Source organism: Micromonospora sp. NPDC047756, assembly GCF_055587245.1.
Map to the genome: position 1 here is coordinate 211,294 of NZ_JBVJGQ010000008.1, position 57,111 is coordinate 268,404.

Sequence of the window (57,111 nt, forward strand, 5' to 3'; positions counted from 1 at the left end):
CCGGAGCAGGTTATCGAGGGCGTCCGATGTCTGCCACACCGTTTCGGGGGATCGTCGCGCACCCGACACTCGGCGTGACGGGTGGGGGTGCGGCGGTCCCCTGCGGGACCGCCGCACCGCGGCGGGTCAGAGCGCGAGGCAGTTGGGTCGCACCGGGCCGTCGACCAGAGCGCCGCGCACGATGGTGTACGCCGTGCCGTCGAGCACCAGGCCGAGGTGCCCCACCACCCGCAGTGGGCAGTACGACTGGATCAGCACGTTCGTCGCGCCGTCGTTGACGGCGGCGTTTCCGGTCGGGCGGACCAGCTCGTCCTGCAGGGTGCGGATGGTGGTGTAGCGCACCGCGCCCGGGGTGTCGTCGCCGGCGTTGAGGTCGGCGAGGAACGCCGAGCCGATTGTCATCTGTTGGCAGGCCACGACGCCGGCGCAGCTGCCCAGGCCCAGGAACGCCACGATGTTGGCGACGTACGTGCCGTACTGGGGTGTGCCCAGGCTGACGTAGCGACCGACGGTGGCGGTGCCGCCGAGGCGTTTGAGGTAGTACCTGCTGACCAGGCCCCCTTCGGAGTGGGCGACGACGTCCACGCTCGCCGCGCCGGTGGTGGCGCGTACCTGGTCGACGTAGCCGGCGAACGCGCGCGCCGAGGTGGGGATGTCACCGAGGCCCAGCCCGGGTAGTTGGTAGATGAAGGTGCGGTAGCCGTCGGCGCGCAGCCGGGCGGCGATCGGCTCGTACGCGACGGCGACGCCGCTGAGCCCGCCGACCACGATCACGGGGTTGGCCGCCGCGGCGGCGAAGGGCGTGGCGGTGGCGGTCGTGGAGGCGGGGGCGGCGGTCGCCGTGGCGGTGGACGCCAGCAGCGCGGCGCCGGCGAGGGCCAGGACGAGGGCGGTCTTTCGGAGCAGCATGGCTGCACCTCCGGGGGGAGGCACCCGGCGAACCGGGCAGGTGGGTGGGGGTGTCCGGTCGACCGTGCGACGATCATGCCCGCAACAATTTAGAAACGTCAATGACTTGTTACGCGCCGGTAACCCGTTGTTCCGGCGGGGGCGTAAACGGTCATACCGCCGCGCTCCATATCGGACATCGGTGGTCGCTGGCATGCTGTGGCCGTGGCTGTCGACGAACCCACCGAGCGCGAGCTGCGGGTGATGCCGTGGTGGCTGGTCCTGGTCGGCCTGCTGGCCGCCATCGCCCTGGGCTGGCTGGTCCTGGACCTGCTGCTCACCGAGGCCGACCGGGCCAACCAACCGGACACCCGCGCCACGCTGCGCATCGACGCGATCCGCACCGGCCTGACCGTCGTCGCCGGCACCGGCGGAGGGCTCGCGCTGCTGCTGGCCGCCCGACGTCAGTGGATCGCCGAACGCGCGCAACGGCACCAGGAGAGCGTCGCCGCCCGCGACCAGGCGCACCGCGACCGGGTGCAGGCGCACGCCGAAGCGGTGGCCGAGGCCGCCCAGCGCCACCAGGATCGGCAGTCCGGGGCCGCCGAGCACGACGCGGCGGAGCGTCGACTGACCGAGCTATACACCCGGGCGGTCGAGCTGCTCGGCAACGACAGCGCGGCGGTACGCCTCGGCGGCCTACACGCGCTGGAGCGCCTCGGTCAGGACAACCCGGGGCAGCGCCCGACCATCGCGGCGGTGCTCTGCGCGTACCTGCGGATGCCGGCGCCGGACGGCGAGCCGCGCGAGACAGAGGTCCGGCGCAGCGCGCAGCGCGTGCTGACCCGGCACCTGCGCGCGGACGACGCGGCCCACTGGCCGGAGCTGAGGCTCGACCTGGCCGGCGCCGCGCTTGTCGACTTCGACGCCGCCGGCTGCACGCTCGTCGACGCGAACTTCACCGAGGCGGTGTTCGCTGGCACGACCACTTTCGTGGGCGCGACGACGCGGGGGCGGCTCCTGCTCGGGGCGGCGACCTTCGGTGACGTGGCCTTCGAGGGGCTCGCGGCCGACGGCGAGGTGATGCTCGACGGCGTTCGCGTCGGCGGCGAGGCCAGCTTCGACGGTGCCGCCTTCACCGGCGGTCTGTCCTGCCGGCGAGCCGGCTTCGCCGGCCCGACCTCGTTCCGCCGGGTGACCTTCGGTCAGCCGACCAGCTTCGACGCCACCCGCTTCGAGGACGTCACCTCGTTCCGGGAGGCAGTCTTCGACGGCTCCCTGTCGATGGAGCACACCGAATTCGGCCGTTCAGCCGGCTTCCACTCGGCCCGTTTCACGAACATGGCGCTGTTCCGCTGGACGGTGTTCGGCGCGGAGGCGCTGTTCGACCGGGCCCGTTTCCTCGACGCCGCGAACTTCGGCCGGGCCCGGTTCCACAGCATGGCCAGCTTCCGCGACACCGAGTTCAGCCGGCCACCGCAGGTCGAGCAGGCCCGGGCGGTGGCCGACAGTGGTCACCGCTGGCCGGCGGGCACGACAGTGGAACGCCTCGACGACGAGTGGCTGCTGCTGGTCGACCGCCGATCGGCGGGCTGAGCGGCCAGCGCGGCGGGCTCGGGCGGGGCGTCAACGCGGCGCGCTCAGGCGGGGCGTCAACGCGGCGCGCTCAGGCGGGGACTCAGCGCGGTGTGGCGGGCGGGCGCAGGCCGTCCAGGGCCACGCCGAGGACCCGGTCACGCTGCTCCGGTGACGGGAACTGGGCCATGGTGAGACCACTGATCAGCCGCACCACGTCGTCGAAGCCGATGTCGTCACGGACCACACCGGCGACCTGGGCGCGACGCATCAGCGGCTCACCGGCGGAGAAGATCTCCGCCCGGCAGCTGGTGAAGATTTCGGAGTCGTGCAGCAGTTGCTCGGCGAGCGCCCGCTTGGTGGCGACGTACGCGACGAAGCGGTGCAGCCAGGCGACCAGCGCGTCCCAGGGTGGCAGCTCGGCCAGACCCTCGGCGGAGTGGCACAGCGCCCGGACCTCCTCGACGTAGACGGCCTCGAACAGGTGCCGGCGGGTCGGGAAGTTGCGGTAGAGCGTGCCGATGCCCACGCCGGCCCGGCGGGCCACGTCCTCCAGGGAGGCGGCGGCGCCGTTCTCGGCGAACGCCTCGCGCGCAGCCGCGATCAGGGCGTCGTAGTTACGCCGCGCGTCGGCCCGCTTGGGCCGCTGGGCGAAGACCTCGGGCGCCTGCCCCGGGCTGGTCATGACGTGCGTCACCTCACTCTATTTGCATCCGGAGGATGCCCTCCGCTAGCTTAGCGGAGGCACCCCTCCGGAATCCCGGAGGCCTGCCTCCGGTTACTCTACCTCGGGACCCGCCCGATCGCCGCCTGGCCACCCCGATCGCCCGGACCCCGACAGACCACCCCGTCACGGACGACGGGCGACAAGCCTTCTTCCCGTACGTAATCAGGGAGTTTTCTCTCGTGGCAGTGACCTCCCGGCGCAGCTCGCGTCGGCTCACCTTCACCGTGCTCGCGGCCGGCGCCGGGTTCTTCGCGATGCTCCAGTCGCTGATCACCCCGGTGCTGCCGACCATCCAGCAGGACCTGCACACCACCCAGAACACCGTGACCTGGGTCCTGACCGCCTACCTGCTCAGCGCGTCGATCTTCACGCCGATCCTCGGACGCGTCGGCGACATGGTCGGCAAGGAGCGGATGCTCGTCGTCTCGCTCGCCGCCCTCGCCCTCGGCTGCCTGCTGGCCGCCATCGCGCCGAACATCGGCGTCCTCATCCTCGCCCGGGTCGTGCAGGGCATCGGCGGGGCGGTCTTCCCGCTGTCCTTCGGCATCATCCGCGACGAGTTCCCGGCCGCCCGGGTCTCCACCGCGGTGGCCGCCATCTCGGCCATCGTCGCCGTCGGCGGTGGCCTGGGCATCGTGCTGGCCGGCCCGATCGTCAGCACCCTGGACTACCGCTGGCTGTTCTGGATCCCGATGATCGTGGTCGGGCTGACCGCCGTGGCCGCGCACCTGTTCGTGCCCGAGTCGCCGGTCCGCACCCCCGGTCGCATCGACTGGCGCGCCACGCTGCTGCTCTCCGGCTGGCTCGTCGCGTTGCTGCTGCCGATCAGCCAGGGCGCAGCCTGGGGCTGGACCTCCACCCGGGTGCTCGGTCTGCTCGCCCTCGCCGTGGTGCTGCTGGTCGGCTGGCTGGTCACCGAGCTGCGGTCCAGCAACCCGCTGATCGACATGCGGATGATGCGCCTTCCCGGTGTCTGGACCACCAACCTGGTCGCCCTGCTCTACGGCGCGTCGATGTTCTCCATGTACGCGTTCCTCCCGCAGTTCCTGCAGACCCCGACCGCCGCCGGATACGGCTTCGGGGCGAGCATCAGCCAGGCCGGTCTGCTCATGCTCCCGATGGTCAGCGCGATGTTCGTCGCCGGCGTCATCGCCGGGCGGCTCCAGGCCGTCTTCAGCGCCAAGGCGCAGCTCGCCACCGGTGCCACCTTCAACGTGGCCGCCTCCGCGATGCTCGCCACCGCGCACGCCACCCGCTGGGAGGTCGCCATCGCCGGTGGCCTGGTCGGCCTCGGCATCGGCCTGGCCTTCGCCTCGATGGCCAACCTGATCGTCGCCAGCGTGCCCGCCAGCCAGACCGGCGTGGCGACCGGCATGAACGCCAACATCCGCACCATCGGCGGCGCGATCGGCGCGGCAGTGGTCAGCGGCGTGATCACCGCCCACCCGCAGGCCAACGGCCTGCCCCGGGAGGCCGGCTTCACGATGGGGTTTCTCGTCCTCACGGCGATCGCCCTGGCCGCCGCGCTCGCGGCCCTCGCCGTCCCGTCCGCCCGGCGGGCGTCGGCCGGTCGCCGGCCGTCCGCCGCGACGATCGTCGAGTCGGAGCTAGCCGGCGAGTTCGCCACCATGCCGGCAACCCGCTGAGGGAACGCGGCGCGGCCCGGGCGGTTCGCCGCCCGGGCCGCGCCGCGTTCCGGAGTACGCTGACCGCTGCCCATCCGCCGTTGCTCAGGAAGCGCCCATGCCCGAGTTGCTGACCGCCGACCGCATCGACGAGATCGGCGCCCTGGGTCTCAAGAGCCCCGACCCGGCCGCCTTCGTCGCCGAACTGGTGAGCGCCGTCGACGAGGGGCGGGTAGCGGACCCCGACGACACCGGGTACGCCCTGCTGGTCGCCGCGGACATCCTGCGACAGGCCGGCGACCTGGCCGACGCGCTCGCCCTGGCCACCCGCGCCATCGCCGAACAGCCGGACGACAACGCGTACGCCCGAGCGGTGCGCGGCGGTCTGCTGCTGCGCCTCGGCCGCTCGGACGAGGGCATGGGCGAGCTGACCGCCCTGCGTCCGCTGCTCGAGACCGACCCCGAGGCCACGTACCTGGTCGACGTGCTGGCCGAGTCCGACCGCGCCGACACGGCGTTGGAGTGGCTCACCGCGGCGCTCGACGCGATCCTGGAACGGAGCCGCACCGAGCAGCACGCATCCGAGGACGCCCAGGACGAGGCCGCGGCCATGATCTACGGCCTGGCCCAGCGGCGGCACGACCTCCGCGAAGAGGTGGGCCTCCCCCACGACGAGTACGACAACCTCGCCGACCGGCTGCGCGCCGCGAGCACCCACGCGCTCGACGCCCTCGACGACGGCCCGGCGACGCTGCTCTTCTGGCCGCAGGCGGAGTTCAACGCTCTGCTGGTGCGCTGGCCGGCGCTGGTCGACAGCTACCCGCCCACCTGGGACGAGCACCGCGCCCAACTCGAACGCGCCCTCGTCGACGCGTCCGGACTCGGCGGTGGCGTCGGCCTGGGCATCGTGACGGGCAGCGTCGAGGGTCTGTCGGCCTTCGCCGGCGCTGACGCCATCGACGAGGAAACCCTCGACGAGTACGCCGACAGCCTCGACGACGCGGGCATCACCTCATGGCCGCCGGGCCGCAACGACGCCTGCTGGTGCGGGTCGGGTACGAAGTACAAGAAGTGCTGCCTGCCCCGCTTGCGCGCCTGATCGCGTCCCGGTCCTGATCGCCGCACGGTCTGATCGCCGCACGGTCTGATCGCCGTTGCGCGGCTGCCGTGGAGCGATGTCCCCTGAGTCTCTGATGCCGGTGCGTCATCAAGATGACCCACCGGCATCACGCTCACCCGGCCAACCGCCCCTCACCCGACGGCCACCCCGCACCCACAATCGATCGATGGTGGCGATTGCCGGCGATGGCTACCGTGACCGTGGACATGCAGCCGTTCCATTGAGGAGGACCACCGTGCGCCGTGTCACCACCACCGCCGCCCTACTCGGACTGTTCCTGTGCGCACTGCTCGTACCGACCCCGGCGAGCGCGGCCAGCACCGTCGAGGTCACCTCGGCGAAACTGATCGCACGCGGGGTCGCCGTCGACATCACCCTCACCGTGACCTGCGAGTCCGGTCGAGACGGTGGTGCGGAATTCAGTCTGCGTCAACGCTCGGGCGACAACGTCGCGTACGGCAGCGCCGGGACGATCTTCACCTGCACCGGCGTACCGCAGGCCGTGATCGGCCGGGTCTACGCGGAGAGCGGTGGCTTCGCCTTCAATCGGGGCATCGCGCTCGCCACCGGGACTGTGTCGCTGTGCACCCCGGTCGACTGCGAATACTCGCCGCGCTTCGAGGGCGAGGTCCGCGTCACCCGCTGACCGTGAACGAGACACGCGTTGGGCGGTGACATCGGTAGCCGCGCTGCGGGGACAGTCCGGCAGCGCGGCACCATTGCTACGCCTCCCCGTGGCCCAGGCGGTTGAAGCGAAAGAACCACCAAGAGCGATGACCCTGGGGGCTTACCCGCTCTCTGCGCGTGGGACTCGGCGCCTCGGCAGCACTCTGGTCTCGGAACGCAGGAGACAGACCGCTGGCACTGGGCGTAGGGGATGTTGCTGGCCTGGCACTGCGGGTCACAGCGTGACGCCGGCTGCCGCGGGTGGTTGGTGGATTGCGCTGCCACCACCCATGGTCAGTTTCCCAGCGCTCGAACCTTGGCGATCGTCTCCTGCACGTGCTGCTTGGCCGGGTCGCCACCCTGGGACGCCTGCGCCAGCGCCTGACGGTACGAGTCGATCATGCCGACCAGCGGACCGGCGGCCACACCCTCCAGCGCACCGGCGACGAGGGCGCGCGCCTCGGCAGCGTCCTGGGCCGCCGCTGCGGTCTTGGCCTTCGCCTCGTCCAGCTTCTGCGACGCCGCCGCCAACCTCGCGATGATCTGTGCTGCGCTCACGCGCACCTCCCCCTGGTCGACCATCGCCTCCACCACCGCACCGGCAGAGACCACATGGGAGCGTACGAGATCCCCGCACCCAGCGCGACCGGCCACTCGCTCTCGCGTCACCGTGGGCATTGTCGCCCACGCTGGCGACTCTGACGGAGTTTGCCCACTGGAGCCCGACCGAGTCGGAACGCCACCAGATCTTGGACAGTTTCCGTTAGCCCATAACGGAAACTGTCCAAGATCTGAAGTGATACCACGAAACTGGGGCACTTCAGCGATCAGCGACGAACACCCCGACGCCGCCGACGCCCTCCACCAAGCCCTCGATCTTGAGCGCGTTGATGGCCTGACGAACGACGATGGCCGAAACCTCGTGCTGACGGCACAGCTCAGAGGTCGAGGGCAGCTTGTCTCCCGGCGCAAGTTCGCCGGACTTGATCTGAGCGCGGATGCCGTCGGCGATCAGCGCCCACTTCGCTTTGGCGGGCATTGGTGTCTCCCAGGTCTGCCCTGCCATTCGATCACGAGGAACTTTGTATAGCAAGCAATGTGCGATCGACGCTTGCGCTTACATGACCTGTTATATACGCTCTGCCTTAGCCGGCTCCCAGGTCTGCAACCCGGAGCTGGTTCGTTCCCACCGCGCAGGAAGCGCCCGGTCGGTCGGTCCCCCCGTTCGACCGGGCGTGCCGGGGTGTGCCCGCACGCCGCCCCGGCGCAAGAGCCGTGAGCAGCTAGGAGACGACCCGACGGGAGCCCTCGATGCCGGATCGACCCGACGAATCCCCCACCGACTCACCACCACCAGCTGAGCAGCTCCCTCGGCTCGTATCCGATCAGGACGTCGAGGACGCCGACGATGTCCTCTTCGCCCATCCGCCCCGGGTGGTGCGTCGCTGGCTCTGCGGGTGCGGCGTTGACTATCCCTGCACCGATGTGCGCTTCGCTCTCCTGGTCAAGTCCAGCGCTGAGGCGGGCGAATGAGCACCGATGCCGTGGACGACCTGAGAGCCGCCTGGCTGGCGACGATCTCCGCCGCCGATCGAGCCGGCGCGCAGTTGCACGGGGCGGGGCCGCCCGGTCGGCGGCTGCCCTGGCAGGACGCGGTAACGGAGTGCTGGCGGGCGCTGAGCCTGGTCTACGCCGGCTTGGCGGCGGATCGGAAGTCACCGGCAGGCTCGGTCGGGGACCTGCTCGCCGGTCTGCGCGCCGCCCAGGTCGACGCGGACCGGGCCGCCGCGCTGGCCGCTCGGGTCCGCTGGCGGTTGGGCGCGACCGAGGACCGGCTGCGGCGTACCCGGGAAGTGGCGGACATGGTCGCGGCCCGGCATCTCGCGGCGGCGATCACCCGGTTGGATCTGGTCGTCGCCCGGCTCGCGGTCGGCGGCTGCCGGATCCATCGGTCGGTGGCCGCACTGACCGCCAGTCCGGTGGCGACACCTGCCGGCCGCTCGGTGGCGGCACTCACCGGAGAGCCGGCGACACCGCTCGCGCCGTCCCGGCCCACCAGCCATGAAAACGGCAGCGAAACCGACAGGGCCAGCGACGCCGTCAGCGCCGACGTGATCGCTCGCGGGTGCCGGGCGGCGAGCGCTCTGGCGACCAGGCGGCATCGACTGACCAGACCACGCGCGCATCGGAGAGCACTCGCGATGATCAGGGACCGACGATGGTGAGCGACCCACAGGCAGCGTTACGCGGCCTGTTGACCGGGCGGTTGCGCGGCCACGAACGGCGGCTGGGCCGGTTTGCCGAGTCGGACTGGCGACGGTACGCGGATCTGCTCGCCGGTGCGCTGCTGGTGGCGGTACGGCGGCGGTTCGTCGCGGGGCAGGACCACGCGCCGGTGATCCGGTTCGTGGCGTCCGCTCGGGAACGCTACGACGGGACCGGGCGCGACGTCGACCCGGTGCTGGCCGAGGCGTTGGTGTGGGCGGCGCTCGGTGAGCGTCCGCCCGTGCCCCACGACGCGGCGGTGATCGTCGCACGGACGGTGCTGCTGCTCGGCCTGCTCGAAGACGAAGGTCTGACCGACCGCGAACTCGACGAAGTCCTGGTGGCCGCCGCACACGCCGCCGACGACACCGGGCACGCACGCATCCCCGGCAGGTAGGCGGGCCGACCGACGGTGAGCGCGATCGGACGGATGATCGACACGAGATAGCTGAAGTCGGGGTGTCCCGCTGGCACGGACACCCCGACTTGAGTGAAGCCGAGTGGATCATGCCCGCCGGCGAGCCGAGACAGCACCGGGCAGGCCGGGACGGGCCAGGCGGCGCGCTATGCCGACGGCGGGCCGTTCTGCGCGCGGGTGATCAGGTCGTGCAACGGCTTCGTGCCGCTGCCGACCATCACCCCGGTCACGACGGCGTCGACCCAGACCGCGACACCGTTCCAGTCGCCGCCGGCGACCGCGTGCAGAACGTAGAACCCGCCGGCGCTTGACGCCACGGTGGCCAACCCGCTGGCGAGGCCCCACGCGACGATGGTGCGGTTCGCCTTCGCCCGCGCGACCTTCGCGGTCGCGACGGCGACCGCTTCACGGTCGGTCTCGGTGGGGCCGCCCACCCGGCTGTTCACGTCGGTCACCGTCTGCAAGAGCGCGGCTTCGGCGGCGCGTCCCGGCAGCCACCGCGAGAACGGTTCCAGGATCCGCTCCACCGCCGCGGCGAAGACCAGCAGCGTGAGGAAGACACCGGTGGTGTCCTCGGGCTGGATCTTCGCCGCGGAGGCACCGCTGCGCCAGATCGCCCAGCCGGCGACGGCGCCGAAAGCGATCAGCCCGAAGCCCGCGACCACCGCGCCTGGACCGGCCTGCTGCGTTGCGGCGACGACCGACAGCGCGGGCTCCTGCTCGGAGCGGGTAGTTGCCGCTTCGGCGTTGACCGATGGGGCGACGGCCGTTCCGCCCCCTGTCGACAGTGACTCACCGTGGGTGAACGTGTGTCCCTGCAATTTCCTGACCAACCTTTCGACCTACCGCTCGCCGGACGTCGCCGCGCCCACTGCCCGCTTCGAGGCGGGCACCCGGGGTGTGACGAACCGGAGTCCTGGGCGAGCGGATGACGCACCTGCTGCGCTCGGGGCGCGAGACTACGGCACCGAGGCGAACACAGTGGACCAGCGGGGTCGGCGGTCCACCGGCACGACGCCGTCGCCCGTGAACTCCGGTACCCGGGCCGGGACGCCCGGCACGAACACGCTGACGACCGGCTGCGCGGCGAAGCGCAGACCCGGAGGTCGTCAGCGCAGGTTGCGGACCATCAGCAGGTACGCGCAGTAGGCCATCGGCACCACCAGGAAGCAGATCAGGAACCCGAGCGGCAGATATCGCGGCGGGGTGCCGGCGACCATGGCCGGCCGCCCCCACCGGCCCAGCACCAGGTAACCGCCGAAGAACGCCACCGCCGGCAGCCCCGCGCAGATCCACGCGCCCAGGGTGAACCCGTCCACCAGGCCGACCCCGGAGGCCAGCACCAGCACCAGCACGAGCACCCCGGCCGCCGCGCCACACCCGGCGTAGACGGCGACCGCCCGCGCCAGCGGTGACCACGTCGGTAACAGCGCCGGCCGCTGGGCCAGCACCTCTGCCTGCTGCCCGTGCCGGTCGGCCTCGTCGGCCATCCGCCGGGCCAGCTCCAACTCCACCGCCGGGTCGGTCGCGGCCGCGCGCTGCGCGGGCACCCCGCCGCCCGTCGGGCTCACCGCAGTCGGCAGCGCCAGCCGCGCCTCCCCCGCCGGCAGTTGGGGGTACGCCCCGACCCCCGCCCGCCCCGGCGCGCCGGCTGCGCCGGCGGGTGCCCCGTCCCCGGTTCCGGGTGCGGCGGCAGCAGACGGCGACCCGGCACCGGACGCCGGAGCAGGCCAGGCGGCGGCAGACGGCGACCCGGCACCGGACGCCGGAGCAGGCCAGGCGGCAGCGGACGGCGACCCGGCACCGGACGGCGGGGCGGGCCAGGCGGCGGCAGACGGCGACCCCGCGCCGGACGGCGGGGCGGGCCAGGCGGCGGTCTCGCCCGGCGTCCCCGTTTCCTGACCCGCACTCGGGCCGGGGGCAGCGGCGGGGGCGGCGGCGGGTGGTTGGTCGACGCCGATGGCTCGGCCGAGTTGGTCGAGGCGCTGCCCCTGGGCGGTGAGCCGCTGCTGGAGGTAGTCGACGGCGGCGTGCAGGTCGCGGCGACGCGCGGACTCGGCGGCGGCGTGCTGTTCCCCGGCGCGGTGCTGGGCGGAGAGTTGCCGGGCCAGGGCCGCGTACTCCTCGAAGGACACTGTCAGCGCTCCCCGTCCGGATCGTGCCCGTCGCCGACGAACGGGACGATCAGCCGGGTGCGCTGGTCGTGCCGGTCGATGAGCAGTGCCCGGTCGGGGCGGGGCGTGTAGGTCAGGTCGTGCGCCCCAAGGTGCAGGGCCAGCTCGGCGCCGGGCACGTTGAGCGCGACCAGGCAGGCGACGTCGTCGCGGTTCTGGGTGCCGCCGAGGTCGTCGGCGAGCCGGCGCAGCCCCCGCCACCACCCGAGCAGGTGCACCCCCTGCCCGGGGCCCTGACGCAGGACGGTGCGCAGGTCGTCCAGGCCGGAACGGAACGTGGCGGGGTCGGTGGCGCCGAGGACGGGCGCGGCGGCGTCCATGCCGAACACCACCAGGTATTCGCGGCCGGTGGGTTCGGCGGCCAGCGCGGCGATCCGGTCGCGCAGCCCGGCCGCGTCGAGGCGTCCGACCGGGTGGCCGGCGGCGCGCAGGACGGCTTCGGTGTCGTCGGCGACCGCGTCGGCGACGCCGACCAGGCAGGCCAGCTCGAACCGCGCGTCGCCGGGAGTGTGCTGGCGGGCCAGGCTGAGCGTCGCGGCCCGCAGCACGTCCGCGCCGGTCGGCGCGGTGCCCACCACGGCGAGGTGTCGACCGGGGGTGGTGTCCATCAGGAACAGTGCGGTGGTGCCGTGCACGTCGACGGTCCGACCGACCAGTGCCATCGGGCGTCGGCCACCGGGGCGCAACCCGGCGAACGTGCTGTCGTCCTCGATCCGCGCGGCTTCGTACCCCTTGAAGACCGCCGGGGCGCGCGAGCCCTGCGGGCGGGCCTGCCACAGGTCGTGGCGTAACGCGGCGAGGTCCGCCGTGGCGGCGTGCGCGTCGGGAAAGCGCAGCACGGTGTCGGCACCGACCGCGCCGGCGGCGGTGTTGACCACGGCGGAGCCGACCGGCAGGGCGGCGGCGGCCTCGTTGAGCTGGTCGAGCACCCCACCACCGCCGGGCAGGGCCACCCGCAACGCGAACTGCCCGAAGATCGCCTCGGCCCGCCCGTAGAGGGCTTCGATGCCGGTCATGCTCTGACTGGCGAGCACCAGGTGGATGCCGTACGAGCGGCCCTTGCGGGCCAGGTCCTCCAGCAGGTCGACGGCCTCCCGGGCCAGCGCGTCGTTGCCGGCCAGCAGCACGTGGAACTCGTCGACGACCGCCACGATGCGCGGCAGCGGATTGTCCCGGGGCAGGTCGGCGAGCTTGGTGACGCCGTGCCGCTTGAGCGCGGTGGCCCGGCGCTGCGCCTCCCGGCGCAGCTCGCGCAGCACGGCGAGGCCGTACTCGCGGTCGGACTCGATGCCGACGGCACGGGCGTGCGGCAGCCAGGACGGGTCCCGGTCGGTGGGTACGAACTCGGTGAAGCTCACGCCCTCCTTGAAGTCGAGCAGGTAGAGCTGCAACTCGGCCGGCGAGTAGCGGGCGGCCAACCCGTAGAGGACGTCGAGGAGGAAGACGGTCTTGCCGGCGCCGGTGCGCCCGCCGACCAGCCAGTGCGGGGTGGCGTCGTCGAAGGCGAGCGTCAGCGCGGTGTCGAAGGCGGCGCCGCCGCCGGCCCGGCCGACCACTGTCCGCAGGCCGTTGCCGGCGGACTCGGCCCAGCGCCGTTCGGGCAGCAGGTCGGTGAAGGACAACGCGTCGGCGCGGCGGGTCGCGGTGCCGAGGTGCTCGGCGAGCGCGCGGACCGAGGCCGGCGGCGGGTCACCGTCGAGCAGGACGGGTGCGGCGAGCCCAGTGCCGTCGGCGCTGAACGGGGTGCCGGGTGGGTCGCCGACGTGCGCGTACCCCTGACTGAGCCGGACCGCTGTGGTGCCGCCCAGCGGCGGCGCGGTCTCGCCGGGCAACCGGGACGGGTGGCCGGCCAGCAGCACGCACACGGCGGCGGCCGGGCCGGCGTGGGTGAGCGCGGCGAGCCGGGCCAGCTCGCGGGGTGGCGGTGCGGCGGTGGCGACCAGCACCAGCAGGCGACGGGCCGCGGGCTGGCCGTGCTGCGCGGCGCGGGCGTGCTGCTCGGCGGCGTCCAGCAGCGCGGCCACCTCGGCCTCGCCGGTGGCCGGCGGGTCGAGCACCCCGGCGTCGAGCAGTGGTCGCAGCGGGCCGAAGGTGGCGCCGAGCGCGGCGGTGTCGATGCCGGTGACGCGGACCTGGCCGGGCGGCGCGGTGGCGACCAGCCGCAGCACCAGCGCCCGCAGCAGCCCGGCGACCTGCGGGTCCCGGGCGTCGGTGTCCAGGGCGAGGTGGTGGCCGCCGCCGAGCGGGACCAGCACCGGAAAGCCGCCGTCCGAGGTGGACGCCTCGCCGATCCGCACCGCGGCCGGCTCGTCGGTCAGCGGGGTGACGCCCGGAGCGGGGGAGGCCAGGGCAGCACCGAGGCGGGCGAGGCGGGTCACCAGGTCATCGACGCCGGTCGGCGCGACGGCGGTCGGTGCCGCCCCCAGGGCGCTGCGGGCGGTGTCCAGATGCGCACGAGCCGCCCGGTGGGAGTTGACCGCCTGCCCGTACGCCGACGCGAGCCTGCCCACCCTCTGCCCCCAACACCACGGCCGCCTGGTCCCAGGAACCCTAACGGACAGCGGCGGCACCCGGACAGTCCTGGGAGGACGTGTCACGCCGGGTTGGTCAGGCGGGGCCGCACGCCGGCGGGTCGGACCCGTCGGCCGCCCCGCAGCGGAACACCTCCACCGGTGCCGTCGACCCGTCGGGCACCCGCTCCACCCGCATCAGGGCAAGCCGTTTGTCGACCGGCTCCCCCGAGTCGGGCGTGAACCGGATCAGCCCGGCCACCCCCGGATAACCCTGCCCGGCGTTCTGCCGGAGCACCTCGGCGTGCACGCCCACCGGGTTGACCGAATCCGGTTCCCAGCGTTGCCGGGGGTTGGCGGGGTGCAACCGGGCGGCGAGGCTCTCCACCGCCCGGACCATCATCATCGACGCGTCGTAGGCGAGGCTGACCCGCTCGCCGACCTGCTCCTCCGAGCCCGGCCGGCAGCGCGGCGGGTCGAGCAGGTCGTCGGCCTGGATCCAGGACAGGAAGCTGGCCCGGGCCTCGTCGCGCCGGTCCTGGGCGGCCCGCAGCACCGCGCAGGTGGCCAGGGACGCCTTGGAGACGTACGTGACGGGCAGGTTGCCGGGCGCGGCGGCGCGCAGCCCCGGGTTGGCCATGTACCGGTTGACCGAGTCGTCGGCCACGAGGTGCCGGGGCGGGTTGCCGCCGCACTCGCGCAGCGCCCGCAGGAAATCGTGGAACTCCGACCACCGGCCGGCGAAGAAGAGCAGCCCGGGGTAGCCGCACTCGTCGGTCAGCCGCTGCCCGGCGCTCCACTCGTCGAGGCGGGTGATGCGGGGTCCGAACTGTTTGCGGAGACCCTCGACGAGGGTGCCCACGTAGAGGTCCTCGGTGAGCGAACTGCCCTCCAGGAAGGTGTAGAAGACGTGCGCCTCGTCGACCTTCAGCACCTGCCGGGCGTACGCGTCGACCAGCTTCACCTGATCCTTGTTCGGTGCGGAGATCTGCAGGTAGAGGCGGGAGTTGGCGTCCATCCGGTCGGCGGAGAGGGTGGGTGCCAGCACCGGCAGGCCGACCCGGTTGAGTTCGCGCAGCGCGCGGGCGGTGCTGCTCCGGCTCTCCACCAGACCCACCACGCCGAGCACCGTGGGGTCGTCCCGGGCCAGTTCGGCCAGCATCGCCACCGCCCGGTCGGCGTAGACCATCTGGCGGCCGGCGTTGGCGACCACGATCCGCAGCAGCGCTGCGCCGCCCGCGCCGGCCGACTCCTTCAGCAACGCGTACTGGGCGGTGGCCATCCCTTCCAGTTCCTCGCGCTCGGAGACGTACGACTCCTCGTCCGCGCGGGTCAGGTTGCCGGTCAGGGTGCCCAGGTAGACCAGGGTCAGGAAGGGCCGTCGCCGTTCGCTGCGCTGCCAGACCTCCTCGGCGGCGCGGTTCTGCGCGAAGATGCGCTTTTGGACGGTACGCAGCCGCTCCTGACCCGGGTCGTTGTTGAACACCTGCGCGGCGCTGTCGCTGTAACCGACACACTCGTCGTCGCCGACCACCTCGACCGACACCTGGCCGGTCAACGAGGGGTGACAGCCCGGCCCCCACCGGCTCGTCACCCAGAGGCCGAGCGTCGCCACCAGCACCAGTGCGAGCGCCGTCGGCAGGAAGCGCCGCGACCACCACGGCGGGTCGGGCGCGGAGAAGGGCCGCAGGCCGCCACGTGACGGTGGACCGGTGTCGGTCTCGTCGGGGCGCAACGCCACCAGCCAGGTGGCCGGGCGGCGCAGCCGGCGCATCTCCGGCAGCGCCCCGGCCCATTCGTCGTACGCCTCGTCGGCCTCGGTCAACGGGTGCGGTTCGGGCAGGTCCGGTGGGGGTTGCCCACCGGACGCGACGATCAGCAGCGGGTCGTTGCGGCCGGTCTCGGTGCGGACGTCGCCGATCAGGCGGACCAGTTCCCCGCCGACGTTGCCGGGGGCGACGTGATCGATCAGCAGCGCCGGGTACGCGGTGCGCCGCCAGTCCGAGAGGCGCCACGGGCGACGCCGGTACGCCTGCCGCAGGTCCTCCAGGAACGCGTGCAGCAGCAGCTTGTTGACCTGGTCGGGTTGCTCCCCGTCGCGCCAGCCGGCGGTGAGGCGCTCGGCGAAACCGAGGAAGGTGACCGATTGCCGGGGCGCCAGGTACTGCTGGCGCATGAACCAGTTGTAGTGCCGCCCGAGCACCGGCACCCGACCGGAGAGGGCAGCCCGGAAAATCACCCCCGGCACGGCGCGACGGACCAGCCAGAGCAGCACCTGCGAGACGATGCTGACCGCGTCGCCGCCGGAGGGCACCGCCTCCGGCGCGCGCGGGCCCCTGCGGTCGCGTAGCCGGCGGACCAGGGCCGCGCGGCTGTCGTCGGCGTCGGCGCCCAGGTTGAGGCTCTGCTGCATCAGCCAGTCGGCGAGCGGATAGTGCCGGAAGCGCAGCCGGGCGGCGCCGAAGGCCTCCAGGGAGAGCTGCCGGTGCAGCTCGCGCAGCAGCGCCGGCACGTCCCCGACGCCGGGCGGCGCGTCGGCGTCCAGCACGGCGTGCGGGACCCGCCGCCGGGGGCCCTGGCCGAGGAACCGGCGTAGCGGCACCATCAGATCCGCGGTGTCGGAGCGGACCAGCCACAGCAGCGGCAGCCGGCGGTCGCCGCGGCGGGGTCGCCGCAACAGCCGGGCGAGCAGCGTGAACAACTCCAGACCGCCGGCCGGCAGGCGTTCCCGACCAGCGGTCGACTGTCGTTGGCCGGTCGATTCCCGGCTGGGTAACTCCGAGCGCCGCACGTGTCACCTCCGATCAACACAGTGTGACCTTGCGGCGCAACGCGCACCAGAGGGCGACGACCGACGATGGGTGTGGCGGGCCGACGACGTTCACGGTTGTCGATTAGGTTGGCCTGGCGAACACCCGATGGAGGGAGTCCACCCCGTGCGACGAGTCCTCACGGCGGCCACCACCGCCCTGACCCTCACCACCGCCGGCACCATGCTCGCCGGCACCCCCGCCCAGGCCGTCCCGACGGGCTGGGGCCGTCCGGTCGTCTCCGCGGCGCCGCAACCCGGCGCGCCCGGACTGGGCGACAGCTACTTCCCCGACTACGGCAACGGCGGTTACGACGTCGAGCACTACGACGTCCGGCTGCGCTACGAACCGGCCACCGACCTGCTCACCGGCACCACCACCATCCTCGCCACCGCCACTGAGGACCTCTCGACGTTCAATCTGGACTTCCTGCTCGACGTCGAGTCGGTCCGGGTCAACGGTTGGGCGGCCAGCAGCAGCACCGCGGGGGCGCACGAGCTGGTGGTCACCCCGGCCCGCACGGTGACCCGGGGCCAACAGCTCACCATCGTCGTGCGGTACTCCGGTGTCCCGTCGGAGGCCCTGGTCAACGGCTACACCGGCTGGACGCGTACCGACGACGGGGCCCTCGCCGTCAACGAGCCCGAGTCGGCGTGGTGGTGGTTCCCGAGCAACGACCATCCGCTGGACAAGGCCACCTACGACATCTCGGTCTCGGTGCCCACCGGCGTCGAGGTGATCAGCAACGGCGTGCAGCCGAGGCCCCCGCTGGCCGAGGCCGGCAACCGCACCCGGTGGATCTGGCGGACCACCTCCCCCACCGCCACCTACCTGGCCTTCATGGCCATCGGCCAGTACGACATCGTCACCGACACCTCCCCGGGCGGCCAGCCGGTGATCAACGCGTACAGCACGTCGCTGGGCGCGCTCGGGCCGGCCGCGCGAGCCAGCATCGAGCGGACCGCCGAGATCGTCGACTGGGAGAGCGGGATCTTCGGGCCGTACCCGTTCGAGACGCAGGGCGGTGTGGCCGGGCCGGTCGACGGCATCAGCTTCGCCCTGGAGACGCAGACCCGCCCGGTGTACGGGCCGGGCTTCTGGCGACGCGGCGCCAACACCTACGTGGTGACGCACGAGCTGGCCCACCAGTGGTTCGGCGACTCGGTCTCGGTGGCCGACTGGCGCAACATCTGGCTCAACGAGGGCTTCGCCTCGTACGCCGAGTGGCTCTGGTCCGAGGAGCAGGGCGAGGGCACCGCCCAGGAGGTCTTCGACTTCACCTATGCCAGTTACCCGGCTGACGACGGGTTCTGGCAGGTGCCGCCCGGCGACCCGGGCGCCGGGCGGGTCTTCGACAACGCCGTATACGACCGGGGTGCGATGGCCCTGCACCAGCTACGGCTGGCCGTCGGTGACGACGCGTTCTTCGAGATCCTGCCGACCTGGACCGCCGAGCGCCGGTACGGCAACGGCACCATCGAGCAGTTCCAGGCCCTGGCCGAGCGGATCTCCGGACTGGACCTGGACGACCTGTTCACCACCTGGCTGTTCACCCCCGGCCGACCCGAGCTGGCCAACGCCGCCCGCAAGGCCGCCCCACCGACCGAACCGAAGTCCTGGGCCAAGATCCGCGACTCCCACGAGCTGATGTCCCACTAACCCACCCCACCCCACCCCCACCACGTCGATCATGGAGTTGTGGTGCCCCGCATGTCGGGCAAGGGCGCATCTTCTGCCCACCACAACTCCATGATCGACCGGCGGGGGTCGCGCGGCCCGGGTTAGCGGGTCTCGGCTTCTACGGCGCGGATGTGCCGGTAGGCGAACCAGAGCGGCGGGAACGCCCCGACCGCGAAGGACAGGTCGATGAGCGTCCAGAACCAGGGGATGTCCCGGATCGGGCCGCAGATCAGCGCCAGCGGAACGATGCCGGCGCAGGCGATCATGCCGACCTGCACCACCCAGACGTTGCGCACCGGGTCGCGCAGCGGCCCCCAGAAGGCCACCGCCAGCACCAGGTGGGCGAAGGCCAACCAGTCGGTGCCGTAGAGCAGGAACGGGTAGTCCTCGCCGGCCGTCACGAGCCCGGTGTGCACCCGCTCGATCCAGGCGACCAGCGCAGGCAGGTGGTCGGCGAGCGGATCCAGTACGCGCAGCAGCCAGCGCACCTCGATCTCCAGCGGAAACGCGGTGACACCACTCAGGAAGAGCCCGATCAGCACGACCCACAGCCATCGGCGGGTTCGCCGTAGCCGCTCCTCAATGTCCATGATCGCAGCGTAACGATGATCTTCAGGTTGCCCTGTCCCGCAAGCGGGCCGTCGAGGGTGACCGCTGTCTCAGCGGTTCGGCACCGGCCCTGCGGTGGCCAACTCCCGGAGCCGGACCCCGCCCGACCGCGCCGCGCCGGCCTCGGCGGGCCCGATGACGCAGACCGCACCGGTGGGCCGCACGATGCGGGCGGCCCGGAACGCCGCTCGTCGTACCGGATGGCGGGGTCGCGGAACGACGAGCGCGAGGGTCGTCGCACGGCCGCGCTGCCGGTCCAGGGCGACACCCGCCGCCGTCGTGGCGATCGCCGCCGCGGCTCCGGCGAGGACGAGCGTCTGCCGCGGTCCGGCATGTTCGGCGAGCCAGCCGAGCAGCGGGGCGCCGACCGCGGCGGAGACCGAGCCGGTGACCGCCAGGGCGGCGAGCACCCGACCCCGCATCGCGCCGTCGGTGTCGAGCTGGGCGCGGGTGCCGACGGTGGTGTCGATGACCACCGCGGCGGCGGCGATCGGCAGGATCACCGCGGCGAAGCTCCAGGTGCCCGGTGCGAGGCCGGCGACGATCTGCAACCCGCTGGCGAACAGGCCCGCGACGACGAGCGTTCGGTAGCCCAGGGCTCGCCGCCGGGCCGCGACGAGCGCGCCCACCACGGTGCCGACCGCGAACACCGTCGACAGCAGGCCGTAGCCGGAGGCGCCGGCGTCCAGCGGCCCGTCGCTCATCGCGGCCATGGTCACCTGGTAGTTGCGGCCCAGGCTGCCGAGCACGAACGACAGGGCGAGCGCGAGGAGCAGCACCGGCTGCCCGCGCAGGTAGGCGAACCCGGCGCGGACCCCGCCCCGCGTCCGGCCGGCCTCCGGGACCGGGAGACCAGGGGCGACTGCCGGGCGTACCGCGAACAGCGCCACCACCACGGCGGCGAAGCTGACCGCGTTGATGCCGAACAGCAGGGCGGGTCCGACGGCGGCCACCACCACGGCACCCAGGCTCATGCCGAGGATGCGGCCGGCGGAGTTGCTGAGCGAGCCGAGCGCCAGGGCGTTGCCCAGCGTCTCCCGGTCGACGAGGCTGGCGGCCCAACGCCCCATCACCGGGCCCTCGATCGCCGAGACGGCACCGGTGGCCAGCGAGATCGCGAAGATCAGCGGCAGGCCGCCGACCCCGGTCAGGGCGACCGCCGCCAGTCCGGCGGCGAGCACCGCGTGGGCGCACTGGGCGGCGATCAGCAACGGACGGGCGGGCAGCCGGTCGGCCAGCACACCACCCCAGACGCTGAGCAGCAGCGTGGGCGCCGCCTGGAGCAGCACGGCGAAGCCCATGGACGTCGCGGAGCCGGTCTCCTTCAGGACGTACCAGTTGACCCCGAGGACCTGCATCCAGGTGCCGATGACGGAGACGAAGCCGGCGAGCGCCCAGATCCGGTAGTCGCGGTGGCGCAGCGCGGCGAAGGTGGCACCCGTGGCCACGACGGACCTCCAGCGATCGGCAGCAAGATTGTTCAGGCCGATCGCGGCGCGGTTCGGCAGCCGACAAGTCTTGCCGGCTCAAACCTCTTTGCCCACGTTTGTGAGCGTCTTCACCAGCGGGAATGTCCGGCCGGCGCGGCGGCGGACCCGCCGCACCGACCGGACGACCGCCCCTCAGCGAGCGGCGAGAGCCTGCGCGGCCGGGCCCACCGGGGCCGGCAACACACCGACACCGCCCAGATGGTCGTGGATGGCCGCGGCGACCGCCCGCCCCTCGGCGATGGCCCAGACGATCAAAGAAGCGCCCCGGTGCATGTCACCGGCCACGAACACCCCGTCGGCGTCGGTCTGCCAGTCGTCGCGGGCGTCGATCGCGCCCCGCGGGTTGCGGGACACCCCGAACTGCTCCAGCAGCGGCTGCTGCTCGGTGCCCTCGAAACCGATCGCCAACAGCACCAGATCGGCCGGCAACTCCCGCTCGGAGCCCGGCACGACGGTGACGATGCGCCGGCCGTCGCGCTTCTCGACGGTCACCTCGGCGATCCGCACCGCCCGCACCTGGCCGGTGCCGTCGTCCACGAACTCCTGCACCGCCGCGGCGAAGACCCGCTCGCCACCCTCCTCGTGCGCCGGGTAGCTGCGCAGCACCCACGGCCAGGTCGGCCACGGATCCCGGGCCTCGTCGCGCTCCTGCGGCGGCTGCGGGTACAGGTCGAGCTGGTGCACACCCGCCGCGCCCTGGCGGTGCGCGACGCCGAGGCAGTCGGCCGCCGTGTCGCCTCCGCCGATGATCACCACATGCTTGCCGGCCGCGTCGATCGGCGTGCCGTCCGCCAGCACCGCCGGTGCCAGCCGGCGCTCGGCGGCCTGGTCGGTGGTCGCGGTGGCGACCGCGCGATTGGCCGCGACCAGGTGCGCCATCGCCTGGTGTACGCCCCGAAGCGCACGCCCCGGGGTCTCCGGGGTGTCCCGGCCCTGCAACGCCCCACAGGCCAGCAGCACCGCGTCGTGCTCGGCGCGCAACTGCTCGGCGGTGACGTCCACGCCGACGTTCACGCCGGTGCGCAAGCGCACCCCCTCGGCGATGAGCTGGGTCAACCGGGCGTCGATGTGCCGCTTCTCCAACTTGAAGTCGGGGATGCCGTAGCGGAGCAGGCCGCCGATCGCGTCGTCGCGTTCGTACACCGTCACCGCGTGACCGGCGCGGGCCAACTGCTGGGCGGCGGCGAGGCCGGCGGGCCCGGAGCCGACGACGGCGACCGACCGACCCGACGGCGGCGGCACCGGGTGCGGGGTGAACCCGCGCGCCGCGGCGGCGTCGGCGATCTCCACCTCGACCTGCTTGATGGTCACCGGTTGACCGCCGGAGATGCCGAGCACGCAGGCCGCCTCGCAGGGCGCCGGGCAGAGCCGGCCGGTGAACTCCGGGAAGTTGTTGGTGGCGTGCAGCGACTCCACCGCGGCGTCCCAGTTGCCGGTGCGCACCAGGTCGTTCCAGTCCGGGATGCGATTGCCCAGCGGGCAGCCGTCGTGGCAGAACGGGATGCCGCAGTCCATGCATCGGGTGGCCTGCTCACGGACCAGCTCCTCGCCGGCCGGCGGGTACACCTCCCGCCAGTCGCTGATCCGCACCGGCACCGGGCGGCGGGCCGGCAGCCGCCGGTCGTAGCGCAGGAAACCGTTCGGGTCAGGCACGTGCCACCTCCTGGGCAGCCACCCGCGGGGCGGGCGGCACCGGCGCGGCCGGCGCGCTCAGCGCGCCCATCACCGCGTCGTCGACGTCGCGGCCGGCTGCTTCGGCGGCCCGCATGATCTCCAGCACCCGGCGGTAGTCGCGGGGTACCACAGCGGTGAACTCGGCCACCGCGTCCGGCCACCGCTTGAGCAGCTCCTCGGCGACCGCCGACCCGGTCTCGGCCACGTGCCGTTGGACCAGCTCGTGCAGGAGCGACTGCTCCTGCTCGCCCAGCGGCAGCAGGTCGACCAGCTCCGCGTTGACCCGGGCCCGATCCAGGTGGTGCACGAACGCCGTGCCGCCGGACATGCCCGCCGCGAAGTTCCGGCCGGTCGCGCCCAGCACCACCACGGTGCCTCCGGTCATGTACTCGCAGCCGTGGTCACCGACGCCCTCGACCACGGCGACCGCGCCGGAGTTGCGGACCGCGAACCGCTCCCCCACCCGGCCGCGCAGGAAGACCTCGCCCGCCGTGGCCCCGTACAGGATGGTGTTGCCGGCGATGATCTGATCCTCGGCCCGCTGCCCCGGCTCGGCGTCCGGGTCGAGGAACGGCGCGGCGGCGTCCGGACGGACGATGAGCCGGCCCCCGGAGAGGCCCTTACCCACGTAGTCGTTGGCGTCGCCGTGCAGGCGCAGGGTCACGCCGCGCGGCAGGAACGCGCCGAACGACTGCCCCGCCGTGCCGTGCAGCACGAACTCGACGGTGTCCTCGGGAAGGCCGGCGCCGCCGAAACGACGGGTCACCTCGCCGCCGAGCATCGCGCCGACGCTGCGGTGCTCGTTGCGCACCGCCACCTCGACCCGCACCGGCGCGCCGTCGGTCAGAGCCGGACGGGCCAACGCGATCAGCTCGTTGTCGAGCGCCTGCTCCAGGCCGTGATCCTGCGCGCGCACCCCGCGTCGGGCCGCGTCGGCGGGCAGCTCCGGCAGGTGCAGGACGGACGCCAGGTCCAATCCGTGCGCCTTCCAGTGCGTCAGCGCCGGGGCCACGTCGAGCAGCTCGGACTGCCCGATCGCTTCCTCGATCGACCGGAAACCCAGCTCGGCCAGGTATCCCCGGACCTCCTCGGCGAGGAAGAGGAAGAAGTTCTCCACGAACTCCGGCTTGCCGGTGAAGCGTTCCCGCAGCACCGGATTCTGGGTGGCGATGCCGACCGGGCAGGTATCCAGGTGGCAGACCCGCATCATCACGCAACCCTCGACGATCAGCGGCGCGGTCGCGAAGCCGAACTCCTCCGCGCCGAGCAGCGCCGCGACCAGCACGTCCCGGCCGGTCTTGAGTTGGCCGTCGACCTGCACCGTGACCCGGTCGCGCAGCTTGTTGAGCAACAGCGTCTGCTGCGCCTCGGCCAGCCCCAGCTCCCACGGGGTGCCGGCGTGCTTGAGCGAGTTCATCGGGGAGGCGCCCGTGCCACCGTCGTGGCCGGAGATCAGGATGACGTCCGCCTTGAGCTTCGCCACCCCGGCGGCGACGGTGCCGACGCCGACCTCGCTGACCAGCTTGACGTGCACCCGGGCCGCCGGGTTGACGCACTTCAGGTCGTGCACCAACTGGGCGAGGTCCTCGATGGAGTAGATGTCGTGGTGCGGCGGCGGGGAGATCAGACCCACGCCGGGGGTGGCGTGCCGGGTCCGGGCGATCCACGGCCAGACCTTGTTACCGGGCAGCTGACCGCCCTCGCCCGGCTTCGCGCCCTGGGCCATCTTGATCTGGAGGTCGTCCGCGTTGACCAGGTATTCGCTGGTCACGCCGAACCGGCCGCTGGCGATCTGCTTGACCGCCGAACGGCGGGCCGGGTCGTGCAGCCGCTCGACGTCCTCACCGCCCTCACCGGTGTTGGACTTGCCGCCGAGCCGGTTCATGGCGATGGCGAGCGTCTCGTGCGCCTCCGCCGAGATCGACCCGTACGACATCGCGCCGGTGGCGAACCGCTTGACGATCTCGGTGGCCGGCTCGACCTCCTCGATCGGCACCGCCGGACGGACACCGGTGCGCAGGGTGAACAAGCCGCGCAGCGAGCCGGCCTGCGCGGCGAGCGCGTCGACCTTGGCGGTGTACTGCCGGAAGACGTCGTACTGCCGGCTGCGGGTGGCGTGTTGCAGCAGGAACACCGTCTCCGGGTTGAACAGGTGCAACTCGCCCTCGCGGCGCCACTGGTACTCGCCACCGACCTCCAGGCGGTCGGATGCGGCGGTGCCGGCCGGCGGCCAGGCCAGCGCGTGCCGGGCGGCCACCTCGGTGTGCACGCCGGCGAGACCCACCCCGCCGATGCGACTGGGGGTGCCCCGGAAGTAGCGCTCGACCAGCCGGCTGTCCAGACCGACCGCCTCGAAGACCTGCGCGCCGCAGTACGAGGAGACCGTCGAGATGCCCATCTTGGACATGATCTTCAGGACGCCCTTGCCGAGCGCCTTCGCGTAGTTGCGCACCGCGGCGGCGGGCTCCACCCCGGCGAGAGCGCCCGTGGCGATCATGTCCTCGACCGACTCGAACGCCAGGTACGGGTTGACCGCCGCCGCACCGTAGCCGATCAGCACCGCCGCGTGGTGCACCTCGCGGCAGTCCCCCGACTCGACGATCAGCGCCGCCCGCGTACGGGTCTGCTCACGGACCAGGTGCTGGTGCACGGCGGCGGTGAGCAGCAGCGACGGGATCGGCGCCAGGTCGGCGTTGGAGTCCCGGTCGGAGAGCACCAGGATGCGCACCCCGTCCTCGATCGCCTCGGAGACGTGCCGGCAGATCTCGGTCAGCCGCGCCTTGATCCCGGCGGCACCCTCCCGGATCCGGTACAGCCCGGAGACCCGGACCGCCTTGAAGCCGGGCAGGTCGCCGTCCTCGTCGATGGAGAGGATCTTCGCCAGCTCGTCGTTGTCGAGGATCGGGTGCGGGAGCACGATCTGCCGGCAGCTCGCGGCGCCCGGGTCGAGCAGGTTGCCCTCCGGCCCGATCGTCGACGCCAGGCTGGTCACCAACTCCTCGCGGATGGCGTCCAGCGGCGGGTTGGTGACCTGGGCGAAGAGCTGGTGGAAGTAGTCGTAGAGCAGCCGCGGCCGGGTGGACAGCGGCGCGATCGGGGTGTCCGTACCCATCGAGCCGAGTGGCTCGGCGCCGGTGCGGGCCATCGGCCCCAGCAGGATCTTCAGCTCCTCCTGGGTGTAGCCGAAGGTCTGCTGCCGGCGGCGCACCGAGTCGTGCGTGTAGACGGTGTGCTCGCGGGCCGGCAGGTCGTTCAGCTCGATCAGCCCGGCGTGCAGCCACTCGGCGTACGGCTGGGCGGCGGCCAGCTCGGACTTGATCTCCTCGTCGTGCACGATCCGCCCGGCCACCGTGTCGACCAGGAACATCCGGCCCGGCTGGAGCCGCCCCTTGGCGACCACGTGGGCCGGGTCGAGGTCGAGCACGCCCGCCTCGGAGCCGAGCACCACGAGCCCGTCGTCGGTCTGCCACCAGCGCCCCGGGCGCAGCCCGTTGCGGTCCAGCACCGCGCCGACGATCTCGCCGTCGGTGAAGGCCACCGACGCCGGGCCGTCCCACGGCTCCATCAGGCTGGCGTGGAAGCGGTAGAAGGAGCGCTTGGCCGGGTCCATCCCCGGGTCGTTCTCCCACGCCTCGGGGATCATCATGAGCACCGCGTGCGGCAGGCTCCGCCCGGCCAGGTGCAGCAACTCCAGGACCTCGTCGAAGTTCGCCGAGTCGGAGGCGGCGGGGGTGCAGACCGGGAAGACCCGCCGGATGTTGCCCGGCACGTTCGGCGAGCGCAGGAGCGCCTCGCGGGCCTGCATCCAGTTGCGGTTGCCCCGGATCGTGTTGATCTCGCCGTTGTGGGCGATGAACCGGTACGGGTGCGCCAGCGGCCACGACGGAAAGGTGTTCGTGGAGAAGCGGGAGTGCACCAGCGCGATGGCGCTGTCCACCCGCTCGTCGCGCAGGTCCGGGTAGAACGCCGGCAACTGGTCGGGCGTGAGCATGCCCTTGTAGACCATGGTGCGGCTGGACAACGACGGGAAGTACGCCGGCACGCCGCGCTCGGCGGTCTCCCGCTCGGCCTGCTTACGCAGACAGAACGCCACCCGGTCCAGTTCGAGGCCGCGCAGCGGGGAGCCGGCCGGCCCGTCGGGTGTGTCGGTGAGGCGGTGCGCCGCCAGGAAGAGCTGCCGGACCCGGGGCATCGCCGCCAGGGCGGTCTCACCCAGGTCGCTCGGGTCGATCGGCACGTCCCGCCAGCCGAGCAGGTCGGCGCCCTCGACCAGCGCGTACTTCTCGACGACGCGGCGGGCACGCGCCTCGGCGGCATCGTCGTCGGGAAGAAAGACCAGCCCGGTGGCGTATTCGCCCGCTGGGGGAAGCGCGATGTCGGCCACCGCGCGCAGGAACGCGTCGGGCACCTGGATCATGATGCCGGCGCCGTCGCCGGTGTTCGGCTCCGCGCCTCGGGCACCCCGGTGGTCCAGCCGACAGAGCGCGCCGAGCCCGTTGGCGACGACCGAGTGTGAACGCCGGCCGTGCAGGTCCGCCACGAAGGCCACGCCGCAGGCGTCGTGCTCCTGCGCTGGGTCGTAGAGGCCCTGGGCGGACGGACGGGGGTGGGGCGTCGGGGACGCCTGCGGGCTGTGCGGGTGCGGCTGTTCTGTGTCCGCGTACGGCTGAGCCACCGGGCCTCCTGTCGTCACTCAGGTTGGATCATGGTGGGGACGACGTCGGCCCGTGGGTCTATTGAGTCTACGTTAGGGCCGGGGCCGCACGGCCACCCGAGATTGATCACACCGTCCACTGGCTGGGACGTGTAGTCTCGCGCGGTGGATCCGTCACACAAGCACGTCTTCGACCGGTTGGAACGCTTCTACGACGCGGTGCCCCGCGACGTCGCCGGTGCGGAGGAGCATGGCGGGCTGGTGCTGTTCGTCCGCGAAGGCGACGGCTGGCCGTTCTATGCCCGGCCCCGGATCGACGCCACCGAGCCGCCGTCGCTGGCCGACGTGTCCTCGGTGCGCGAGCGCCAGCGGAAGCTGGGTTTGCCGGAAGCCTTCGAGTGGGTGCACGAGACGACCCCGGAGCTGCTGGCGGTGGCCCGCTCGGCGGGGCTCAGCGTGCTGGAGGCGCCGCTGATGGTGCTGGACCCGAGCGCGCTGCCCGACCCGGCGACGCTCTCCGACGCGGCGGTGCGGGTGCTGGCCGCCGACTCCCCCGGGTTCGCCGCCGATGTCGCCGCACGACGTGCGGTGGCGGCGGTGGCGTTCGCCGCTGCCGGCACCGCGCCCGGCGAGGCCGGGCCGGCCGAACGCGACGCCGCCGTCACCGAACTCGAACTGGCCGCGCTCGACGAGGAGCGTGTCCGGATCGCCGACGGGCGGCGGATCTCCGCGCTGGCCGGCACGCCGACCGAGGGCGCGCTGGCCAGCGGCATGGCGATGCGGGTGGACGACGTCGCGGAGGTCGCCGGGGTGGCCACCCTGCCGTCCGCCCGACGACGCGGGCTCGGCGCGGCGCTCACCGCCACCCTGGCCCGGGAACTCCTCGCCGCCGGCACCGAGCTGGTCTTCCTCTCCGCGGGCAGTGAGGAGATCGCGCGGGTCTACCTGCGGGTCGGCTTCCGCCGGATCGGCACCGCCTGCATCGCCGAACCCGCCGCCCTCATCCCCTGAGCAGCCCCGCCCCACACCGACCTACGTCGCGGCCGGGATCAGGTCGGTGGACGCCACTGGGCGGCGGAGGCCGCGGCGCTGGAGAGCAGTCGGGAGTTGATCGTGCCCAGTGCGGCGTCCCGGGCGCGCAGCGCCAACCGGCCCCGGGTCTGGAGCACCGCCGACATCCGCCGGGTCTGCCGGACCACTGTCGCGGCCCGGGGGCGGCGCACCCGGTCGTACGTCTGGACGGCGTCGGGCAGCCGAGCCTCCCGCAGCAGCGACGCCAGCGTCGCGGCGTCCTCGAACGCGAGGCAGGCGCCCTGCCCGAGGTGCGGCGGCATGGCGTGCGCCGCGTCGCCGAGCAGCACCACCCCACCGGGCCCGACCGGAAAGCCGTACGCCCGGGGCAGCGGGCGCAGCTCGCGAACCTCCTGCTGGACCAGGTCGGCCGGGTTGGTGGCGTCGAGCAGCGCGCCGACCGGCGCGGGCCAGTCCGCGTACCAGCGGCGCAGCAGGGCAAGCTGGGTCTCCGGTGGTTCCGGGCGGGGCGCGCCGGCGGCGGTGGCCACCCAGTAGATGCCGCCCCGGGTGGACCCGCCCGAGGAGCCGCGCTCGCCCAGCGACGCGGCCACGAACCGGTAACCCGCGCCGAGAATCTCACCGGCCAGCGGCTGGTCGTCGGGGAGCCGAGGTGCCTGGTACCAGGGGATGACGGCCCGCCAGGCGGCGCATCCGGAGCTGACCACCCGGGATTCGGGCGCGAGCTGGCGGCGGATGCCGCTGTCGGTGCCGTCGGCGGCCACCACCAGATCGGCCTCGATGGTGTGCCGCCCGTCGCTGACGCCCGGCCGCTCGCCCGGCTCGACGCGGACATGACGCACCGTCACCCCGGTCCGCAACTCGACCCGCTCGCCGAGGCCGGCGATCAGCGCGTCGTGCAGATCCTCCCGGTGCACCACCACCGGCATCCGGTCGGCCGGGATGGGCCGGGGCTGCACGAGCCAGTGGCCGTCCGGGCGACGGACCCCGCCGTCGGGCAACGGGGTGGCGATGGCGGCCAGGCCGGCGCCGAGGCCGAGGGCCTGGAGCGCGCGGACACCGTTGGGCCAGAGCACCACGGCGGTCGGCTCCGGGCGGACCCGTTCGGCGCGTTCCAACAGGGTGACCTGCCAGCCGGAACGCGCCAGCGCGCCGGCCACCGCGAGGCCACCGACCCCTGCGCCGACCACCACCGCGCTTCGCATCGGTGCCGCTCAGCTGTCCCGGTCGGCGGGTCGCACGCCCGTGGCGTCGGCCCGGTCGCCGCGGCCGGCGGACGGAGCGTCGGCCGGCTCGTCGTCGCTCAGCGCGAGGTCGTCGGCGACCGCGTCGCCGGACGGCTCGCCGTCGTCCGGCTGGGAGTCGTCGTCGACCGGTGGTACGACGCCGGTTTCCTGCCAGGCCGCGTACTGCTCCTCGCTCACCACCCGGTAGCCCTCCGGCGCGGCGGCCCGCGTCGGGGTCTCCCGCTCGGAGAGGTCGACCTGGGACAGGTCGGAGGTGGGGGGCGGGGTCGGCGTCGCCGCCGGGCCGAGTGGGATCAGGTAGTCCCGAGGGCCACGCACCCGTACGAAGTAGATGAGCGCGCCGAGGAAGACCAGGGCGGCGGTCCAGACGTTGAGTCGGACGCCGAGGATCTGGTTGGCCTCGTCGGTGCGCATCAGCTCGATCCAGAACCGGCCGACGGTGTAACCCATCACGTAGAGCGCGAACGCCCGGCCGCGGCCCAGCTTGAAGCGGCGGTCGATGACGAGGACCAGAGCTGCGACACCGAGGTTCCACAGCAGCTCGTAGAGGAACGTGGGCTGGTAGAGGCCCGGTTCGAGGATCGGCTGCCCGGCGTCGTCGCGCAGGGCGTGCCCGGGGTTGTCCGGGTCCATCCGGTGGATTTCCAGACCCCACGGCAGGGTCGTCCGGCCACCGAACAGCTCGTTGTTGAACCAGTTGCCGAGCCGGCCGACGGCCTGGGCGAGCGGCAGCCCGGGGGCCAGCGCGTCAGCCACCACACCGAACGGAATGCCGAGCTGTCGGGCCGCGATCCAGGCACCGAGCGCGCCACCGGCGACCGCGCCCCAGATGCCGAGACCGCCCTCCCAGATGGCGAACGCCTTCATCGGGTCGCCACCGGCCCCGAAGTATTTCTCAGGTGAGGTGATCACGTGGTAGATCCGGGCGCCGATGATGCCGGCGGGCACCGCCCAGACGGCGATGTCGAGCACCGCGCCGGGCGCGACGCCGCGCTGCCGCAGCCGGCGCTCCGTCACCCAGCAGGCCAGCACGATGCCGGCGATGATGCAGAGCGCGTAGGCCCGGATCGGCACCGGCCCGAGCTGCCAGACCGCGGTGCTGGGGCTGGGCAGGGCCGCCTGGGGGGAGAGCGAGGCGAGGGTCACGGGTGCACACGCTACCGCTGCACACCCCCGCAGCGGCACCCCGGGCCGCTGGCGGGCGCATCCCGGTGACTTCTGGTTTGCGCCGCCGTAGGCTCTTTGTCCATGAGCGCGCTCACCTGGGCGGTCGCCGCGGTCGTCACCGACGACGCCGGTCGGGTGCTGCTCTGCCAGCAGGGCCGGGGCACGCCCCGCTACGCGTTGCCCGGCGGACGACTGCGCCCGGCCGAGAGCCCGGTGCGGGCGGCCCTACGCGACATTCGCGCCGAGACCGGCTGGGACATCGAGCTGACCGGCCTGGTCGGCATCTACCAGGTGAGCCGCCCGTCGGGGGAGGCCGCCGCCGGCCGCGCCGGCCCGCAGCCGGACGTCCTCGTGCACGTGTTCCGAGCCCGCGCGGCCGGGGTCCGACCCGCCACCGACCCACCGCCGGGCTGCCGACTGTCCTGGCACTCCCCCGACGCGCTGCCCGAGGTGGTCACCCCGCTCACCCGAGCCGCCGTCACCGACGCGACCGCCGGCCGCTTCGGCGTCCTGCGCGACATCGGCTCCACGCCCGGCGCCGTCGCCACCGCGTCGCTGCCGGCGGCCCGCCCAGCCGGGGACGAGCGGCCGACGGCCGACCAGGACGCGCGGTACGCCAAGCCGGGTTGAGCCGGGCCGGGCGACGCGGGCTCAGCGGGTGGGGTTACGGACGCCCTCGGCCAGTTCGGCGCTGAGCGTGCGCAGGGCGGCCAGGCCCTCAGCCTCGGTGGGCGCGTCGAGCAGGCACCGGATCAGCGCGCTGCCCACGATCACCCCATCGGCGTAACCGGCCACCGTGCCGGCCTGCGCCCCGGTGCCCACCCCCAGCCCGACACCGATCGGCAGGTCGGTGACCGCGCGGGTCCGGGAGACCAGCGTCGGGGCGGCGTCGGAGGTACGCGCCCGGGCGCCGGTCACCCCCATCACGGCGGTCGCGTAGACGAAGCCGCGGCAGTGCTGCACGGTCATCGCCAGCCGCGCGTCGGTGGACGAGGGCGACACCAGGAACGTGCGGTCCAGCCCGTGCGCGTCCGAGGCGGCCAGCCACTCGTCGGCCTCGTCGGGAATGAGGTCCGGGGTGATCAGGCCGGTGCCACCGGCGGAGGCCAGGTCACGGGCGAAGACGTCCACGCCGTACCGCTCGACCGGGTTCCAGTAGGTCATGGTGACCACGGGAGCGCCGGTGGCCGCCACCGCCTCGATGATGCGCATCGTGTCCGCGGTGCGTACGCCACCGGCCAGCGCGATGTCGCTGGCCCGCTGGATCACCGGCCCGTCCATCACCGGGTCCGAGTAGGGAATCTCCACCTCGATCACGTCGACGCCGGCCTCGACCATGGCGGTCATCGCGGCGATGCTGCCCTCGACGGTGGGGAAACCGGCCGGCATGCAGCCGACCAGCAGTGCCCGTCCGTCGGCGCGGGCCTTGTCGAAGGCCACCCCGATCCGGCTCATCTCACCGCTCCTTGTCGAGGATGCCGAAGTAGTCGCCGGCGGTGTGCACGTCCTTGTCGCCCCGCCCGGAGAGGTTGACCACGATGGTGGGCTCCCGGCCCAGCTCCGCGGCGAGCTTCGGAGCCAGCGCGACGGTGCCGGCGAGCGCGTGCGCGCTCTCGATCGCCGGGATGATGCCCTCGGTACGGCAGAGCAGCTCGAACGCGGCCATCGCCTCGTCGTCGGTGACCGGCAGGTAGTTCGCGCGGCCGGTGTCGTGCAGCCACGCGTGCTCGGGCCCGACGCCGGGGTAGTCCAGGCCGGCGGAGATCGAGTGCGACTCCAGGGTCTGCCCGTCGGCGTCCTGGAGCACGAAGGTGCGGGTGCCGTGCAGCACCCCGGCCGAACCGCCGGTGATGCTCGCCGCGTGCCGGCCGGTGGCCACCCCGTCGCCGCCGGCTTCGAAGCCGTACAGCCGAACGGCCTCGTCGCCCACGAACGCGTGGAAGATGCCCAGCGCGTTCGAGCCGCCGCCGACGCAGGCGGTGACGGCGTCCGGCAACCCGCCGGTGAGATCCAGGCACTGCTGACGGGCCTCGTCTCCGATGCCCCGGACGAAGTCGCGCACCATCGCCGGGAACGGGTGCGGGCCCGCGGCGGTGCCGATCAGGTAGTGCGTCTCGTCGACGTTCGCCACCCAGTCGCGCATCGCCTCGTTCATCGCGTCCTTGAGGGTGCGCGAGCCGTTGGTGACCGGGACGACCGTCGCGCCGAGCATCCGCATCCGGGCCACGTTGAGCGCCTGCCGCTCGGTGTCGACCTGGCCCATGTAGACCACACACTCGAGGTCGAACAGGGCGGCGGCGGTCGCGGTGGCGACACCGTGCTGGCCGGCGCCGGTCTCCGCGATCACCCGGGTCTTGCCCATCCGCTTGGTGAGCAGCGCCTGGCCGAGCACGTTGCGCACCTTGTGCGCGCCCGTGTGGTTGAGGTCCTCGCGCTTGAGCAGCACCCGCGCGCCGACCTTCGCGGAGAACCGCCGGGCCTCGTAGAGCAGCGACGGCGTGCCGGCGTAGTCGCGCAACAGCGCGCCGAACTCCGCCCGGAAGGACTCGTCCGCCATCGCCGTACGCCACGCCCCGTCGAGCTCGTCCAACGCGGCCACCAGGGCCTCGGGAACGAACCGACCGCCGAAGCGGCCGAAGTGGCCGGCGGAGTCGGGCTGCGGGCCGGCCACCGGGGCCAGCGCGTCGGCGCTCATCGGGAATCCTCTCGGTGGGGCGTCAGCCCGGCGCGGGGTCAGCGCACCGGCCGGGGCGTTGCCGGGTGGTTGCCGGCGTTGACCAACTCGGCGACCGCCTCGCGGGGGCTCTTCTGAGTGACCAGGCCCTCGCCGACGAGGACCGCGTCAGCGCCCGCGGAGGCGTACCGGATCAGGTCGTGCGGGCCACGAACGCCGGATTCGGCGATCTTGACGACGCTGCTGGGCAGGCCGGGCGCGATCCGCTCGAACACCGACCGGTCGACCTCCAGGGTACGCAGGTCACGGGCGTTGACCCCGATCACCTGCGCGCCGGCCTCCAGCGCGCGGTCGGCCTCTTCCTCGTCGTGCACCTCGACGAGGGCGGTCATGCCCAGCGACTCGATCCGCTCCAGCAGGCCCATCAGGACGTTCTGCTCGAGGGCGGCGACGATCAGCAGAACCAGGTCGGCGCCGTGCGCGCGGGCCTCGTGGATCTGATAGCTGGAGACCACGAAGTCCTTACGCAGCACCGGCACGGTGACCGCCGCACGGACGGCCGCCAGGTCGTCCAGCGAACCGCCGAACCAGCGCCCCTCGGTCAGCACGCTGATCGCCCGCGCCCCACCGGCCGCGTAGTCGACAGCGAGATCGGCCGGGTCGGCGATCTCGGCCAGCCGGCCCTTGGACGGCGACGAACGCTTCACCTCGGCGATCACGGCCACGCCGGGCTTGCGCAGGGCCGCGTACGCGTCCATGGGCGGCGGCGCCGCCGCTGCCAGTTCACGGATCCGCTCCAGCGGAACCTGCTCCTGGCGTCGGGCGACGTCTTCACGCACGCCGGCCAGAATCTCGTCGAGCACGCTTACGGACGCTGCCTGGCCGGCCTCGTCCCCCTCCGCGTGCGCATGCTCAGCAGTCACGAACGGACTCCCCTCTCCGGGCGTCATGGGCCGATGCTAGGGGCAGCCGACCGACGCCGGATGCCGGGGGTATGGCGCTGCTCACGAAAAGGGCTGCGGCATAATGGCCGACTTGCCGTGAAGGGGTTGTCACGCAGCGCCACCTCCGGTATCGATCACCGTCACGCGGTATGGAGCCTGGCGGCCACGGTCAGACCGGGCCGACCCATCGATCATGCCACCAGTTACCGCGCGGCGCGCGACAGCAGCGACCCCGGTCGATGTTGTGAGCAAGCTCAAGGTCGGCCGGCCGGTCCTGGTCACGGCCGGGGCGAGACAGTTGACCGGGCGGTCACCGCGGCGAAACGTCGACGGGCGAGCATCGTCCTCGGGCAGACTCGATGGCGCGCCTGCCCCGACCGTCGCAACTCCTCGCGCGAGGTGATCATGAGCATTTCCGAGCCGCACCCGACCATCGGACTGACCACGATCTCGCGGACGGTGGCATCGCTCGCCGTCGGCGTGGTGCACACCGTGGAACGGGCCGTGGTGGGCGAGGGACGGATGCGGACAGCACGGGGCAACGCCTGGGAGGCGGTCTGCGCCGACCGGGCGCGCGCCGACCAGCGTGCCGAGCTGAACCGCCTGGTCGAAGAGCTGACCGCCGCCCGCGCCGCCGGCAGCCGCAGCCACTGGGAGCGCCAGCCGGTCGGCTGACAGCCCCCGGCCTCCGCGTCCGCCGGCTGTCGCGCCGTCAGCCGCCCGTCGCGCCGTCCGACGGCTGTCGCGGCGTCAACCGCCGTCGCGGCCATCGGGCCGGTCGAGCAGTCGGTCACCGTGATCATGCGGGGCCACCGCGTCAGTCGGCCGTCGGGTCCTCGCCCCGGTCCAGCGCGTCCCACGCCTCGGTGGTGCGACGCCTCGCCAACGGCGTCGGCGGGGCCGTCGGGTCGCTCTGCGCCGGCGCGTCCTGCGGCGCGCTCCGCGCCGGACGCTCGTACCGGGCGCCCATCGCCGGCCAGTCGCCGCCACGCAGCGCCGTCCACCAGCCTCCTCCGGCGGCCACCAGGCCGCCGAGCAGGCAGAGCGCCGGCCACTGCCGGCTCACCACGCCGCTCACGTCGGCCACCAGCCCGTACCCGCCGCCGGCCGCCACGGCCAGACCGAGCACGCCGAGCAGCGCCCCGAGCACCCGACGCAGGCGACCCCGGGTGGCCAGCACCGCGCCACCCCCGGCCAGGGTCACCAGGGCCAACGCCGGCAACCAGGGCAGCAGACTCGCACCGCTGCGGGTGTCACGCACCGGCGGCAGCGGTGCCGGACGGGCCGTCAGCTCGACCGACCAACCGCGCGTCGCGGCCCATAGCGCCAGGCCCGCGCCGGCCAGGCAGAGCAGCACCGCGTACGTCAACGCGCGCCGGCCCCCGACGGGCCGATCCCCGCCGCTCACGAGCTCGTCCCATCGTCCGCGACCGCCGGGCGCCGCTTCGCCGCCGCACTCCTCGCGCTCACCGAACCGGTCCTCCGTCAGCGACTGCGGGGCAACGCTTCGCCGCGTTCATCGTGCCGGCCGGAGGGTTTCGGCGGCGGCGATCGCGGCCAGCACGGCCGCCGCCTTGTTCCGCGTCTCCTGGTCCTCGGCGGCCGGGTCCGAGTCGGCGACCACCCCCGCCCCGGCCTGGACGTAGGCGCGGCCGTCACGGATGAGCGCGGTCCGGATGGCGATCGCCATGTCCAGGTCGCCGCCGAAGCCGAAGTAGCCGACGGTGCCGCCGTAGAGGCCACGACGGACCGGCTCCAACTCCTCGATGATCTCCATGGCGCGCACCTTGGGCGCCCCGGAGAGCGTGCCGGCCGGGAAGGTCGCGGCCAACGCGTCGAAGGCGCTCTGGTCGTCACGCAGCGTGCCGGTGACGGTGGAGACGATGTGCATGACGTGGCTGTAGCGCTCGATGGTGGCGAACTCGGGCACCTCCACGCTGCCGGGCTGACAGACCCGACCCAGGTCGTTGCGGCCGAGGTCGACCAGCATCACGTGCTCGGCTCGTTCCTTCGGGTCGGCCAGCAGCTCGGCGGCGAGGGCGGCGTCGGCGGCGGGGGTGCCGCCCCGCGGCCGGGTGCCGGCGATCGGGTGCAACAACGCCCGGCGTCGCCCGTCCGGGGCCCCGGTGACCTTCAGGTGCGCCTCCGGGGACGAGCCGACGATGTCGAACCCGTCGAAGCGCAGCAGGTACATGTACGGGCTGGGGTTGCTGGTGCGCAACACCCGGTAGACGTCCAGCGGGTCGGCGTGGGTCGTCCGCTCGAAGCGCTGGGAGAGCACGATCTGGAAGCACTCACCGGCCCTGATCGCCTCCTTGGCCGCCTCCACCGCCTTCGGGTAGCCGCCGTCGGGCGTCCGACAGAGCACCTCACCGGCCGGCGGACGCTCCACCGTGGAGATCATCGGCGGGATGGGCCGGGACAGCGCCGTGGTCATCGCATCCAACCGGCCGACCGCGTGGTGGTAGGCAGCGGCGACCTGCGCGGCGCGGTCCGGGGCGTCCAGCGGCGGCAGTACCGCGTTGGCGACCAGGATCGCGGAGCCGTCGTAGTGGTCGAGCACCACCAGGTCGGTCGCGAGCATCATGCCCAGCTCCGGGACGCCCAGGTCGTCCTCGGTCAGCTCGGGCAACCGCTCGAAGCGCCGGATCAGGTCGTAGCCGAGGTAGCCGACCATGCCCCCGGTCAGCGGTGGCAGACCGTCGGACGGGTCCCCGACCGGGCCGGCCAGCGCCGCCACCGTTTCCCGCAGCATCCGCACCGGGTCACCCTCGGTGCTCAGCCCGGCCGGCGGTTGGCCGAGCCAGGTCGCCACGCCGTCGCGCGCGATCAGGGTCGCGCTGCTGCGTACGCCGATGAACGAGTACCGCGACCAGGCCATGCCGGCCGAGCCGACGCCCTGCTCGGCCGATTCCAGCAGGAACGTGCCCGGCCCCCCGGCCAACTTCCGGTAGACCCCGACCGGGGTCTCCGCGTCGGCCAGCAGCCGCCGGGTGACCGGCACCACCCGCCAGTCGGCGGCCAGCTCGGAGAAGGTGGCCAGGTCGGGGCTGACGGTGCCGTCGGTCATGGCAGTGCCTCCGGAGTAGAGACGGGCAGCTCGGTGAAGAAGCAGGTCCGGTGGCCGGTGTGGCAGGCCGCGCCGACCTGGTCCACGCTCACCAGCAGCGCGTCTCCGTCGCAGTCCAGGGCGACCGACCGTACGTACTGGTGGTGCCCGGAGGTGGCGCCCTTGACCCAGTATTCGCGGCGGCTGCGCGACCAGTAGGTGGCTCGGCCGGTGGTGAGGGTGCGGTGCAACGCCTCGTCGTCCATCCAGGCGACCATCAGCACCTCACCGGAATCGTGCGCGCGCACCACGGCGGCGACCAGACCGTCGGCGCTGCGACGCAACTGGGCCGCGATGGCCGGGTCGAGCCGGGACGGGCGCGCCGTCGCGGGTGCGGCCAGCTCGTTCGGATCGCTGGGAACGCCGGTCACCGGCGGGTCAGGTACGGGCACAGTCACGAATTCTCCCGCACGCGGCGCGGGCACCGCCGACCGCTCCCGCCCCGGCTGCGGCGCGGGCCCCGACAGCCAGGGCTGCGACGAGGGCGACAACGGCCGGGGCTGTGCCGAGAGCCCGGACTGCGACGAGGGCCCGGACGGCCGGGCCAGCTGGGCGACGTAGCGGTCCAGCCGGCCGTCGACCAGGGCGGCGGCCAGGTCCGCGCCGGCCGTGTCGGCGATCTCCTCGGCGTACGGCCGGATCAACGGCAGCGTGCCGGCGACCAGCCGTACGGCGGCGGCCCAGAGCTGCCCGGTCGCGCCCGGGCGCAGCCCGAGGCAGAGCATCATGTCCGTCCGGTAGCCGGGTGGCGCCACCGGCAGTTCCAGGGCCGCAGCGAAGGCTGCCCGGCGGGAGTGGACCCGCACGGACGGGTTGGCCGGCCGCAGCACCGAGGGGCAGAGCCGTGCCAGGTCGGCGACGGCGAGCCGCACCCCGAGCCGGTCGCTGGCCACGCGGGCGGCGGCAGCCTTACCCAGCGTGGCGATCATCTCTTCCAGTCGGGGTGGCTCGGCGGGCTGGCAGAGCACCGGCAGGTCGATCCGGGGCCGCCAGTGCGGATCGGCCCAGAGCAGCCGCGCCGGCGCGGTGACCGGCAGCCCGAACGCCCAGTCGGCCGGTTCGCCCAGTCGGTGCACCCAGGACCGGATGTCGCGGGCAGCCACCGAGACGTGGGTGACCTGACCTGCGGACTCGTCCAGGTAGGCCCGGCGGGCCGCGTACGGGGCGCCGCCGACCAGCACGTCGAGGTCGACGTCGCTGTGCGCGGTGGCGGCGTGGCGGGCGTGGCTGCCGCGCAACAGGATGCCGACCACCGGCCGTTCGGCGGCCTGCCGCAACCGCGCGGCCCAATCCTCGAGAAAACCGCTGTTCGGTAACGGAGCGTGACCCACCGCGCCATCGTGCCGTACGTCCGATCGGCGCGCAATGCCCGTTGCCGGACTTCCTGTCCGGTCCGGAGCCTACTGCCCGTTCTCGCGCTCCGCGCGACGACGGTCGGCCGCACACCGGCGCGGGCGTTGCGCCCGGCGCGGTATTTCATCTAGCGTTGAGTTCAACAGGTGATGAGTTTCTCTGGAGGTGCGTGATGGACGATGCGATAGCCGTCCGAGACCTGGTCGTGGACCGGGGTGGGCGGCGGGTGCTGGACGGCATCAGCTGCCGGGTCCCGCGCGGCGCGGTCACCGGGCTGCTCGGCCCCAGCGGCAGTGGCAAGACCACGTTCATGCGCGCGGTGGTCGGGGTGCAGCTGGTCGGTGGCGGGACGGTCACCGTGCTCGGCCAGCCGGCGGGCACCCCCGCGCTGCGGCACCGGGTGGGCTACCTGACCCAGGCGCCCAGCGTCTACGCCGACCTGACCGTCCGGGAGAACGCCCGCTACTTCGCGGCCCTGTACGGGCGCGGGCGGGTCGAGGCCGACCGGGCGATCAGCGACGTCGGGCTGGCCGGGGCCGCCGGTCAACTGGTCGGCACCCTGTCCGGTGGTCAACGCAGCCGAGCCTCACTGGCGTGCGCCCTGGTCGGGGAGCCGGAGCTGGTCATCCTCGACGAGCCGACCGTCGGCCAGGACCCGGTGCTGCGGGCCGATCTGTGGGCCCGGTTCCACGCGATGGCCGCCGCCGGCACCACCCTGCTGGTGTCCAGCCACGTGATGGACGAGGCGGCACGCTGCGACCAACTGTTGCTGATCCGCCAGGGCCGGTTGATCGCCGACGACAGCCCCGCCGCGATCCGCGCCGCCGCCGGTGTGGACGACCTCGACGAGGCGTTCCTGCGGCTCATCCGAGCCGGCGAGGCCGCCTCCACCAGCACCGACGCGACAGTCGCACGGGAGACAGCATGAACGCGCGCATTCTCGCCGCCACCACCGGGCGCATCCTCCGTCAGCTCCGGCACGACCGGCGGACCATCGCGCTGCTCGTGGTGGTGCCGGCCGTCCTGCTCACCCTGGTCTACTTCATGTACGCCGACCAAGCGACCCCGCCCGGCCAACCCACCACGTTCGACCGGATCGCGCTGGTGATGCTCGGCATCTTCCCCTTCGTGATCATGTTTCTGGTGACCAGCATCGCCATGTTGCGGGAACGCACCTCGGGCACGCTGGAGCGGCTGCTCACCACGCCGCTGGGCAAGCTCGATCTGCTCTTCGGGTACGGCATCGCGTTCGGGCTGGCCGCTGCCGTGCAGGCCGCCGTCGCCGCCGCGGTGGCGTACTGGATCTTCGATCTGGAGACCGCCGGCAGCATCGGGCTGGTGCTCGGGATCGCCGTGCTCGACGCCGTGCTCGGCGTCGCCCTCGGGCTGCTGTGCAGTGCCTTCGCGCGCACCGAGTTCCAGGCAGTACAGTTCCTGCCAGTCGTGGTGGTCCCCCAACTGCTGCTCTGCGGGCTGTTCGTGGCCCGTGACCAGATGGCCGGCTGGCTCCAGGCGCTCAGCGACGCCTTCCCCCTGTCGTACGCCATCGAGGCGTTGCAGGAGGTCGGCGCCCACGCCGAACCGACCGGCCGGATGTGGCGCGACGTCGCCGTGGTTCTCGGCGCGGTGGTGCTGGCGCTGGTGCTCGCGGCGGCCACCCTGCGCCGACGCAGCGGCTGACCGCCAGCGCCGGGGGGCGGCGGCCGGCGAGGCAGCCGACCCCGGCGTGGCCGGGCCCGCCCCACGACGCGGCGAGGCGGACGAACGAAGGGCGGCGATGACGCGGCGGACCGGCCGGCGACCCGGCAACCCGGGCACCCGGGAGGCGATTCTCGACGCGGCGCGGACGGCGTTCGCCGACCGTGGTTACGACGCCGCCTCGATCCGTGGCATCGCCGGCACGGCGCAGGTCGACCCGGCGCTCGTGCACCACTACTTCGGCAGCAAGGACCAGCTCTTCCTTGCCGCGATGAACTTTCCGGTCGACCCCGCTCAACTGGTGCCGAGGGTGCTCGCCGGCGACCGGGACGGCGTCGGTGAGCGGATGGTGCGCATCTTCCTCGGCGTCTGGGACTCCCCGGCCGGCAGCGCCGCACAGGCGCTGCTGCGCTCCGCGGTGAGCAACGAGTGGACCGCTCGACTGCTGCGCGAGTTCGTCACCACCCAGGTGCTGCGCCGGGTGCTGGAGAACCTCGACGTCGACCCGGTCGAGCTACCGCTGCGAGGCTCCCTGGTGGCCACCCAGATGATCGGCCTGGCCATGATGCGACACGTGGTGCGCCTAGAGCCGGTCGCCTCCGCCGACCCGGAAACCCTGGTGGCCGCGATCGGCCCCACGATCCAGCGCTACCTCACCGGCCCCCTACCAACCTGACCCGCCCCAACCCCGCCCCGCCCGCCCCGCCCCGCTCCGCCCCGCCCCGCCCGGCCGACGCCCCCGCCTCGCCCGTCCCGCCCACCCCCGCGATCTTGCACTTTCTGTCCCGACGAAAGGGGCAGATAACGCGTAACGGCAACCCAAACTGCAAGATCGGCGCGGGCGGGCGGGCGCGGCGGGGCGCGCGGGGCGCGGGGCGCGGCGCGAGGGGCGGGGCGCGGCGCGCGCGGGGCGCGGGGCGAGGGGCGGGGTGCGGCGCGCGCGGGGCGCGGGGCGCGGGGCGAGGGGCGGGGTGCGGCGCGGCGGGCGGTTAGTGCGGGGGGCGGGCGTCGGCAGGTAGTCGCAGGGGTGGGAGCAGCCGCGGCAGGTCGGCCGGGTCGGTCACCGGGCCCGGGAAGGCCAGCCGGACCCGACGCCGCGCGCCGGGTCGACCGAGGGCCACCACCAGGCCGTAGCGGTCGATGCGCACCACCCGGGGCGGCCCGTCCGGGGTGTGCTCGGTCAACCCGAGCTGCTGGCGTAGGTACTCCGTCACCCGGGCGCCGTGGCAGTCGGCGAGGTCGGCCAGCAGCCGGGCCTCGACCGGGTGCACCGGGTCCGGTTCGGCCTCGGCGTACTCCACCGGGTCGATCCGGCGCACGACGCCGGCCCGCTCCCAGCGGACCTCGACCACCTCGAAGCGGAACAGCCGGAACCGGGTGCCCAGGTCGAGCAGGTCACCGGTCGGCTCGACCGCGGCGAACTCGTCAGCCGCGTGGCGGGCCTCGTCGCCGCCCAGCTCGGCCGCCCAGCCGGACACCCAGGCGCGACCCAGGCCGGGCGCGCCGGCGGCGGGCGGCAGGTCGAGCACGTCGAGTACGACAGCGACGTCGCTGCCCCCGGCGGCCGGTTGCAGGGCGGCGGCCAGGTGGCTGGCCACCGGCACCAGCAGCAGCACCCGCCCGTCCGAGTCGGTGGCGTGCCGGGCGTGGTGCGGGCCGGGCCGGTGGGCCAGGTGCACGAGGCCGGGCAGGCGGCCGGCGACGAGGGTACGGACGATCTCGGCGGAGTTGGGCCGCATGGGCGCGACCTCCTTCAAAGGTTAGGCTTACCTAACCCGGAGCCTAGAGCACCGGCCCGCCCGCGTCCACCGCACCGCCGCACCTCACCGGGTCTGCTCCAGCCAGGAGGCGTAGAGCAGGCCGTACACCGAGTCGGCGTCGCGCACCAGCTCGTCGTGCGGGCCGCGCTGCACCACCCGGCCCCGGTCCACCACGATCACCTCGTCGGCGGCCTGTGCGGTGGAGAGCCGGTGCGCGATGGCCAGCGTGGTCCGACCCCGGGTGACAGCGTCCAGGGTGCGTTGCAACCGCACCTCGGTCGCCGGGTCCACCGCGCTGGTCGCCTCGTCGAGCACCAGCAGGTCCGGGTCGGCCACGTACGCGCGGGCCAACGCGACGAGCTGCCGCTCCCCGACGCTGAGCGCCTCGCCGCGCTCGCCGACCGGGGTGTCCAGGCCCGCCGGCAGACCCTCCAGCCAGTCCGACAGGCCCAGCTCGGTGAAGGCGACGGTCAACTGCTCGTCGGTCAACTCCGGACGGGCGAACCGGACATTGTTCCCCACCGTCGCGTCGAAGAGGAACCCGTCCTGCGGCACCATCACCACCCGGGAGCGCAGCGAGCCGAACCGGACGTCGGTCAGCGGCACCCCGGACAGCAGCACCGCCCCGGCCGACGGGTCCATCAGCCGGGTCAGCAACTTGGCGAAGGTGGTCTTGCCGCTGCCGGTCTCACCGACCACCGCCACCCGACTCTTCGCCGCGATCTCCAGGTCGATGTCGTGCAGCACCGGCGGACCACCCGGGTAGGCGAACCGCACACCGGCGAACCGGATGTCCAGCGGCCCGCCCGGCAGCTCCCGCCCCTGCTCCCCCGGGTCGGCCACGTCGGGGGCGACGTCCAGCACGTCCAGCACCCGACGCCAGCCGGCGATCGCGTTCTGCGCCTCGTTGAGCACCTCGGTGGCGATCTGCACCGGCTGGATGAAGAGCGTCACCAGGAAGAGGAACGCCGTCAGCTGGCCGATCGACAGCGTGCCGTCCACCCCCAACAGCACGCCGAGCACCACCACACCGGCCAGCGCCAACCCTGCCGCCAACTCCCCGACCGAGCTGCCCACGATGCTGATCCGGATCGCCCGCTGCTGGGCCAGGCGCTGCTTGTCGATCGCCTCGTCCAGCCGCCGCTCGGTGCGCCCGGCGATCCCGTACGCCCGGATAACCGGCGCGCCCACCACGCTCTCACCGATCGCGCCGAGCAGCGTCCCGGTGCGTTGACGCACCGTCGCGTACGCGCCGCCGAGGCGGCGCTGCAGCTGCCGGATGACGAACACCGCCGGCAGGAACGCGGCCAGCACCACAAGTGTCAACTGCCAGGAGTACGCCAGCATGACGGCCGTGGTGACCACCAGCTGACCGAGGTTGACCAGCAGGATCACCCCGCCCCACTGGAGGAACTGGGTGATCTGGTCGACGTCGCTGGTGACCCGCGAGACCAGCGAACCGCGCCGCTCCGACTGCTGGTGCAGCATCGACAGGTCGTGCACGTGGCGGAACGCGCGCGTCCGGACGTTGGCCAGCGCCGTCTCGCTGACGGTGAACAGCCGGCGCATCATCAGGTAGCCGCAGATCGTGGTGATCGTCAGGATCGCCGCGGTGACGGCCACCACCGTCCACACCACGTTCAGATTCAAACCACCGACCAGGCCCCGGTCGATGCCCTGCTGCACGGCGACCGGCACGGCGACCCGACCCACCATGTAAACCAACGCCAGGGCCAACGTGCCGGCCAGACCGATCCGTAGCTCCGGGGAGAGCGCCAGGCCCCGACGCAGCGTCTGCCAGGTCGTCTCCTCCCGTGCCTCCGGCTCGTCCTTGTTCAGCGTCGACGTCGTCACCGGGCACGCCTTTCGTTCGCGACTGCGGGGCTCCGCTCCGCTGCACTCCTCGCGCTCACCGGTCCACCTCGATCTCCAGGCCCGACGGCAGCGGCGCCACGTCGTCGCCGTAGGAACTCTCCTGTGCCCGCTCCACCTCGGCCTGCTCGTAGGCGGTGACCAGGTCGACGTAGCCGGGCACGGTGGCCAACAACTCGCTGTGGGTGCCGCGGGCGACCACCCGTCCCTGCTCCACGTAGATGACCTCGTCGGCGAGCGCGATGGTGGCCCGGCGGTACGCCACCACCAGGATCGACGCGGCGGGAACACCCGCCTGCGTGGTCGAGGAGCGCAGCCCCGCCAGGATGGCCGCCTCCACCCGAGGGTCGACAGCGCTCGTCGCGTCGTCCAGCACCAGCAGGCGCGGTCGACCGGCCAGCGCGCGGGCCAGGGTGAGCCGCTGCCGCTGACCGCCGGAGAGCGAGGTGCCCCGCTCGCCGACCATGGTGTCCAGACCGTCGGGCAGCGCGGCGACGAAACCGTCCGCCTCGGCCAGCCGCAGCGCCGCCCAGACCACCTCGTCGTCCACACCGGGCCGATCGAGGGCGATGTTGGCGCGGACCGTGTCGTCGAAGATGAAGGGCACCTGGGCGACCAGGGCCACGGTGCCGGCCAACGACACGGAGGTCAGCTCGCGCACGTCCACACCGTCCAGGCTCACAGTGCCGGAGTCCGGGTCGACGAGACGCACCGCCAGCGAGGCGATGGTGGACTTGCCGGCCCCGGTGGGCCCCACCAGGGCCACCGTCCGACCGGACGGCACCGTGAAGCCGACCTCGCCGAGGACCTGCGCGCCGGGCGGGTGCGCCTCGGCCGGCGGGTAGGAGTAGTGCACGTCGGTGAAGGTGAGGGTGGCCGGGCCGGCGGCGTCCGGGTCGAGCACCCGCTGCCCGTACGGCATCTCGCCGGTGGCGTCGAGCACCCGGCGCACCCGGTCCCAGCCGGCGACGCTGCGCGGCAGCTCGGCCAGCACCCAACCGATCGCCCGCACCGGGAAGGCCAGCACGGTGAAGAGGAAGGCCACACTGACCAGCTCGGTCACGCTGATCGCGCCCTGGCGCAACCGGAACGCGCCGACCACCAGTACGGCCAGGGTGCCGAGGCTGGGCAGTGTCTCCAGCAGCGGGTCGAAGATGCCGCGCAGCCGGCCGACCGCGATCAGCGAGTCGCGCAGCTCTCCGGCGCGGCCCGCGAACCGGGCGGTCTCCTGGGCCTCGCGGCCCATCGTCTTGACCACCAGGGCGCCGTCGAAGCTCTCGTGGGCGATGCCGCTGACCTCGGCTCGTAGGCGCTGCGCCCGGGCCTGCCGGGGCGCCATCCGGCGGGAGTAGACGACGTTGAGCGCGAACAGGGCGGGGAAGACCGCGAGCCCGACCAGGGCGAGCGCCCAGTCGGTGGCGAAGAGCGACACGATCGCCCCGACCAGCATCACCAACGTGCCGACGGCGAACGGCAGCGGCGCGATCGGGTACCAGGCCGCCTCCACGTCGGAGTTGGCGTTGGACAGCAGGGTGCCGGTGGAGTTGCGGTGGTGCCAGGACAGCGGCAGTTCCAGGTACCGACGGGTCACCCTGCGGCGGTAGGAGGCCTGAAGGCGGTACTGCATGTAGCCGGCGCCGAGCCGGCGGCCGAAGATGCCCGCCACCCGCAGCACACTGATCCCGAACAACGCGGCCGCGGCCAGCGCCAGGGTGCCGGCGCCCACCTCGCCGCGCTCGATGGCCGGCAGCGCCACCTCACCGATGACCGACCCGACGACCCGGGCGCTGACGATGATCATCCCGCCGAAGAGCACGCTGCCGACGACCGCCACCGAAAAGATCCGCGGCTGCTCACGGATCGCCTGCCGCAGGACCCCCAGCCCTCGACTGAGAACGTCCCGACTTGTCTTGCTCGCCACGCTCTCCCCCGCCGTAAGCCGCAATTATCTCCCTCATCCTTACCGGTCGGAGCCAGTGCCGCCGACCCTGACCGGATATGTCGACCATCACGTACCGGACGGCGGCGTGCTCCCGGTGCCGACCGGCGTCCGCCGCCGCGCGCCGAGCGGCCACCGGGCCTACGATCGGGCCATGCCGCGGTACGCCCGAGCCGAGCGCGAGGCGCTGGCCGATCTTCTGCTGGCCCTCGGGCCGGACGCCCCTACTGTCAACGAGGGCTGGGCGACCCGCGACCTCGCCGCGCATCTGGTGCTGCGGGAGCGTCGTCCGGACGCGGCGGGTGGGATCCTGCTGCCGCCGCTGCGCGGCTATTCCGAGCGGGTCCGTCGCCGACTCGCCGCACGGCCCTACCCCGAGCTGGTGGCACAGGTGCGCCGACCGCCGCTGTGGAGCCCGATCAGCAACCCGCTGACCGACGAGCTGGCCAACACGATGGAGTTCTTCATCCATCACGAGGACGTCCGGCGAGCCGGCTCCGGGTGGCAGCCGCGCGAGCTGGCCACCGGCCTGCAGAGCGCCCTCTGGAAACGCGCGGCCCCGATGGCTCGGCTGGCGCTGCGGCGTTTCTCGGCGGACCTCTACGTGCAGGCGCCCGGCCACGGAGAGGTCTCCCTCGGTCGCGGTGGTGAGCCACTGCGCCTGGTCGGGCCCCCGGCCGAGCTGGTGCTGTTCTTCTCCGGCCGGCAACGGGTGGCCCGGGTCCAACTGAACGGCTCGGCGGAGACGGCTCAACGGTTGCGGACCGCCGACCTGGGGATGTGACTGGCTGTACGTAAACGGTCACCGAACGGCTGTGGAATTTCCCACACCCAGCGAAACATGCAGATACCTCCTCCCGTACGCTTCACCGCGCCGCTCCGCGCCGGGCGGCACGGAGTGGGGGCTCACTGTGCGGGACTTCGCGATTTCGGCGCTGCGGGAACCCCCGTTTCCCACGGGACGCCACGAGGCCACCGACCAGGTAGCAGGCGAGAGCATCGACTGGGCGCGGACGTTCGGGCTGGTCGATTCCAGCCAGCGCGTGCACCGCCTGGAACGGGCTGACGCCGCCGGCCTGGCCGGTCGCGCCTGCCTGGACGGCTCGGCGGAGGGCCTGCGGCTGCTCACTGACCTGATCAGCTGGCTCTTCGTCATGGATGACGCCTGCGACGAGGACGGCCTCGGCGCCGACCCGGTCCGGTTGGGCCCGGCGATCAGCACACTGCTCGACGTGCTGGACCGGTGCGGTGACCCGTACGTCGCACCGCCCGCCGTCGGGCCACTGGGCGACGCGCTGCACGACCTCTGCCGCCGGACCCGACTGCACGATCACGCCGGGCTGTTGCTGCGGTTCGTCAGCCAGATGCGCGAGTACCTGTTGGCGCTGCTCTGGGAGGCGGGCAACCGGGAGCGTCGGCGCGTACCCGAGGTGGCGGAGTACGTGCAGCTGCGCCGGCACATCGGGGGCGTTCATCCCTGCCTCACCCTGACCGACCTGGCGTCGACGCGGCCCTCCGGGCCGACCCAGCGCGCCAACCCGGGGTTGGTTGCCCTGGATCTGCTGGCGGTGGACCTGGTCTGCTGGTGCAACGACCTCTTCTCCTACGGCAAGGAGAGCCAGGCCGACCCGGACGCGCACAACCTCGTCACGGTGCTCGCCCAGGACGGCGACGCGGACGAGGTGACCGCGCTCCGGAGTGCGGCACACCGGTTCAACCAGGGTCTGGCGACGTACCTGGACGCGGAGGAGGCGCTGCGGACCACCGCCGACGACGGGATCCGCGACGCCCTGGCCGCTCGGCGCAACTGGGTCCGGGCCACCTACGACTGGTCGGTGATGGCCGCCCGGTACGCCTGATCGGCCGTACCGGTTGGTGAGACGGGCCGGCCGGACGATCACCAGGGCTAGCCGATGCACGGTGACAGGCAATACTGTTCGGTAACCATTATGACGTGACGACCGTCACGCCACCACCCCCGAAGGCGGCTACAGCGATGGCTCTCGATGTACCGTACCGCTCCATCCCGGACATGTTCCTCAAGCGCGTGGCGGCCACCCCCGACCGGCACGCGTTCGCGTCCCCGAACTCCGACGACTCGGGGCCGGCCTGGCTGACCTGGGCTCAGGTCGGTCAGCGCGCCAAGGCGGTCGCCGCCGGCCTGCACGGTCTGGGCGTCGGCCAGGAGGACCCGGTCGCGATCCTCGCCAACACCCGGCTGGAGTGGGTGATCGCCGACCTCGGCATCATGTGCGCCGGCGGCGCGACCACCACCGTCTACCCGACCACGGAGCCGGCCGACGCGACGTACATCATCGCCGACTCCGGGTCGAAGGTGCTGTTCGCGGAGAACCCGGCCCAGGCGGCGAAGATCGCCGGGGCGACCCTGCCCGCGCTCACCCACGTGGTGCTTCTCGACGGCGCGGTCGACCCGGAGGCCCCTGTCGCGCAGTTGACGCTCGCCGACCTGGAGGAGCGCGGCACCCAGGCGCTGGCCGCCGAGCCGGAGCTGATCGACATGCTGGTGGCCGGCATCGGCCCGGACCACCTGGCCACCCTGATCTACACCTCCGGCACCACCGGCCAGCCCAAGGGCGTCGAGCTGCTGCACGGCGGCTGGTGCTGGGAGGCGGTCGCGCAGGCGGAGGTCGGGCTGCTGCGCGACGACGACCTGCAGTACCTGTGGCTGCCGCTGGCCCACTCGTTCGGCAAGACCCTGCTCTGCGGCGCCATCCACGTCGGCCTGCCCACCTACGTCGACGGGCGGGTGGACAAGCTGGTCGAGCTGCTCTCGGTGATCCGCCCGACGCTGATGTGCGGCGCTCCCCGGGTGTTCGAGAAGGTCTACAACAAGGCGGTGACCACCGCGCAGGGCGCCGGCGGCGCGAAGGCGAAGATCTTCGGCTGGGCCGTCGGCGTCGGCAAGGAGAAGGTCACCCTGGAGCAGGCCGGCAAGCCCGTGCCGGCCGGGTTGAAGGTGCGCTACGGGCTGGCCGAGAAGCTGGTGTTCAGCAAGCTCCAGGCTCGTCTGGGCGGCCGGATGCGGGTGCTGGTGTCCGGTGCCGCGCCGCTCAGCCCGGAGATCGCCACCTTCTTCGCCGCCGCGAACCTGCCGATCTCCGAGGGCTACGGCCTGACCGAGACGAGCGCGGGCAATTTCGTCAACCCGCCGGACGGTCTGCGGATCGGCACGGTGGGGCGGGCGATGGGCGACCTGGAGTGCCGGATCGACACCGACGGGGAGATCCTGGTGCGGGGTCGGCCGGTGATGCGGGGCTACCACAACCTGCCGGAGGAGACCGCCGCCTCGTTCACCGAGGACGGCTTCTTCCGTACCGGTGACATCGGCACCCTGGACGAGCAGGGCTACCTCCGCATCACCGACCGCAAGAAGGACCTGGTCAAGACCTCGGGCGGCAAGTACATCGCGCCGTCGCACATCGAGGGCATGTTCAAGGCCATCTGCCCGTACACCTCGCAGGCGGTCGTGGTCGGTCAGGCCCGCAACTTCTGCACGATGCTCGTCACCCTGGACCCGGACGCCATCCGGGGCTGGGTCGCCGGCGGCCCACTGGAGGGGCGCAGCTACACCGACATCGTCGCGTCGGCTGAGGCCCAGACGATGGTCGAGGAGTACGTCGCCCAGCTCAACTCCAAGCTCAACCGCTGGGAGACCATCAAGAAGGTGGCCATCCTGCCGCGCGACCTGACGATCGAGGACGGCGAGATCACCCCGTCGCTGAAGATCAAGCGGCGTGGGGTGGAGAGCAACTTCGCCGCCGAGATCGACCGGATGTACGCCGGCACCCTCGCCGAGCTCTGACGCGTCGCCGGTGGCCCCGTACCCGCTCGGGTGCGGGGCCACCGGCGTTCGGGGCAGCGACGTTCAGGCGATGACGGCCGGCTCGCGCCACCGCTGGCGGCCGGCCCGGTCCAGGTCGTAGCGGATCGCCGCGAGACGCCCGACGGCCTCCACGAGGTCCGCGGCGGGCAGCGTGAAGGGCAGCCGCAGGAAGCGCTCCAGGGTGCCGTCCAGGCCGAACCGGGGGCCGGGAGCCAGCCGTACGCCGACCTCGTCCGCGGCCCGGGCCAGCGCGCTCGAGACCGGTCCGTCCAACTCGGCCCAGAGCGTCACGCCACCGCGCGGCACGGTGACCCGCCACTCCGGCAGTTGGTGCGTCAGCGCGCCGAGCAGGGCGTCGCGCTGGACGGCCAACTGGACGCGGCGGTCGGCGACGATGGCCTCGGCGTGGACGAGCAGGTGCACCGCGACCAGTTGGTCCAGCACCGGGCTGGCCATGTCGACCCCGACCCGCACGGCGGCCAGCCGCTGCACCTGCGGCGCGGACGCGCGCACCCAGCCGATCCGCAGGCCACCCCAGTAGGGCTTGCTCATCCCGCCGATGCTGATCACCCGGCTGTGCCGGTCGTAGGTGGCGACCGGGGGTGGCACCTCGGTGCCGTCCATCGACAGGTCCACGAAGGACTCGTCGATGATCAGATCGGTGCCGACGGCGTGCGCGGCGGCCACCACCCGCTCGCGCAGCGCGGCGGGCATCAGGTGCCCCGTCGGGTTCTGGAACTCGGGGATCAGGTAGGCCAGTTTGGGTCGGGTCTGGCGGAGACTGCCCAGCAGCAGGTCGGGCTCCCAGCCCGCGTCGGCGGCCAGCCCGTGGGTGCTGATCCGGGCCCGACGACCGGCCAGGGCGGCCAGGGCGTTGGGGTAGGTCGGGGACTCGACCAGCACGGTGCCGCCCGGGGCCAGGGCGAGCCGCAGCACCAGATCCAGCGCGTGCTGGGTGCCACTGGTGACCATGATCTGGTCGGGCGAGGTGGGCAGGCCCCGGGCGGTGTACCCGTCGGCCACCGCCTCGCGCAGCTCGATGATGCCGGTCGGGTGGTAACCGGCCCCGTTCAGGTAGCGGGGCAGGTCCTCGGCGGCGGCCCGTGCGGCCGAGAGCAGTTGCGGCGGCGCGGCCAGCGCGGCGACGCCGAGGTCGAGCATCTCCCGGTCGTCCAGTGGGGTCCACAGGCCGGTGCTGGCCACCCGGTGGTTGCCGGGCAGCATCGTCCAACTGCCGGCACCCCGCCGGCTGGCCAGGTGCCCGGTCTCGCGTAGCTGCCGGTAGGCGGCGGTGACCGTGGTCCGGCTGATCCGCAGCGCCTCGGCCAGCTCCCGTTCGGCCGGGAGGCGGACGCCCAGCGGCAGCCGGCCGTCGGCCAGCAGCCCGCGCACCGAGCCGGCCAGCGCGGCGTAGTCGGGGCTGCGGCGGCGGCCCGGCAGGGCATGCCACTGCCCGAGCAGACGGGCCAATTGGACGCCTCGCACCTGCCCGTTCATAGCCACTCCTCGAATATTGGCTTCTTCCTCGACGAGGATTGGCACCTAGGGTGGCACGCATGGCACTGCTTGGCAATCTGCGGCACCGGCCGGTTCGACGGTTGGTCCAGCTCTACCTCGGGCTCATCGTCTACGGCGTCAGCATGGCCCTGATGATCCGCTCCGGCCTGGGCCTCGACCCGTGGGACGTGTTCCACCAGGGGCTCTCCAAGCGGACCGGGCTCTCCTTCGGCACTGTCACCATCGCCGTCGGCGCGCTGGTCCTGCTGCTCTGGATCCCGCTGCGGCAGCGCCCCGGCCTCGGCACGGTCAGCAACGTCGTGGTGATCGGCCTGGTCGTGGACGCCACACTGGTCCTGTTGCCCGCGGGCGGCCCGCTCGGCGCCCGGATCGCGATGCTGGTCGGCGGGATCGTCGCCAACGGCGCCGCCACCGCTCTCTACCTCGGCGCCCGATTGGGCCCCGGCCCCCGCGACGGTCTGATGACCGGGTACGTGGCCCGCCGGCCCGGCCTCTCGATCCGACTGGTACGCACCGTCATCGAGGTCACCGTGCTGGCGCTGGGCTGGCTGCTCGGCGGCACCGTCGGCCTGGGGACCGTCGCGTACGCGCTGGCCATCGGTCCGTTGGCCCAGTTCTTCATTCCGCTGTTCGCCGTGCCGGAGGCCGCCGCACCGGACACTGCCGCGCCCCCGCCGGGCAACTCCGCGCCGGCCGCCCCGGCCGGCTGAACCTCACCGACCGTCCGCGAACCGGTACGTGGGGGTGGTACCGCGCACCGGTTCGTGGGTGGGTGTTCCCTTCCGCGACGCGCGCCGTCATCATCTGTGCATGGGGGAGAACGGTTGGCGCTGGAACGACGCCTGGATCTTCGTGTCGCTCGTCATCGCGAGCGGCGCCGGACGGCACCGTCGGTCGGCGACAAGCCGGCGGCCGGAGGGCGTCCGCCTGACCGACGTGCTCTCCACAGCCGACCACCTCAACCATGCGATTCCGCAGCGACACGAGGTGGAGGCCGCGGTCCAGCGGCTGGTCGGCGCCGGGCTGGTCAGCGTCGCCGACGGCTGGTTCCGGATCACCGCCGAGGGTGAGCAGCTGTGGCGTACCCGCCCGCGCGCGGGTGTGGCCACCACAGTGGACACCGTGCAGGGTGTGTTGACCCGCCGGCACGCGCCCGGCAACGCGGACTGGATCCTGGACGAGGCCGACCACGCGGCCGCCGTCCAGGAGTACGCGGTCCGTTCGATTCCCACCCCGCGTCGGTCACCGGAGGGGCACTCCGGCGAGCGCTGAGCCCTGTCGTCGCGATCCTCGACCCGGCGGGGGCGGCGGGAATCAGCGACGCCGGACCGGCGCAACGGGCAACGGCAGGACCAGCAGGTGCATGGGTGTGCCGTCGGGCATCGCTGAGCAGCCGACGTGCTGCCATCCCGCGCGCTGGTAGACGGCGCGGGCCGGTGCCGCCGGGTTGGACGCGAGGGTTGCCCACCGCTCGGACCGCCCGTCGAGGAGCCGACGGATGAGTTCCGCGCCGATACCCGCACCGCGCCGGTCCGGATGCACAATCCACTCCATCACCGCGAACTTGTCGGCGGCCCGTAGATCAGTAGAAGGCTCGTTGTCGGCGCGTGTCCACCAACGGCCGGCTGGCAACCTCCATCCGTACGCCGCACCCACCAGCACGCCTGCGTCCTCGGCAACGACAAGAATGAACCCGTCGCGTCGCGTCTCGTCGGGCAAACCATTGGCGAAGCCGGCCACCTGCTCCGGTCCCTCCGAGTACGGTGGCTCGGCGTAGACGACCGCGTACAGACTCACCAGCGCCGAAAACACCGCCTCGGCCGATTCGGCGGTGTGCACGCTGTACGTCACCGGCATGGCGGATGAGCCTAAGCCCGAACCCGGTCGGCGAGATCCGCGAACGCCGGCCTTGACCGCTCGGCCGGGGGTACGGCAGCCGTGACCTGGGCGGCCACCGACCGCAGCAGGTGGTTGTGGAGGCGGACTGGCAGCGCGTCGAGAGTGTCGGCAGCGTGCCGCAACCCGTCGGGAATGTGCCCACCCCGAACGAGCCGGGCAGCCTGATGCAGTTGCACCTGCGCACGTAACCGCGCCTGCGATGCTGGGTACAGGTCGAGGGCCCGCTCCTGCGCGGCCTCCGCGTCGACCAGACGGCCAGCGTGCGTGTACACCCACGATTCGGTGTGGTGCAGCCGATGCTCCGGCCACCCCCACAACGACTCCACGTCGCTCGCGATCGCGGCTGGTAGCTGCTGGGCCAGGTCGGCGAGTTGCCGCACCGTCGCCACCGCCTCCGTGTGCCGCCCAGCCAACGACAGGGCTTGGGCGCGGCCGGCGAGCAACCCGCACGCCGCCGACGTGGCTTCTCGGCCCAGCAGAGGCAACGCCTTGTCCGAAAGGGCGACGATCACCGACGGTCGGCGTCCGTCGTAGCAGCCGTTGACCACATCCCATGCCCGCACCAACATTCGAGTGTCGCTGTCCGCGGATTCGCCGGCAATGCGATGGGCGGTCTGCCACCAGCGGCGACCCATCACGTTCTGCCCCGACGCGACAAGGCTCAACGCGACGATGACGGATAGGCGCGCGGCAGCTCGCAGAAGACCAGGTCGGTGCCGACCAGTGTCGGCTGCGACCTGGTGTTGCAGCACGGTTAGGTCGGCTCTCAGCTGGGCCATCAGCGTGGGACGCGCTTGCCGGTAGTAGCTGTGGCCGTACTCGGCCGCGATCTGCTCCCACTCGTCATGGTCGGGCGTCACCGCGTCGCCGAGGCCGTGGCGAAGGGCTTCGAACCCTGCCAGAGGTGCGACGGCGGGGGCGGCGGCCAAGGTGGTCATGGCCCGCAGCATGGTGCGTCTGTGCATGTCGGTGGCACCGGCACGGTCGGTCCGGTATGCCTCGACAAGCGCGCCGTCAGCGTCCAGGGCCCGATCGCAGGCCACGGCCAGCGCAGCGGTGGGACGGCGTCCACCACGCTCCACCTGAGCAATGTGGCTGTACTGGAAGTGGATGAGCGACCCGAGCTGCCGCAGAGACAGCCCGGCGCTCTCGCGGTGCCGTCTGAGTAGCTGCCCGAAGGTGTCCATCTCCGACCTCCAGCGTGTGCAGGAGCGTGTGCACACCGCGCACACCTGCCATAGGCCCAGCTTATCGGCCACGCTCGACGTATCAGTTCATCTGGCGCAGCAGCTTCCCACGGGATCGGCGGGATCTGTGTCTGCCATTTCGGTGATGTCCACCCCTCGCCCTCGGAGCCGAACATGACCGACAACCTTCAGGTGCCTGCGGGCACCCCGCTGCACCTGCTGGCGTGGGAGATCAGCCCGAACCCGACCAACCGCGACGAGCTGGTGTGGGCGGTGGTGGTGGACCCCCAGCATGTCGACGGGATGGTGCGGTTGCGTGGGCACACGTGCGCTGGCCCCGTACCGGATTGTGCTGGGGGGTGGTGCTTCGAGGCGCAGGTGTCCGTCGCGGCCATCCAGGCGAACACGGATGGAGCCCGGTGAGTGCGCCCAGCCCGGAGCAGCTGGCTCGATGGTGGCGGGTTCTGGACGAGCATGAGCAGCGAAAGGGGCGATGCCCGATCTGCGGCACATGCGCCCGGTGCTGGGCATGGGCGGGAGCGTTCGCGGATCTGATCGCGCACGACGCGTACCACCTGGGCCCGGCGCGGACGGTGGCCCGCCTGACTAGCGCACCGGGTGGCCGTCGAGGCGCAGCGCGTCCTTGACCTCGGCGACGGTCAGCTCGCCGAAGTGGAAGACGCTGGCGGCGAGCACCGCGTCCGCGCCGGCGCCGATCGCCGGCGGAAAGTGGGCCACCTCGCCGGCGCCCCCGCTGGCCACCACCGGCACGTCCACCACGGCGCGCACCGCCGCGATCAGCTCCAGATCGAAGCCGGCCTTGGTGCCGTCGGCGTCCATCGAGTTGAGCAGGATCTCCCCCGCGCCCAACTCGGCGCCCCGGTGCGCCCACCAGACGGCGTCGATGCCGGTGCCGCGCCGACCCCCGTGGGTGGTGACCTCGAAGCCGCTGGGCGTGCCGCCGTTCGGCGAGCGCCGCACGTCGAGGGAGAGCACGAGCACCTGCCGGCCGAACCGGTCGGCGATCTCGGCGATCAGCTCCGGACGGGCGATGGCGGCGGTGTTCACGCCGACCTTGTCGGCACCGGCGCGCAGCAGCGTGTCCACGTCGGCGACCTGCCGGACCCCGCCGCCGACGGTCAGCGGGATGAACACCGACTCGGCGGTGCGGCGCACCACGTCGAGCATGGTGCCCCGGTCGCTGGAGGACGCCGTGACGTCGAGGAAGGTCAACTCGTCCGCGCCGGCCCGGTCGTACGCGGCGGCCAGCTCCACCGGGTCGCCGGCGTCCCGCAGGTCCAGGAAGTTGACCCCCTTGACCACCCGCCCGGCGTCCACGTCCAGACAGGGGATCACCCGTACCGCCACCGTCATGCCGCGAGCCTATCCTCCGCACGCGCGACGGCGGTCGACCCGCTCGGGTCGACCGCCGTACACGAGTGCTGCGTCACACCTTGACGAGCATCTTGCCGAGGTTGTCGCCGCGCAGCAGGCCGAGGAACGCGGCCGGGGCGTTCTCGATGCCGTCCACGATCGTCTCGTCGTAGGACAGCGTGCCGTCGCGCAGCCAACCCGAGACGTCGCGCACGAACGCCGCCCGCACGTCGTTGTGGTCGTTGACCAGGAAGCCACGCAGGGTCAGCCGCTTGCCGATGACCATCGCCAGGTTGCGCGGCGCGGCCGGCGGCTCGGTGGCGTTGTACTGCGCGATCATGCCGCAGATGGCGGCCCGACCGTGCAGGTTCATGGCCGAGATCGCGGCCTCCAGGTGGTCACCGCCGACGTTGTCGAAGTAGACGTCGACGCCGTCCGGGGCGGCCTCACGCAGCGACTCGCGGACCCCGTCGTGGTAGTCGAAGGCGGCGTCGAAGCCCAGCGCCCGCAGCCGTTCGACCTTGGCCGGCGAGCCGGCGCTGCCGATCACCCGGCCGGCGCCCTTGAGCTTGGCGATCTGGCCGACCAGGCTGCCCACCGCGCCGGCCGCGGCGGAGACGAAGACCGTCTCGCCGGGCTTCATCGCGGCCACCTCCAGCAGACCGGCGTACGCGGTCAACCCGGTCATCCCGAGCACGCTCAGGTAGGCGCTGACCGGGGCGATGCTCGGGTCGACGGGGCGGGCCGCGGCGGCGTCGAGCAGCGCGTACTCCCGCCAGCCCAGCCCGTGCAGGACTGTGGTCCCGACGGCGACGTCCGCCGACTCGCTGGCCACCACCTCACCGATCGCGGCACCGTCGAGCGGCGCGTCGAGCGCGAACGGCGGCACGTACGACTTGACGTCGTTCATCCGTCCGCGCATGTACGGGTCGACGGACATGTACTGGTTGCGGACCACGATCTGGCCCGGGCCGGGCGTCGGCACCTCGGTCTCGACGAGCCGGAAGGTGTCGTCGGTGGGCCAGCCCTGGGGGCGGCTGGCCAGGTGGATCTCACGGTTGCTGGTCATGGGGTGGTCGTCCTCTCGTCCGCGGGTGGGGGCCTGGGGCCGCGAGGTCACGCGGACAGGGTCTCGCGGACGGTGAGGGTGACGTCGACGTTGCCACGGGTGGCGTTGGAGTACGGGCAGACCTGGTGGGCCTGCTCGACGATCTGCTCGGCGACCTCGCGGGGCGCGGCGGGCAGGTCGACGACGAGCTGCACGGTGAGCCCGAAGCCGCCGCTGCCGTTCGGGCCGATGCCCACCTCGGCGGCGACCACGGAGCCGGTCACGTCGGCCTTGGCCCGGCGCGCCACCAGCCGCAGCGCGCTGTGGAAGCAGGCCGCGTAACCGGCGGCGAAGAGCTGCTCGGGGTTGGCCGCGCCGCCCGCGCCCCCCATCTCCTTCGGCACTGCCAGGTCGAGTGCGAACGTGCCGTCGGAGGTCTCGACGTGGCCGTCCCGGCCGTCGCCGGTGGCGGTCGCGGACGCGGTGTAGACAACCTGCATGGTGGTCACTGCTCCTTCTGTCGGTGGATGGTGTCGGTGACCCGGGTGAGGGTGTCGCGCA

General features: G+C 73.0%; 50 protein-coding genes and 1 pseudogene (1 of these 51 only partly in view). 20 read left to right on the forward strand and 31 right to left on the reverse strand.

Annotated elements, in window-relative coordinates:
* Positions 1-126 precede the first annotated feature (126 nt).
* Positions 127-909, reverse strand: a complete 783-nt coding sequence (locus ACZ6NZ_RS26620; protein ID WP_465860786.1) for an esterase/lipase family protein — start codon at positions 907-909, stop codon at positions 127-129.
* 204 nt (positions 910-1,113) lie between these two features.
* On the opposite strand from ACZ6NZ_RS26620, the gene ACZ6NZ_RS26625 reads away from it, so the two are divergent.
* Positions 1,114-2,484 (forward strand): pentapeptide repeat-containing protein, encoded by a 1,371-nt coding sequence (locus ACZ6NZ_RS26625; protein WP_465860787.1) that lies wholly within the window; start codon positions 1,114-1,116, stop codon positions 2,482-2,484.
* An 82-nt stretch (positions 2,485-2,566) separates the two neighbouring features.
* Here the strand turns inward: ACZ6NZ_RS26625 and ACZ6NZ_RS26630 are convergent, their stop codons facing one another.
* Positions 2,567-3,148, reverse strand: a complete 582-nt coding sequence (locus tag ACZ6NZ_RS26630) for a TetR/AcrR family transcriptional regulator (protein WP_366613268.1) — start codon at positions 3,146-3,148, stop codon at positions 2,567-2,569.
* Between the two features lie 221 nt (positions 3,149-3,369).
* On the opposite strand from ACZ6NZ_RS26630, the gene ACZ6NZ_RS26635 reads away from it, so the two are divergent.
* From ACZ6NZ_RS26635 to ACZ6NZ_RS26645, 3 genes are all read left to right on the forward strand, one after another.
* Positions 3,370-4,836, forward strand: coding sequence for an MFS transporter (locus ACZ6NZ_RS26635; RefSeq protein WP_465860788.1), 1,467 nt, complete (start codon positions 3,370-3,372; stop codon positions 4,834-4,836).
* Positions 4,837-4,933: 97 nt separating this feature from the next.
* Positions 4,934-5,914, forward strand: coding sequence for an SEC-C domain-containing protein (locus ACZ6NZ_RS26640; protein ID WP_465860789.1), 981 nt, complete (start codon positions 4,934-4,936; stop codon positions 5,912-5,914).
* Between the two features lie 256 nt (positions 5,915-6,170).
* Complete coding sequence (locus tag ACZ6NZ_RS26645) at positions 6,171-6,581, forward strand: hypothetical protein (RefSeq protein ID WP_366613308.1); 411 nt, start codon at positions 6,171-6,173, stop codon at positions 6,579-6,581.
* Between the two features lie 314 nt (positions 6,582-6,895).
* On the opposite strand, the gene ACZ6NZ_RS26650 is transcribed toward ACZ6NZ_RS26645, so the two are convergent.
* Positions 6,896-7,159 carry a DUF6244 family protein gene (locus ACZ6NZ_RS26650; protein ID WP_030489032.1) on the reverse strand — a complete coding sequence of 88 codons (264 nt, stop codon included), beginning with the start codon at positions 7,157-7,159 and terminating at the stop codon, positions 6,896-6,898.
* A gap of 262 nt (positions 7,160-7,421) precedes the next feature.
* The gene (locus tag ACZ6NZ_RS26655; protein ID WP_465860790.1) at positions 7,422-7,667 is read right to left on the reverse strand and encodes a winged helix-turn-helix domain-containing protein; all 246 of its coding nucleotides are present in this window, start codon (positions 7,665-7,667) and stop codon (positions 7,422-7,424) included.
* A gap of 245 nt (positions 7,668-7,912) precedes the next feature.
* Between ACZ6NZ_RS26655 and ACZ6NZ_RS26660 the strand changes: the two genes are divergently transcribed.
* From ACZ6NZ_RS26660 to ACZ6NZ_RS26670, 3 genes are read left to right on the forward strand one after another with little or no spacing between them, the layout of a single operon-like run.
* Complete coding sequence (locus ACZ6NZ_RS26660) at positions 7,913-8,134, forward strand: hypothetical protein (protein WP_465860791.1); 222 nt, start codon at positions 7,913-7,915, stop codon at positions 8,132-8,134.
* Positions 8,131-8,826, forward strand: coding sequence for a hypothetical protein (locus tag ACZ6NZ_RS26665; RefSeq protein ID WP_465860792.1), 696 nt, complete (start codon positions 8,131-8,133; stop codon positions 8,824-8,826). Before ACZ6NZ_RS26660 ends, ACZ6NZ_RS26665 begins: the two co-directional genes overlap by 4 nt.
* Positions 8,820-9,263, forward strand: coding sequence for a hypothetical protein (locus ACZ6NZ_RS26670; RefSeq protein WP_465860793.1), 444 nt, complete (start codon positions 8,820-8,822; stop codon positions 9,261-9,263). The genes ACZ6NZ_RS26665 and ACZ6NZ_RS26670 overlap by 7 nt, the downstream gene beginning before the upstream one ends.
* 167 nt (positions 9,264-9,430) lie before the next feature.
* Here the strand turns inward: ACZ6NZ_RS26670 and ACZ6NZ_RS26675 are convergent, their stop codons facing one another.
* The 4 genes from ACZ6NZ_RS26675 to ACZ6NZ_RS26690 all read right to left on the reverse strand — a co-directional run bounded on the left by ACZ6NZ_RS26675 (position 9,431) and on the right by ACZ6NZ_RS26690 (position 16,759).
* On the reverse strand, positions 9,431-10,105 hold the full coding sequence (locus ACZ6NZ_RS26675; RefSeq protein ID WP_465860794.1) for a hypothetical protein: 675 nt from the start codon (positions 10,103-10,105) through the stop codon (positions 9,431-9,433).
* A gap of 288 nt (positions 10,106-10,393) precedes the next feature.
* The gene (locus ACZ6NZ_RS26680) at positions 10,394-11,419 is read right to left on the reverse strand and encodes a hypothetical protein (protein ID WP_465860795.1); all 1,026 of its coding nucleotides are present in this window, start codon (positions 11,417-11,419) and stop codon (positions 10,394-10,396) included.
* A gap of 2 nt (positions 11,420-11,421) precedes the next feature.
* Positions 11,422-13,968, reverse strand: coding sequence for an FtsK/SpoIIIE domain-containing protein (locus ACZ6NZ_RS26685; RefSeq protein ID WP_465860796.1), 2,547 nt, complete (start codon positions 13,966-13,968; stop codon positions 11,422-11,424).
* A gap of 97 nt (positions 13,969-14,065) precedes the next feature.
* A complete protein-coding gene (locus ACZ6NZ_RS26690; RefSeq protein ID WP_465860797.1) occupies positions 14,066-16,759 on the reverse strand; it encodes a hypothetical protein in 2,694 nt (897 codons plus the stop codon).
* 145 nt (positions 16,760-16,904) lie between these two features.
* Between ACZ6NZ_RS26690 and ACZ6NZ_RS26695 the strand changes: the two genes are divergently transcribed.
* Positions 16,905-18,437 carry a M1 family metallopeptidase gene (locus tag ACZ6NZ_RS26695; protein ID WP_465860798.1) on the forward strand — a complete coding sequence of 511 codons (1,533 nt, stop codon included), beginning with the start codon at positions 16,905-16,907 and terminating at the stop codon, positions 18,435-18,437.
* A gap of 122 nt (positions 18,438-18,559) precedes the next feature.
* On the opposite strand, the gene ACZ6NZ_RS26700 is transcribed toward ACZ6NZ_RS26695, so the two are convergent.
* From ACZ6NZ_RS26700 to gltB, 4 genes are all read right to left on the reverse strand, one after another.
* Positions 18,560-19,048 (reverse strand): hypothetical protein, encoded by a 489-nt coding sequence (locus tag ACZ6NZ_RS26700; protein ID WP_366613294.1) that lies wholly within the window; start codon positions 19,046-19,048, stop codon positions 18,560-18,562.
* A 69-nt stretch (positions 19,049-19,117) separates the two neighbouring features.
* Positions 19,118-20,515, reverse strand: a complete 1,398-nt coding sequence (locus ACZ6NZ_RS26705; RefSeq protein WP_465860799.1) for an MFS transporter — start codon at positions 20,513-20,515, stop codon at positions 19,118-19,120.
* Positions 20,516-20,689: 174 nt separating this feature from the next.
* Complete coding sequence (locus ACZ6NZ_RS26710) at positions 20,690-22,210, reverse strand: glutamate synthase subunit beta (RefSeq protein ID WP_465860800.1); 1,521 nt, start codon at positions 22,208-22,210, stop codon at positions 20,690-20,692.
* Entirely contained in the window at positions 22,203-26,906 is a 4,704-nt protein-coding gene (gene gltB / locus ACZ6NZ_RS26715) for a glutamate synthase large subunit (RefSeq protein ID WP_465860801.1), read from the reverse strand. Before gltB ends, ACZ6NZ_RS26710 begins: the two co-directional genes overlap by 8 nt.
* A gap of 144 nt (positions 26,907-27,050) precedes the next feature.
* Between gltB and ACZ6NZ_RS26720 the strand changes: the two genes are divergently transcribed.
* Entirely contained in the window at positions 27,051-27,896 is an 846-nt protein-coding gene (locus tag ACZ6NZ_RS26720) for a GNAT family N-acetyltransferase (RefSeq protein WP_366613286.1), read from the forward strand.
* A 38-nt stretch (positions 27,897-27,934) separates the two neighbouring features.
* Here the strand turns inward: ACZ6NZ_RS26720 and ACZ6NZ_RS26725 are convergent, their stop codons facing one another.
* Positions 27,935-29,122, reverse strand: coding sequence for an FAD-dependent oxidoreductase (locus ACZ6NZ_RS26725; protein ID WP_465860802.1), 1,188 nt, complete (start codon positions 29,120-29,122; stop codon positions 27,935-27,937).
* A 9-nt stretch (positions 29,123-29,131) separates the two neighbouring features.
* On the reverse strand, positions 29,132-30,310 hold the full coding sequence (gene lgt, locus ACZ6NZ_RS26730) for a prolipoprotein diacylglyceryl transferase (RefSeq protein ID WP_465860803.1): 1,179 nt from the start codon (positions 30,308-30,310) through the stop codon (positions 29,132-29,134).
* A gap of 102 nt (positions 30,311-30,412) precedes the next feature.
* On the opposite strand from lgt, the gene ACZ6NZ_RS26735 reads away from it, so the two are divergent.
* The gene (locus ACZ6NZ_RS26735; protein ID WP_465860804.1) at positions 30,413-30,961 is read left to right on the forward strand and encodes an NUDIX hydrolase; all 549 of its coding nucleotides are present in this window, start codon (positions 30,413-30,415) and stop codon (positions 30,959-30,961) included.
* Between the two features lie 21 nt (positions 30,962-30,982).
* Here the strand turns inward: ACZ6NZ_RS26735 and trpA are convergent, their stop codons facing one another.
* From trpA to trpC, 3 genes are read right to left on the reverse strand one after another with little or no spacing between them, the layout of a single operon-like run.
* On the reverse strand, positions 30,983-31,786 hold the full coding sequence (trpA, locus tag ACZ6NZ_RS26740; RefSeq protein ID WP_465860805.1) for a tryptophan synthase subunit alpha: 804 nt from the start codon (positions 31,784-31,786) through the stop codon (positions 30,983-30,985).
* 1 nt (position 31,787) lies between these two features.
* On the reverse strand, positions 31,788-33,026 hold the full coding sequence (gene trpB / locus ACZ6NZ_RS26745; RefSeq protein ID WP_238667348.1) for a tryptophan synthase subunit beta: 1,239 nt from the start codon (positions 33,024-33,026) through the stop codon (positions 31,788-31,790).
* A 38-nt stretch (positions 33,027-33,064) separates the two neighbouring features.
* Complete coding sequence (trpC, locus tag ACZ6NZ_RS26750; RefSeq protein ID WP_030334428.1) at positions 33,065-33,868, reverse strand: indole-3-glycerol phosphate synthase TrpC; 804 nt, start codon at positions 33,866-33,868, stop codon at positions 33,065-33,067.
* Between the two features lie 486 nt (positions 33,869-34,354).
* On the opposite strand from trpC, the gene ACZ6NZ_RS26755 reads away from it, so the two are divergent.
* Positions 34,355-34,624: a hypothetical protein gene (locus ACZ6NZ_RS26755; RefSeq protein ID WP_366613277.1), complete on the forward strand. Its 270-nt coding sequence runs from the start codon at positions 34,355-34,357 to the stop codon at positions 34,622-34,624.
* 142 nt (positions 34,625-34,766) lie between these two features.
* Here the strand turns inward: ACZ6NZ_RS26755 and ACZ6NZ_RS26760 are convergent, their stop codons facing one another.
* From ACZ6NZ_RS26760 to ACZ6NZ_RS26775, 4 genes and pseudogenes are all read right to left on the reverse strand, one after another.
* The gene (locus ACZ6NZ_RS26760; RefSeq protein WP_465860806.1) at positions 34,767-35,357 is read right to left on the reverse strand and encodes a Trp biosynthesis-associated membrane protein; all 591 of its coding nucleotides are present in this window, start codon (positions 35,355-35,357) and stop codon (positions 34,767-34,769) included.
* Positions 35,358-35,465: 108 nt separating this feature from the next.
* Positions 35,466-37,019 carry an anthranilate synthase component I gene (locus tag ACZ6NZ_RS26765; RefSeq protein ID WP_366613273.1) on the reverse strand — a complete coding sequence of 518 codons (1,554 nt, stop codon included), beginning with the start codon at positions 37,017-37,019 and terminating at the stop codon, positions 35,466-35,468.
* Positions 37,016-37,450: a phosphoribosyl-AMP cyclohydrolase gene (gene hisI, locus ACZ6NZ_RS26770; RefSeq protein ID WP_465860906.1), complete on the reverse strand. Its 435-nt coding sequence runs from the start codon at positions 37,448-37,450 to the stop codon at positions 37,016-37,018. The genes ACZ6NZ_RS26765 and hisI overlap by 4 nt, the downstream gene beginning before the upstream one ends.
* A gap of 306 nt (positions 37,451-37,756) precedes the next feature.
* Positions 37,757-37,987 (reverse strand): annotated as a pseudogene (locus ACZ6NZ_RS26775) (phosphoribosyl-AMP cyclohydrolase); the annotation flags it as partial.
* Between the two features lie 596 nt (positions 37,988-38,583).
* Between ACZ6NZ_RS26775 and ACZ6NZ_RS26780 the strand changes: the two are divergent.
* From ACZ6NZ_RS26780 to ACZ6NZ_RS26790, 3 genes are all read left to right on the forward strand, one after another.
* The gene (locus ACZ6NZ_RS26780) at positions 38,584-39,339 is read left to right on the forward strand and encodes an ABC transporter ATP-binding protein (protein ID WP_465860807.1); all 756 of its coding nucleotides are present in this window, start codon (positions 38,584-38,586) and stop codon (positions 39,337-39,339) included.
* Positions 39,336-40,091, forward strand: coding sequence for an ABC transporter permease (locus tag ACZ6NZ_RS26785; protein ID WP_465860808.1), 756 nt, complete (start codon positions 39,336-39,338; stop codon positions 40,089-40,091). Before ACZ6NZ_RS26780 ends, ACZ6NZ_RS26785 begins: the two co-directional genes overlap by 4 nt.
* A gap of 97 nt (positions 40,092-40,188) precedes the next feature.
* Positions 40,189-40,785 carry a TetR/AcrR family transcriptional regulator gene (locus ACZ6NZ_RS26790; RefSeq protein ID WP_465860809.1) on the forward strand — a complete coding sequence of 199 codons (597 nt, stop codon included), beginning with the start codon at positions 40,189-40,191 and terminating at the stop codon, positions 40,783-40,785.
* Positions 40,786-41,098: 313 nt separating this feature from the next.
* Here ACZ6NZ_RS26790 and ACZ6NZ_RS26795 read toward each other — a convergent pair whose 3' ends face one another.
* The 3 genes from ACZ6NZ_RS26795 to ACZ6NZ_RS26805 form a co-directional block, all read right to left on the reverse strand.
* Complete coding sequence (locus tag ACZ6NZ_RS26795) at positions 41,099-41,848, reverse strand: DUF2470 domain-containing protein (protein ID WP_465860810.1); 750 nt, start codon at positions 41,846-41,848, stop codon at positions 41,099-41,101.
* Positions 41,849-41,932: 84 nt separating this feature from the next.
* The gene (locus tag ACZ6NZ_RS26800; protein ID WP_465860811.1) at positions 41,933-43,723 is read right to left on the reverse strand and encodes an ABC transporter ATP-binding protein; all 1,791 of its coding nucleotides are present in this window, start codon (positions 43,721-43,723) and stop codon (positions 41,933-41,935) included.
* Between the two features lie 55 nt (positions 43,724-43,778).
* Complete coding sequence (locus ACZ6NZ_RS26805; RefSeq protein WP_366608741.1) at positions 43,779-45,662, reverse strand: ABC transporter ATP-binding protein; 1,884 nt, start codon at positions 45,660-45,662, stop codon at positions 43,779-43,781.
* 172 nt (positions 45,663-45,834) lie between these two features.
* Here ACZ6NZ_RS26805 and ACZ6NZ_RS26810 point away from each other — a divergent pair, with 172 nt between their 5' ends.
* From ACZ6NZ_RS26810 to ACZ6NZ_RS26820, 3 genes are all read left to right on the forward strand, one after another.
* The gene (locus ACZ6NZ_RS26810) at positions 45,835-46,464 is read left to right on the forward strand and encodes a TIGR03085 family metal-binding protein (protein ID WP_465860812.1); all 630 of its coding nucleotides are present in this window, start codon (positions 45,835-45,837) and stop codon (positions 46,462-46,464) included.
* Positions 46,465-46,591: 127 nt separating this feature from the next.
* The gene (locus ACZ6NZ_RS26815; protein ID WP_366608743.1) at positions 46,592-47,539 is read left to right on the forward strand and encodes a terpene synthase family protein; all 948 of its coding nucleotides are present in this window, start codon (positions 46,592-46,594) and stop codon (positions 47,537-47,539) included.
* Positions 47,540-47,676: 137 nt separating this feature from the next.
* Entirely contained in the window at positions 47,677-49,503 is a 1,827-nt protein-coding gene (locus tag ACZ6NZ_RS26820; protein ID WP_465860813.1) for an AMP-dependent synthetase/ligase, read from the forward strand.
* A 63-nt stretch (positions 49,504-49,566) separates the two neighbouring features.
* On the opposite strand, the gene yczR is transcribed toward ACZ6NZ_RS26820, so the two are convergent.
* Positions 49,567-51,021, reverse strand: coding sequence for a MocR-like transcription factor YczR (gene yczR / locus ACZ6NZ_RS26825; RefSeq protein WP_465860814.1), 1,455 nt, complete (start codon positions 51,019-51,021; stop codon positions 49,567-49,569).
* Positions 51,022-51,080: 59 nt separating this feature from the next.
* Between yczR and yczE the strand changes: the two genes are divergently transcribed.
* A complete protein-coding gene (gene yczE / locus ACZ6NZ_RS26830; RefSeq protein WP_366608747.1) occupies positions 51,081-51,752 on the forward strand; it encodes a membrane protein YczE in 672 nt (223 codons plus the stop codon).
* 100 nt (positions 51,753-51,852) lie between these two features.
* On the forward strand, positions 51,853-52,314 hold the full coding sequence (locus ACZ6NZ_RS26835) for a hypothetical protein (protein WP_366608748.1): 462 nt from the start codon (positions 51,853-51,855) through the stop codon (positions 52,312-52,314).
* Positions 52,315-52,356: 42 nt separating this feature from the next.
* On the opposite strand, the gene ACZ6NZ_RS26840 is transcribed toward ACZ6NZ_RS26835, so the two are convergent.
* The gene (locus tag ACZ6NZ_RS26840; protein ID WP_465860815.1) at positions 52,357-52,899 is read right to left on the reverse strand and encodes a GNAT family N-acetyltransferase; all 543 of its coding nucleotides are present in this window, start codon (positions 52,897-52,899) and stop codon (positions 52,357-52,359) included.
* An 11-nt stretch (positions 52,900-52,910) separates the two neighbouring features.
* Positions 52,911-54,128, reverse strand: coding sequence for a helix-turn-helix domain-containing protein (locus ACZ6NZ_RS26845; RefSeq protein WP_465860816.1), 1,218 nt, complete (start codon positions 54,126-54,128; stop codon positions 52,911-52,913).
* A gap of 174 nt (positions 54,129-54,302) precedes the next feature.
* Between ACZ6NZ_RS26845 and ACZ6NZ_RS26850 the strand changes: the two genes are divergently transcribed.
* Positions 54,303-54,551, forward strand: a complete 249-nt coding sequence (locus ACZ6NZ_RS26850; protein WP_366608751.1) for a hypothetical protein — start codon at positions 54,303-54,305, stop codon at positions 54,549-54,551.
* Positions 54,552-54,734: 183 nt separating this feature from the next.
* On the opposite strand, the gene hisF is transcribed toward ACZ6NZ_RS26850, so the two are convergent.
* The 4 genes from hisF to ACZ6NZ_RS26870 all read right to left on the reverse strand — a co-directional run.
* Positions 54,735-55,502 (reverse strand): imidazole glycerol phosphate synthase subunit HisF, encoded by a 768-nt coding sequence (hisF, locus tag ACZ6NZ_RS26855; protein ID WP_366608752.1) that lies wholly within the window; start codon positions 55,500-55,502, stop codon positions 54,735-54,737.
* 73 nt (positions 55,503-55,575) lie between these two features.
* Positions 55,576-56,571, reverse strand: a complete 996-nt coding sequence (locus ACZ6NZ_RS26860; RefSeq protein WP_465860817.1) for an NADP-dependent oxidoreductase — start codon at positions 56,569-56,571, stop codon at positions 55,576-55,578.
* Between the two features lie 47 nt (positions 56,572-56,618).
* Positions 56,619-57,050 (reverse strand): organic hydroperoxide resistance protein, encoded by a 432-nt coding sequence (locus ACZ6NZ_RS26865; RefSeq protein ID WP_465860907.1) that lies wholly within the window; start codon positions 57,048-57,050, stop codon positions 56,619-56,621.
* A 5-nt stretch (positions 57,051-57,055) separates the two neighbouring features.
* Positions 57,056-57,111 carry the final stretch of a MarR family winged helix-turn-helix transcriptional regulator gene (locus tag ACZ6NZ_RS26870; protein WP_465860818.1) on the reverse strand. Its footprint extends 391 nt past the window's final position, so the window shows 56 of its 447 coding nt (coding positions 392-447); its start codon lies beyond the right edge, outside the window; it ends in the stop codon at positions 57,056-57,058.

Bases quoted from the DNA above. Each gene is read 5' to 3' on its own strand.
- ACZ6NZ_RS26620 (WP_465860786.1), bottom strand. From the start codon at position 909: ATGCTGCTCCGAAAGACCGCCCTCGTCCTGGCCCTCGCCGGCGCCGCG.
- ACZ6NZ_RS26630 (WP_366613268.1), bottom strand. From the start codon at position 3,148: ATGACCAGCCCGGGGCAGGCGCCCGAGGTCTTCGCCCAGCGGCCCAAG.
- ACZ6NZ_RS26640 (WP_465860789.1), top strand. From the start codon at position 4,934: ATGCCCGAGTTGCTGACCGCCGACCGCATCGACGAGATCGGCGCCCTG.
- ACZ6NZ_RS26655 (WP_465860790.1), bottom strand. From the start codon at position 7,667: ATGGCAGGGCAGACCTGGGAGACACCAATGCCCGCCAAAGCGAAGTGG.
- ACZ6NZ_RS26660 (WP_465860791.1), top strand. From the start codon at position 7,913: ATGCCGGATCGACCCGACGAATCCCCCACCGACTCACCACCACCAGCT.
- ACZ6NZ_RS26665 (WP_465860792.1), top strand. From the start codon at position 8,131: ATGAGCACCGATGCCGTGGACGACCTGAGAGCCGCCTGGCTGGCGACG.
- ACZ6NZ_RS26670 (WP_465860793.1), top strand. From the start codon at position 8,820: ATGGTGAGCGACCCACAGGCAGCGTTACGCGGCCTGTTGACCGGGCGG.
- ACZ6NZ_RS26700 (WP_366613294.1), bottom strand. From the start codon at position 19,048: ATGGACATTGAGGAGCGGCTACGGCGAACCCGCCGATGGCTGTGGGTC.
- ACZ6NZ_RS26725 (WP_465860802.1), bottom strand. From the start codon at position 29,122: ATGCGAAGCGCGGTGGTGGTCGGCGCAGGGGTCGGTGGCCTCGCGGTG.
- ACZ6NZ_RS26735 (WP_465860804.1), top strand. From the start codon at position 30,413: ATGAGCGCGCTCACCTGGGCGGTCGCCGCGGTCGTCACCGACGACGCC.
- trpA (WP_465860805.1), bottom strand. From the start codon at position 31,786: ATGAGCCGGATCGGGGTGGCCTTCGACAAGGCCCGCGCCGACGGACGG.
- trpB (WP_238667348.1), bottom strand. From the start codon at position 33,026: ATGAGCGCCGACGCGCTGGCCCCGGTGGCCGGCCCGCAGCCCGACTCC.
- ACZ6NZ_RS26755 (WP_366613277.1), top strand. From the start codon at position 34,355: ATGAGCATTTCCGAGCCGCACCCGACCATCGGACTGACCACGATCTCG.
- ACZ6NZ_RS26765 (WP_366613273.1), bottom strand. From the start codon at position 37,019: ATGACCGACGGCACCGTCAGCCCCGACCTGGCCACCTTCTCCGAGCTG.
- ACZ6NZ_RS26780 (WP_465860807.1), top strand. From the start codon at position 38,584: ATGGACGATGCGATAGCCGTCCGAGACCTGGTCGTGGACCGGGGTGGG.
- ACZ6NZ_RS26785 (WP_465860808.1), top strand. From the start codon at position 39,336: ATGAACGCGCGCATTCTCGCCGCCACCACCGGGCGCATCCTCCGTCAG.
- ACZ6NZ_RS26790 (WP_465860809.1), top strand. From the start codon at position 40,189: ATGACGCGGCGGACCGGCCGGCGACCCGGCAACCCGGGCACCCGGGAG.
- ACZ6NZ_RS26795 (WP_465860810.1), bottom strand. From the start codon at position 41,848: ATGCGGCCCAACTCCGCCGAGATCGTCCGTACCCTCGTCGCCGGCCGC.
- ACZ6NZ_RS26810 (WP_465860812.1), top strand. From the start codon at position 45,835: ATGCCGCGGTACGCCCGAGCCGAGCGCGAGGCGCTGGCCGATCTTCTG.
- ACZ6NZ_RS26820 (WP_465860813.1), top strand. From the start codon at position 47,677: ATGGCTCTCGATGTACCGTACCGCTCCATCCCGGACATGTTCCTCAAG.
- yczR (WP_465860814.1), bottom strand. From the start codon at position 51,021: ATGAACGGGCAGGTGCGAGGCGTCCAATTGGCCCGTCTGCTCGGGCAG.
- yczE (WP_366608747.1), top strand. From the start codon at position 51,081: ATGGCACTGCTTGGCAATCTGCGGCACCGGCCGGTTCGACGGTTGGTC.
- ACZ6NZ_RS26835 (WP_366608748.1), top strand. From the start codon at position 51,853: ATGGGGGAGAACGGTTGGCGCTGGAACGACGCCTGGATCTTCGTGTCG.
- ACZ6NZ_RS26840 (WP_465860815.1), bottom strand. From the start codon at position 52,899: ATGCCGGTGACGTACAGCGTGCACACCGCCGAATCGGCCGAGGCGGTG.
- ACZ6NZ_RS26845 (WP_465860816.1), bottom strand. From the start codon at position 54,128: ATGGACACCTTCGGGCAGCTACTCAGACGGCACCGCGAGAGCGCCGGG.
- ACZ6NZ_RS26850 (WP_366608751.1), top strand. From the start codon at position 54,303: ATGACCGACAACCTTCAGGTGCCTGCGGGCACCCCGCTGCACCTGCTG.
- hisF (WP_366608752.1), bottom strand. From the start codon at position 55,502: ATGACGGTGGCGGTACGGGTGATCCCCTGTCTGGACGTGGACGCCGGG.
- ACZ6NZ_RS26860 (WP_465860817.1), bottom strand. From the start codon at position 56,571: ATGACCAGCAACCGTGAGATCCACCTGGCCAGCCGCCCCCAGGGCTGG.
- ACZ6NZ_RS26865 (WP_465860907.1), bottom strand. From the start codon at position 57,050: ATGCAGGTTGTCTACACCGCGTCCGCGACCGCCACCGGCGACGGCCGG.